At 72.3% G+C, this 57,228-nt stretch carries 51 protein-coding genes (1 of these 51 only partly in view); 27 read left to right on the plus strand and 24 right to left on the minus strand.

From position 1 onward, the window contains the following. From kdpB to CK485_RS20515, 6 genes are all read left to right on the plus strand, one after another. Positions 1-1,419, plus strand: a 1,419-nt coding sequence (kdpB, locus tag CK485_RS20490; protein WP_109453321.1) for a potassium-transporting ATPase subunit KdpB, incomplete at its 5' end; no start/stop codon positions are given. 6 nt (positions 1,420-1,425) lie between these two features. After that, entirely contained in the window at positions 1,426-2,052 is a 627-nt protein-coding gene (kdpC, locus tag CK485_RS20495) for a potassium-transporting ATPase subunit KdpC (protein WP_109453323.1), read from the plus strand. A 117-nt stretch (positions 2,053-2,169) separates the two neighbouring features. Further along, a complete protein-coding gene (locus CK485_RS20500) occupies positions 2,170-4,719 on the plus strand; it encodes a sensor histidine kinase KdpD (RefSeq protein ID WP_109453325.1) in 2,550 nt (849 codons plus the stop codon). A 35-nt stretch (positions 4,720-4,754) separates the two neighbouring features. Then, on the plus strand, positions 4,755-5,471 hold the full coding sequence (locus CK485_RS20505; protein WP_109453327.1) for a response regulator: 717 nt from the start codon (positions 4,755-4,757) through the stop codon (positions 5,469-5,471). 118 nt (positions 5,472-5,589) lie between these two features. Then, the gene (locus CK485_RS20510) at positions 5,590-5,988 is read left to right on the plus strand and encodes an OB-fold nucleic acid binding domain-containing protein (protein WP_199239454.1); all 399 of its coding nucleotides are present in this window, start codon (positions 5,590-5,592) and stop codon (positions 5,986-5,988) included. Positions 5,989-6,021: 33 nt separating this feature from the next. Further along, positions 6,022-6,738, plus strand: coding sequence for a DUF3159 domain-containing protein (locus CK485_RS20515; protein ID WP_109454288.1), 717 nt, complete (start codon positions 6,022-6,024; stop codon positions 6,736-6,738). Between the two features lie 90 nt (positions 6,739-6,828). On the opposite strand, the gene CK485_RS20520 is transcribed toward CK485_RS20515, so the two are convergent. Both CK485_RS20520 and CK485_RS20525 read right to left on the minus strand, forming a co-directional pair. Next, positions 6,829-7,509: a TrkA family potassium uptake protein gene (locus CK485_RS20520; protein WP_109453331.1), complete on the minus strand. Its 681-nt coding sequence runs from the start codon at positions 7,507-7,509 to the stop codon at positions 6,829-6,831. Then, positions 7,506-8,174 carry a TrkA family potassium uptake protein gene (locus tag CK485_RS20525; protein WP_109453333.1) on the minus strand — a complete coding sequence of 223 codons (669 nt, stop codon included), beginning with the start codon at positions 8,172-8,174 and terminating at the stop codon, positions 7,506-7,508. Before CK485_RS20525 ends, CK485_RS20520 begins: the two co-directional genes overlap by 4 nt. Positions 8,175-8,319: 145 nt before the next feature. On the opposite strand from CK485_RS20525, the gene CK485_RS20530 reads away from it, so the two are divergent. Together CK485_RS20530 and CK485_RS20535 are read left to right on the plus strand one after the other, a co-directional pair. Continuing rightward, positions 8,320-10,464 carry an APC family permease gene (locus CK485_RS20530; protein WP_109453335.1) on the plus strand — a complete coding sequence of 715 codons (2,145 nt, stop codon included), beginning with the start codon at positions 8,320-8,322 and terminating at the stop codon, positions 10,462-10,464. A gap of 212 nt (positions 10,465-10,676) precedes the next feature. Then, entirely contained in the window at positions 10,677-12,050 is a 1,374-nt protein-coding gene (locus CK485_RS20535) for a class I SAM-dependent RNA methyltransferase (protein ID WP_109453337.1), read from the plus strand. A gap of 495 nt (positions 12,051-12,545) precedes the next feature. On the opposite strand, the gene CK485_RS20540 is transcribed toward CK485_RS20535, so the two are convergent. The 3 genes from CK485_RS20540 to CK485_RS20550 all read right to left on the minus strand — a co-directional run bounded on the left by CK485_RS20540 (position 12,546) and on the right by CK485_RS20550 (position 15,195). Next, positions 12,546-13,328, minus strand: coding sequence for an alpha/beta hydrolase (locus CK485_RS20540; protein ID WP_109453339.1), 783 nt, complete (start codon positions 13,326-13,328; stop codon positions 12,546-12,548). Between the two features lie 104 nt (positions 13,329-13,432). Next, on the minus strand, positions 13,433-14,332 hold the full coding sequence (locus CK485_RS20545) for an aldo/keto reductase (RefSeq protein WP_109453341.1): 900 nt from the start codon (positions 14,330-14,332) through the stop codon (positions 13,433-13,435). Further along, positions 14,329-15,195, minus strand: coding sequence for a helix-turn-helix transcriptional regulator (locus CK485_RS20550; RefSeq protein ID WP_109453343.1), 867 nt, complete (start codon positions 15,193-15,195; stop codon positions 14,329-14,331). Before CK485_RS20550 ends, CK485_RS20545 begins: the two co-directional genes overlap by 4 nt. An 847-nt stretch (positions 15,196-16,042) precedes the next feature. On the opposite strand from CK485_RS20550, the gene CK485_RS20555 reads away from it, so the two are divergent. Then, entirely contained in the window at positions 16,043-17,026 is a 984-nt protein-coding gene (locus CK485_RS20555; protein ID WP_241968501.1) for a L,D-transpeptidase, read from the plus strand. A 177-nt stretch (positions 17,027-17,203) separates the two neighbouring features. Here CK485_RS20555 and CK485_RS20560 read toward each other — a convergent pair whose 3' ends face one another. After that, positions 17,204-17,626 (minus strand): hypothetical protein, encoded by a 423-nt coding sequence (locus CK485_RS20560; protein ID WP_109453345.1) that lies wholly within the window; start codon positions 17,624-17,626, stop codon positions 17,204-17,206. A 315-nt stretch (positions 17,627-17,941) separates the two neighbouring features. Between CK485_RS20560 and CK485_RS20565 the strand changes: the two genes are divergently transcribed. After that, entirely contained in the window at positions 17,942-18,652 is a 711-nt protein-coding gene (locus CK485_RS20565; RefSeq protein WP_109453347.1) for a GPR1/FUN34/YaaH family transporter, read from the plus strand. A 58-nt stretch (positions 18,653-18,710) separates the two neighbouring features. Here CK485_RS20565 and CK485_RS20570 read toward each other — a convergent pair whose 3' ends face one another. Next, a complete protein-coding gene (locus CK485_RS20570; protein WP_241968502.1) occupies positions 18,711-20,015 on the minus strand; it encodes an MFS transporter in 1,305 nt (434 codons plus the stop codon). 183 nt (positions 20,016-20,198) lie between these two features. Between CK485_RS20570 and CK485_RS20575 the strand changes: the two genes are divergently transcribed. Next, positions 20,199-21,236, plus strand: a complete 1,038-nt coding sequence (locus CK485_RS20575; RefSeq protein WP_109453349.1) for a transcriptional regulator — start codon at positions 20,199-20,201, stop codon at positions 21,234-21,236. Between the two features lie 172 nt (positions 21,237-21,408). Here CK485_RS20575 and CK485_RS20580 read toward each other — a convergent pair whose 3' ends face one another. Further along, on the minus strand, positions 21,409-22,302 hold the full coding sequence (locus tag CK485_RS20580; protein WP_109453350.1) for an isocitrate lyase/PEP mutase family protein: 894 nt from the start codon (positions 22,300-22,302) through the stop codon (positions 21,409-21,411). A gap of 580 nt (positions 22,303-22,882) precedes the next feature. Continuing rightward, a complete protein-coding gene (locus CK485_RS20585; RefSeq protein ID WP_109453352.1) occupies positions 22,883-24,409 on the minus strand; it encodes an arabinofuranosidase catalytic domain-containing protein in 1,527 nt (508 codons plus the stop codon). Between the two features lie 1,588 nt (positions 24,410-25,997). Here CK485_RS20585 and CK485_RS20595 point away from each other — a divergent pair. Next, entirely contained in the window at positions 25,998-27,188 is a 1,191-nt protein-coding gene (locus tag CK485_RS20595; protein WP_109453356.1) for a serine hydrolase domain-containing protein, read from the plus strand. 30 nt (positions 27,189-27,218) lie between these two features. On the opposite strand, the gene CK485_RS20600 is transcribed toward CK485_RS20595, so the two are convergent. The 3 genes from CK485_RS20600 to CK485_RS20610 form a co-directional block, all read right to left on the minus strand. Beyond that, complete coding sequence (locus tag CK485_RS20600; protein WP_109453358.1) at positions 27,219-28,616, minus strand: MFS transporter; 1,398 nt, start codon at positions 28,614-28,616, stop codon at positions 27,219-27,221. Then, positions 28,613-30,031: a DUF2252 domain-containing protein gene (locus tag CK485_RS20605; RefSeq protein WP_109453360.1), complete on the minus strand. Its 1,419-nt coding sequence runs from the start codon at positions 30,029-30,031 to the stop codon at positions 28,613-28,615. The genes CK485_RS20600 and CK485_RS20605 overlap by 4 nt, the downstream gene beginning before the upstream one ends. Before the next feature lie 99 nt (positions 30,032-30,130). Further along, positions 30,131-30,928, minus strand: coding sequence for a hypothetical protein (locus CK485_RS20610; RefSeq protein WP_146214564.1), 798 nt, complete (start codon positions 30,926-30,928; stop codon positions 30,131-30,133). 158 nt (positions 30,929-31,086) lie between these two features. On the opposite strand from CK485_RS20610, the gene CK485_RS20615 reads away from it, so the two are divergent. Next, a complete protein-coding gene (locus CK485_RS20615; RefSeq protein WP_109454291.1) occupies positions 31,087-31,950 on the plus strand; it encodes a GNAT family N-acetyltransferase in 864 nt (287 codons plus the stop codon). Positions 31,951-31,986: 36 nt separating this feature from the next. Here the strand turns inward: CK485_RS20615 and map are convergent, their stop codons facing one another. Continuing rightward, entirely contained in the window at positions 31,987-32,754 is a 768-nt protein-coding gene (gene map / locus CK485_RS20620) for a type I methionyl aminopeptidase (RefSeq protein WP_109453364.1), read from the minus strand. A gap of 64 nt (positions 32,755-32,818) precedes the next feature. Between map and CK485_RS20625 the strand changes: the two genes are divergently transcribed. Both CK485_RS20625 and CK485_RS20630 read left to right on the plus strand, forming a co-directional pair. Then, positions 32,819-33,133 (plus strand): helix-turn-helix transcriptional regulator, encoded by a 315-nt coding sequence (locus CK485_RS20625; protein ID WP_109453366.1) that lies wholly within the window; start codon positions 32,819-32,821, stop codon positions 33,131-33,133. A 249-nt stretch (positions 33,134-33,382) separates the two neighbouring features. Next, entirely contained in the window at positions 33,383-33,889 is a 507-nt protein-coding gene (locus CK485_RS20630; RefSeq protein WP_109453368.1) for a DUF6624 domain-containing protein, read from the plus strand. Between the two features lie 38 nt (positions 33,890-33,927). On the opposite strand, the gene CK485_RS20635 is transcribed toward CK485_RS20630, so the two are convergent. Continuing rightward, positions 33,928-34,533 (minus strand): TetR/AcrR family transcriptional regulator, encoded by a 606-nt coding sequence (locus CK485_RS20635; RefSeq protein WP_109453370.1) that lies wholly within the window; start codon positions 34,531-34,533, stop codon positions 33,928-33,930. A 181-nt stretch (positions 34,534-34,714) separates the two neighbouring features. On the opposite strand from CK485_RS20635, the gene CK485_RS20640 reads away from it, so the two are divergent. Further along, complete coding sequence (locus tag CK485_RS20640) at positions 34,715-35,455, plus strand: SDR family NAD(P)-dependent oxidoreductase (protein WP_109454292.1); 741 nt, start codon at positions 34,715-34,717, stop codon at positions 35,453-35,455. A gap of 90 nt (positions 35,456-35,545) precedes the next feature. Here the strand turns inward: CK485_RS20640 and CK485_RS20645 are convergent, their stop codons facing one another. After that, entirely contained in the window at positions 35,546-36,379 is an 834-nt protein-coding gene (locus CK485_RS20645) for an alpha/beta hydrolase (protein ID WP_109453371.1), read from the minus strand. 164 nt (positions 36,380-36,543) lie between these two features. Between CK485_RS20645 and CK485_RS20650 the strand changes: the two genes are divergently transcribed. Beyond that, the gene (locus CK485_RS20650; RefSeq protein WP_342673493.1) at positions 36,544-37,407 is read left to right on the plus strand and encodes an AraC family transcriptional regulator; all 864 of its coding nucleotides are present in this window, start codon (positions 36,544-36,546) and stop codon (positions 37,405-37,407) included. Between the two features lie 72 nt (positions 37,408-37,479). Here the strand turns inward: CK485_RS20650 and CK485_RS20655 are convergent, their stop codons facing one another. Both CK485_RS20655 and CK485_RS20660 read right to left on the minus strand, forming a co-directional pair. After that, the gene (locus CK485_RS20655) at positions 37,480-37,932 is read right to left on the minus strand and encodes a cupin domain-containing protein (RefSeq protein WP_241968503.1); all 453 of its coding nucleotides are present in this window, start codon (positions 37,930-37,932) and stop codon (positions 37,480-37,482) included. 115 nt (positions 37,933-38,047) lie between these two features. After that, entirely contained in the window at positions 38,048-38,944 is an 897-nt protein-coding gene (locus CK485_RS20660; protein ID WP_109453373.1) for an alpha/beta hydrolase, read from the minus strand. 202 nt (positions 38,945-39,146) lie between these two features. Between CK485_RS20660 and CK485_RS20665 the strand changes: the two genes are divergently transcribed. Continuing rightward, complete coding sequence (locus CK485_RS20665; RefSeq protein ID WP_109454294.1) at positions 39,147-40,181, plus strand: helix-turn-helix domain-containing protein; 1,035 nt, start codon at positions 39,147-39,149, stop codon at positions 40,179-40,181. Between the two features lie 162 nt (positions 40,182-40,343). On the opposite strand, the gene CK485_RS20670 is transcribed toward CK485_RS20665, so the two are convergent. From CK485_RS20670 to CK485_RS20690, 4 genes are all read right to left on the minus strand, one after another. Then, positions 40,344-41,618 carry a S53 family peptidase gene (locus CK485_RS20670; RefSeq protein WP_109453374.1) on the minus strand — a complete coding sequence of 425 codons (1,275 nt, stop codon included), beginning with the start codon at positions 41,616-41,618 and terminating at the stop codon, positions 40,344-40,346. Positions 41,619-41,818: 200 nt separating this feature from the next. Next, entirely contained in the window at positions 41,819-42,700 is an 882-nt protein-coding gene (locus CK485_RS20675; RefSeq protein ID WP_109453375.1) for an HAD family acid phosphatase, read from the minus strand. An 85-nt stretch (positions 42,701-42,785) separates the two neighbouring features. Beyond that, entirely contained in the window at positions 42,786-44,168 is a 1,383-nt protein-coding gene (locus CK485_RS20680) for a haloacid dehalogenase-like hydrolase (RefSeq protein ID WP_199239455.1), read from the minus strand. Between the two features lie 221 nt (positions 44,169-44,389). Continuing rightward, positions 44,390-45,127: a trypsin-like serine protease gene (locus CK485_RS20690; protein ID WP_109453376.1), complete on the minus strand. Its 738-nt coding sequence runs from the start codon at positions 45,125-45,127 to the stop codon at positions 44,390-44,392. Between the two features lie 692 nt (positions 45,128-45,819). Here CK485_RS20690 and CK485_RS20695 point away from each other — a divergent pair. Continuing rightward, a complete protein-coding gene (locus tag CK485_RS20695) occupies positions 45,820-46,758 on the plus strand; it encodes a hypothetical protein (protein ID WP_109453377.1) in 939 nt (312 codons plus the stop codon). 212 nt (positions 46,759-46,970) lie between these two features. Here CK485_RS20695 and CK485_RS20700 read toward each other — a convergent pair whose 3' ends face one another. From CK485_RS20700 to CK485_RS20710, 3 genes are all read right to left on the minus strand, one after another. After that, complete coding sequence (locus CK485_RS20700) at positions 46,971-47,690, minus strand: chaplin (protein WP_109453378.1); 720 nt, start codon at positions 47,688-47,690, stop codon at positions 46,971-46,973. Between the two features lie 139 nt (positions 47,691-47,829). Further along, on the minus strand, positions 47,830-48,702 hold the full coding sequence (locus CK485_RS30175) for a glycoside hydrolase family 25 protein (RefSeq protein WP_146214565.1): 873 nt from the start codon (positions 48,700-48,702) through the stop codon (positions 47,830-47,832). Positions 48,703-48,814: 112 nt separating this feature from the next. Beyond that, positions 48,815-49,354 carry a DUF1697 domain-containing protein gene (locus CK485_RS20710; RefSeq protein WP_109453379.1) on the minus strand — a complete coding sequence of 180 codons (540 nt, stop codon included), beginning with the start codon at positions 49,352-49,354 and terminating at the stop codon, positions 48,815-48,817. 275 nt (positions 49,355-49,629) lie between these two features. On the opposite strand from CK485_RS20710, the gene CK485_RS20715 reads away from it, so the two are divergent. The 8 genes from CK485_RS20715 to CK485_RS20750 form a co-directional block, all read left to right on the plus strand. Further along, a complete protein-coding gene (locus tag CK485_RS20715) occupies positions 49,630-50,865 on the plus strand; it encodes a biotin transporter BioY (RefSeq protein WP_109453380.1) in 1,236 nt (411 codons plus the stop codon). A 227-nt stretch (positions 50,866-51,092) separates the two neighbouring features. Continuing rightward, positions 51,093-51,428, plus strand: a complete 336-nt coding sequence (locus CK485_RS20720; protein ID WP_109453381.1) for a nucleotide pyrophosphohydrolase — start codon at positions 51,093-51,095, stop codon at positions 51,426-51,428. A 197-nt stretch (positions 51,429-51,625) separates the two neighbouring features. Continuing rightward, entirely contained in the window at positions 51,626-52,204 is a 579-nt protein-coding gene (locus CK485_RS29105) for a DUF6099 family protein (protein ID WP_199239456.1), read from the plus strand. Between the two features lie 427 nt (positions 52,205-52,631). Next, entirely contained in the window at positions 52,632-53,951 is a 1,320-nt protein-coding gene (egtA, locus tag CK485_RS20730) for an ergothioneine biosynthesis glutamate--cysteine ligase EgtA (protein ID WP_109453382.1), read from the plus strand. Then, entirely contained in the window at positions 53,948-55,312 is a 1,365-nt protein-coding gene (egtB, locus tag CK485_RS20735) for an ergothioneine biosynthesis protein EgtB (protein ID WP_109453383.1), read from the plus strand. The genes egtA and egtB overlap by 4 nt, the downstream gene beginning before the upstream one ends. Next, positions 55,312-56,064, plus strand: a complete 753-nt coding sequence (egtC, locus tag CK485_RS20740; protein ID WP_109453384.1) for an ergothioneine biosynthesis protein EgtC — start codon at positions 55,312-55,314, stop codon at positions 56,062-56,064. The genes egtB and egtC overlap by 1 nt, the downstream gene beginning before the upstream one ends. Beyond that, on the plus strand, positions 56,061-57,035 hold the full coding sequence (gene egtD / locus CK485_RS20745) for an L-histidine N(alpha)-methyltransferase (protein WP_109453385.1): 975 nt from the start codon (positions 56,061-56,063) through the stop codon (positions 57,033-57,035). The genes egtC and egtD overlap by 4 nt, the downstream gene beginning before the upstream one ends. Before the next feature lie 28 nt (positions 57,036-57,063). Further along, positions 57,064-57,228, plus strand: partial view of an LLM class F420-dependent oxidoreductase gene (locus CK485_RS20750; protein ID WP_109453386.1) — the beginning only. The gene runs 759 nt beyond the window's last position; the window shows 165 of its 924 coding nt (coding positions 1-165); it begins with the start codon at positions 57,064-57,066; its stop codon lies beyond the right edge, outside the window.

Raw genomic sequence — 57,228 nt, forward strand, 5'->3', positions numbered from 1 at the left:
AACGAGATCGCGCTGAACATCCTGCTGGCCTCGCTGACCGTGGTCTTCCTGCTGGCCGTGGTCACCCTCCAGCCGTTCGCGATCTACGCGCACGCCGAGCAGACGATGATCGTGCTGGTCGCGCTGCTGGTCTGCCTGATCCCGACCACCATCGGCGCGCTGCTGTCGGCGATCGGCATCGCGGGCATGGACCGGCTGGTGCAGCGCAACGTGCTGGCGATGTCGGGCCGCGCGGTCGAGGCCGCCGGCGACGTCTCCACGCTGCTGCTGGACAAGACCGGCACCATCACCCTCGGCAACCGCCAGGCCGCCGAGTTCGTGCCGGTGCCGGGCACCACGGCCGCGGAACTGGCCGACGCCGCGCAGATCTCGTCGCTCGCCGACCAGACGCCCGAGGGCCGCTCGGTGGTCGTGCTGGCGAAGGAGAAGTTCGGCCTGCGCGAGCGCCACCAGGGCGAGCTGACGGGCGCCGAGTGGGTGCCGTTCACCGCGCAGACCCGTATGTCCGGTGTCGACGTGGACGGCCGCAAGGTCCGCAAGGGCGCCACCGGTTCGGTGGTGGCCTGGGTGAACGAGCGCGGCGGCAGCGTCCCGGCCGACGCGCATCGGCTCACCGACGAGATCTCGCAGGCCGGCGGCACCCCGCTGCTGGTCGCCGTCGAGGACTCCGCGGGGGCCCGGGTGCTGGGCGTGATCCACCTCAAGGACGTGGTCAAGGCGGGCATGCGTGAGCGCTTCGACGAGCTGCGCAGGATGGGCATCCGCACGGTCATGATCACCGGCGACAACCCGCTCACCGCCAAGGCCATCGCCGACGAGGCCGGCGTGGACGACTTCCTCGCCGAGGCCACGCCCGAGGACAAGATGGCGCTGATCCGGCGTGAGCAGGCGGGCGGCAAGCTGGTCGCGATGACCGGCGACGGCACCAACGACGCCCCCGCGCTGGCCCAGGCCGACGTGGGCGTCGCGATGAACACCGGCACCTCCGCCGCCAAGGAGGCCGGGAACATGGTCGACCTGGACTCCAACCCGACGAAGCTCATCGAGATCGTCGAGATCGGCAAGCAGTTGCTGATCACCCGGGGCGCGCTGACCACGTTCTCGATCGCCAACGACGTGGCCAAGTACTTCGCGATCATCCCCGCGATGTTCGCGGTGGCCTACCCGGGGCTGGACAAGCTCAACGTCATGCACCTGCACAGCCCGCAGTCCGCGATCCTCTCGGCGATCATCTTCAACGCTCTGATCATCGTCGCCCTGGTGCCGCTGGCGCTGCGCGGCGTGCGCTACCGCCCGATGAGCGCCGACCGGATGCTCCGCCGCAACCTCGCGGTCTACGGCGTCGGCGGCCTGATCGCGCCGTTCCTCGGCATCAAGCTGATCGACCTGCTGATCACCCTCATCCCCGGAATCCGGTGACCGACGATGTCCCTCTCCTCGCAGTCCCTGCGCGGCACGCTGCGCGTCACCTGGGCGGCCTTCCGGGCGCTGCTGGTGCTGACCGTCGTCACCGGCGTGATCTACCCGCTGGCCGTCTTCGGCGTGGCGCAGACCGCGTTCCACGCGAAGGCCAACGGCTCGCCCGTGCACGCGGACGGCCGGGTCGTCGGCTCCGCGCTGCTCGGCCAGAGCTTCGACCTGCCGGGCAAGCCGGGCACCCCGGACCCGAAGTGGTTCCAGCCCCGGCCGTCCGCCGCGGGCACCGGCTACGACACCCGCGCGTCCGGCGCGTCCAACCTCGGCCCCACCAACCCGGCGCTGACCAAGCTGATCGACTCCCGCCGCGCCCAGGTGGCCGCGTTCAACCACGTGGCGCCCTCGCAGGTCCCGCCGGACGCGGTCACCGCCTCCGGCTCCGGGCTCGACCCGGACATCTCGCCCGCGTACGCGAGGATCCAGGTCGACCGGGTCGCCGCGGCCCGCCACCTGAGCCCGGCCGAGGTCGCCCACCTCGTCGCCGCCCACACCGACGGCCGTCAGCTGGGCTTCATGGGCGAGCCGACAGTCAATGTCCTCCAGCTCAACGTCGCGCTGAACGCGCTGAAGGGCTGATCAGGAGCCTTTCCAGCGGCCTACGACACGGCGGACGGCATCAGGATCGCGTCAATACGCGCTCCGGGTGACGTCCGCCGTCCGCAATGTCCGATCAGTTCATACGAAGATGGACTCATGGCACGCGGCACCCTGCGCATCTACCTCGGGTCGGCACCCGGCGTCGGCAAGACCTATGCCATGCTCGCCGAGGCGCACCGCAGGCTGGAGCGCGGCACGGACGTCGTCGTGGGCCTCGTCGAGCACCACTCCCGGCAGCGCACCGAGGTCATGCTGCACGGCCTTGAGGTCGTGCCCCGCAAGGAGCTGGAGTACCGGGGCACGACGTTCACCGAGATGGACGTGGACACCGTGCTGGCCCGTGCCCCCGAGGTCGCCCTGGTGGACGAGCTCGCCCACACCAACGTCCCCGGCAGCCGCAACGCCAAGCGCTGGCAGGACGTCGAGGAACTGCTCGCCGCGGGCGTCGACGTCGTCTCCACCGTCAACATCCAGCACCTGGAGTCACTCGGCGACGTCGTCGAGTCGATCACCGGCATCCGCCAGCGCGAGACCGTCCCCGACGAGGTGGTCCGCAGGGCCGACCAGATCGAGCTGGTCGACATGTCGCCGCAGGCACTGCGCCGCCGCATGGCGCACGGCAACATCTACACCCCCGACAAGGTCGACGCCGCGCTGTCCAACTACTTCCGCCCCGGCAACCTCACCGCGCTGCGCGAGCTGGCGCTGCTGTGGGTGGCCGACCGGGTGGACGAGTACCTCCAGCAGTACCGCGCCGAGCACCGCATCTCCTCCACCTGGCAGGCCCGCGAGCGCATCGTCGTCGGCCTCACCGGCGGCCCCGAGGGCTCCACCCTGATCCGCCGCGCCGCCCGCATGGCCGCCAAGGGCTCCGGCAGCGAGATCCTCGCCGTCTACGTGGCCCGCAGCGACGGCCTGACCGCGGGCTCCCCCAAGGAGCTGGCCGTCCAGCGCACCCTCGTCGAGGACCTCGGCGGATCGTTCCACCACGTCATGGGCGACGACATCCCGACCGCGCTGCTGGAGTTCGCCCGCGGCGTCAACGCCACCCAGATCGTGCTGGGCAGCTCCCGGCGCAAGGCCTGGCAGTACGTCTTCGGCCCCGGCGTCGGCGCCACGGTCGCCCGCGAGTCGGGCGACATCGACGTGCACATCGTCACCCACGAGGAGGCCGCCAAGGGACGCGGCCTGCCGGTCGCCCGCGGCGCCCGCCTGGGCCGGGCGCGCATCCTGCTGGGCTGGCTGGTCGGCTGCGGCGGCCCGGCCCTGCTGACGCTGCTGCTCACCCAGCTGCTGCCGGGCCTCGGACTCGCCAACGACATGCTGCTGGTGCTGACCATGACGGTCGCGGCGGCGCTGCTGGGCGGCATGATCCCGGCGCTGGCCTCGGCGGCCGTCGGATCGCTGCTGCTCAACTACTTCTTCGCGCCCCCGCTGCACCGCTGGACCATCTCCGACCCGCACAACATCGTCGCCATCGCCGTCTTCCTCGCCGTCGCGGTGTCCGTCGCCTCCGTGGTCGACCTCGCCGCCCGCCGCACCCACCAGGCCGCCCGGCTGCGCGCCGAGGCCGAGATCCTCTCGCTGCTCGCCGGAAGCGTGCTGCGCGGCGAGTCGTCGCTGGACGCCCTGCTGGAACGGGTCCGCGAGACCTTCGCCATGGAGTCGGTGACGCTGCTGGAACGCGACGAGGAGTTCGCCCCCTGGACGTGCGCGGCGAGCGTCGGCAACCGGCCGTGCGCCCGGCCCGACGACGCCGACGTCGAGGTCCCGGCCGGCGACCGCATGGCGCTGGCGCTCACCGGCCGCGTCCTGCCCGCCGAGGACCGCCGCCTGCTGTCCGCCTTCGCCGCCCAGGCCGCCGTCATCCTCGACCGGCAACGGCTGCTGGGCGAGGCGGAACGCGCCCGCGAGCTGGCCGAGGGCAACCGCATCCGCACCGCACTGCTGGCCGCCGTCTCCCACGACCTGCGCACCCCGCTCGCCGCCATCAAGGCCGCCGTCTCCTCGCTGCGCGCCGACGACGTCTCCTGGTCGCCGCAGGACGAGGCCGACCTGCTGGAGGGCATCGAGGACGGCGCCGACAAGCTCGACCACCTCGTCGGCAACCTGCTGGACATGTCCCGCCTCCAGACCGGCACCGTCGCCCCGCTCATGCAGGACGTCGACCTGGACGAGGTCGTGCCGATGGCGCTGGGCGGCGTGCCGCCGGACGCCGTCACCCTCGACATCCCCGAGACGCTGCCGATGATCCACGCCGACCCCGGCCTACTGGAGCGGGTCGTCGCCAACGTGGTGGAGAACGCCGTGAAGTACAGCCCCGCCGGCCGGCGCGTGCTGATCGCGGCCAGCGCGCTGCACGGCCGGGTCGAGGTGCGCATCGCCGACCGGGGGCCCGGCGTGCCCGAGGCGGGCAAGGACCGCATCTTCGAGCCGTTCCAGCGCTACGGCGACGCTCCGCGCGGCGCCGGGGTCGGCCTCGGACTCGCCGTGGCCCGCGGCTTCACCGAGGCGATGGGCGGCACGCTGGTCGCCGACGACACCCCGGGCGGCGGCCTGACCATGGTCCTCACGCTGCGCGCCGCCGCGCCCCGCACGGACGTGCCCGCCGGTGCGGCCGGCCCCGCCACGGAGGTCGCCTCATGACGCAGGCCACGCCCACGACCCGAAAGGCAGCATCCATGCCGCAGCCGTCATCAGGACCCGCGCGGACCCCCGTCAGGGTCCTGGTGGTGGACGACGAACCGCAGATCGTCCGCGCCCTCGTGATCAACCTGCGGGCCCGCAAGTACGAGGTGGACGCCGCCCCCGACGGCGCGACCGCGCTGCGACTGGCCGCCGCCCGCCACCCCGACGTCGTCGTGCTCGACCTCGGCCTGCCCGACATGGACGGCGCCGAGGTGATCAAGGGGCTGCGCGGCTGGACCCGGGTGCCGATCATCGTGCTGTCCGCCCGGCAGGCCTCCGACGAGAAGGTCGAGGCGCTGGACGCGGGCGCGGACGACTACGTCACCAAGCCGTTCGGCATGGACGAACTGCTGGCCAGGCTGCGCGCCGCGGTCCGCAGGGCGGCCCCGACCGGGGAGGACGGCGAGGCGGTGCTCGTCGAGACCGGGACGTTCACCGTGGACCTGGCAGCCAAGAAGGTGCACCGGGAGGGGACGGACGTACGGCTGACGCCCACCGAGTGGCACCTGCTGGAGGTCCTGGTCCGCGCGACCGGGCGGCTGGTCAGCCAGAAGCAGCTGCTCCAGGAGGTGTGGGGCCCGGCCTACGGCACCGAGACCAACTACCTGCGCGTCTACATGGCCCAGCTGCGCCGCAAGCTGGAGCCGGACCCGGCGCGGCCACGGCACTTCATCACGGAGCCGGGGATGGGGTACCGGTTCGAGAAGTGAGGCGGCCGGTCCGCTTCCGTTGAACGGTCGTACGCCGCGGGCGCGCGCGTTCGGTTTCCGGGGAGGGGTCGTGGACGAGCGGGGTGGGCGCACGGGCCGTGACCGGTACCCTGCCTGTATGAGTGGTGCAACCCGTTCGGACCGCCCCGCCGGCCGACTGAGGCGGATCTTCGACCGCCTCGCCCCCTCCCAGGAGGACCTGCACTCGCAGGAGCTGCGCAAGGACGCGGACTCCGTGGGCTGCACCCGCATACAGGACTGCCAGGACCGCGCGGTCGTCACCGTGACCGGCACCCTGCGCACCGTCACCCTGCGCCCGCGGGCCGGCGTCCCGGCGCTGGAGGCGGAACTGTTCGACGGCACGGCCCCCCTCGGCGTGGTCTGGCTCGGCCGGCGCAGCATCGCCGGGATAGAGCCGGGTCGCCGGATCATCGCGTCCGGCCGGGTCGCCATCCAGCGCGGCCGCCCGGTGCTGTTCAACCCCAAGTACGAGCTGCGTCCCGTCGGACAGGAGTAGCCGGTGGCGTCCACCAACCAGCGGACCGAAGACGTGACGGCGGAGCCGGACGGCCCCGCCGCCGACGCCGCGGCATCCAGGGCGGCCGCCGACGCGGCGCTGCTGGAGGCCTTCGGCGGGGTGTGGGGCATGGTGGACACCACCGTCCCCGGCCTCGTCTTCGTCGCCGTCTTCACCCTCAAGCACGACATCACGACCTCCGCCGTCGCCGCCCTGGCCCTGAGCCTGGTGCTGGCGATCGCGCGGGTGGTGCGCAAGCAGACCCTCAAGCACGCCTTCAGCGGCGTCTTCGGCATCGCCTTCGGCGCGTTCTTCGCGATGCTGTCGGGCAACGCCAAGAACTTCTACCTGCCCGGCATGCTCTACACCCTGGGCCTGGCGATCGCCTACGTCGTCTCGGCCCTCGTGCGCTACCCGCTGATCGGCGTGCTGCTCGGGCCGATCCTGCGCGAGAACCTCTCCTGGCGCACCCGCAACCCGGGCCGCCTGCGCGCCTACACCCGGTCCACCTGGGCGTGGGGGCTGATCCTGCTGGCCAAGTCGGCGATCCTCTTCCCGCTGTACTGGTGGGGTGACGCGACGCAGCTGGGCTGGGTGAAGGTGGCGCTGGGCATCCCGCCGTTCCTGCTGTCGGTCTACCTGACCTGGATCTTCCTGGCGAAGGCGCCGCCGCCGATCGACGTGATCGCGGAGATGGAGGCCAAGGAGAAGGCGCAGGCCGCCGAGGCCGAGGCGGCCGAACGCGTCTGACCGCCCCGCGCGCCGGTGACCAGCGCGGACGAGACGAAGGGCCCCGGGGCGATCGCTCGCCCCGGGGCCCTCGCGCGTGCCGGACCGCTACTACTCGCCCGCCGCGTCCTCGCGGGTGGTCGACAGCAGTTCCTCCAGCTGCTCCTCGCGGGCCTGCGCCGCGACGAACAGCAGCTCGTCGCCCGCCTCCAGCGCGTCGTCCTTGGCGGGGGTGAGCACCCGGTGCCCGCGGATGATGGTCACCAGCGAGGTGTCCACCGGCCACTCCACGTCCCCGACCCGGGTGCCGACCAGCGCGGCGTCCGGCGGCAGGGTCAGCTCGACCAGGTTGGCGTCGCCCTGGCTGAAGCGCAGCAGCCGCACCAGGTCACCGACGCTGACCGCCTCCTCGACCAGTGCCGACATCAGGCGCGGCGTGGAGACCGCGACGTCGACGCCCCAGGCCTCGTTGAACAGCCACTCGTTCTTGGGGTTGTTGACCCGGGCGACGACCCGCGGCACGCCGTACTCCGTCTTGGCGAGCAGCGAGACCACCAGGTTGACCTTGTCGTCACCCGTGGCGGCGATGACCACGTTGCAGCGCTGGAGCGCGGCCTCGTCCAGCGAGGTGATCTCGCAGGCGTCCGCCAGCAGCCACTCGGCCTGCGGCACCCGCTCCACCGAGATGGACGACGGGTTCTTGTCGACGAGCAGCACCTCGTGCCCGTTCTCCAGCAGCTCACCCGCGATGGAACGGCCCACCGCGCCCGCTCCGGCGATCGCGACCCTCATGACCTGCTCCCCTCGGGGCCCGCGGCGAACGCGGCCTCCACCTTCTCGACCTCGTCGGTGCGCATGATCACGTGCACCAGGTCGCCTTCCTGGAGGACGGTCGCCGAGGTCGGCACCATCGCCTCACCGAGCCGGGTGAGAAACGCCACACGCACGCCCGTCTCCTCCTGGAGCGTGCTGACCCGCTGGCCCACCCACGCGGTCGAGGTGGGCACCTCCGCGAGCTGCACCCCGCCGCTCGGATCGCGCCACAGCGGTTCCGAGCCCGACGGCAGCAGCCTGCGCAGCATCTGGTCGGCGGTCCAGCGCACGGTGGCGACCGTCGGGATGCCGAGGCGCTGGTAGACCTCGGCACGCCGCGGGTCGTAGATCCGCGCCGCCACGTTCTCCACGCCGAACATCTCGCGCGCCACCCGGGCGGCGATGATGTTGGAGTTGTCGCCGCTGCTCACCGCGGCGAAGGCGCCCGCCTCCTCGATGCCGGCCTCGCGCAAGGTGTCCTGGTCGAAGCCGACCCCGGTCACCCGGCGCCCGGCGAACCCGGACCCGAGACGGCGGAACGCCGTCGGGTCCTGGTCGACCACGGCGACCGTATGACCCTGCTGTTCGAGGGTCTGCGCGAGGGCGGAACCCACTCGCCCGCAGCCCATGATTACGACGTGCACGCCTGTCCTTCCGGCTCATTCCCGGCTCGTTCCATCCCGTCCGAGGCACTCACAGCGTCTCAGACCGCGGCCAAAGCTACACACGCTCGTACGGAGTGGGGGTGGTGGGTAGTCGGCAATCTTGACGACCCCTTAACATCGCGGGGTGTCCAAACTGACCGACCTGCCGAAACGGATCCTCATCGGCCGGGCGCTGCGCAGCGACAAGCTTGGTGAGACCCTCCTCCCCAAGCGGCTCGCGCTTCCCGTCTTCTCGTCCGACCCGCTCTCCTCCGTGGCCTACGCGCCGGGCGAGGTGCTGATCGTCCTGTCCGCGGCGGGCATCACCGCGTACCACTTCAGCCCGTGGATCGCGGTGGCGGTCGTGGTCCTGATGCTCACCGTGGTCGCCTCCTACCGCCAGAACGTGCACGCCTACCCCTCGGGCGGCGGCGACTACGAGGTGGCGACCACCAACCTCGGGCGGCGGGCGGGCCTGACCGTCGCCAGCGCGCTGATGGTCGACTACGTCATGACCGTGGCGGTCTCCATCGCCTCGGGCGTGGAGAACCTCGGGTCGGCCATCCCGTTCGTCCAGCAGAACAAGGTGCTCGTCGCCCTGCTGATGATCATCCTGCTGATGGTGATGAACCTGCGCGGGGTCCGGGAGTCGGGCACGATCTTCGCCATTCCGACGTACGCCTTCGTCATCGGTGTGTACTGCATGATCATATGGGGAGCCATCCGGCTCGCCGGCGGTCATCACATGAGCGCGCCGTCCGCCCACTACACGGTGCACGCCACCAGCACCGGGCTCGCCGGCTTCGCGATGGTCTTCCTGCTGCTGCGCGCCTTCTCCTCCGGCTGCGCCGCGCTGACCGGTGTCGAGGCGATCAGCAACGGCGTGCCCGCCTTCCGCAAGCCCAAGTCGAAGAACGCCGCCGCCACGCTGCTGATCATGGGCGTGCTCGCGGTCACCATGTTCTGCGGCATCATCGCGCTGGCGCTCAACACGCACGTGAAGATGGCCGACAACCCCGGCGTCAACCTGCTGTCCAACGGCAAGCCGGTCGGCTCCGGCTACGTGCAGGACCCGGTGATCGCCCAGGTCGCCGCCGCCGTCTTCGGCAAGGGCTCGGCGCCTTTCGTCTTCCTCGCCGCCGTCACCGCCCTGGTGCTGTTCCTCGCGGCGAACACCGCGTACAACGGCTTCCCGGTGCTCGGCTCGATCCTGGCGCAGGACCGCTACCTGCCCCGGCAGCTGCACACCCGAGGCGACCGGCTGGCGTTCTCCAACGGCATCGTGCTGCTGGCGATCTTCGCCTGCGTACTGGTCTACATCTACGGGGCCGACTCCTCGCGGCTGATCCAGCTCTACATCGTCGGCGTCTTCGTCTCCTTCACTCTCAGCCAGACCGGCATGGTGCGGCACTGGAACCGCCACCTGCGCACCGAGACCGACAAGGCCAAGCGCCGCCACATGATGCGCTCGCGCGCCATCAACACCTTCGGCGCGTTCCTGACCGGTCTGGTGCTGATCGTCGTGCTGCTGACGAAGTTCACCCACGGCGCCTGGGTCGCGGTGCTGGGCATGTGCCTGTTCTTCGCGATGATGACCGCCATCCGGCGCCACTACGACCGGGTCTCCGACGAACTGGCCGCGCCGGAGGAGCCGACCGAGGAGACGGTCATGCCGTCCCGGGTGCACACCATCGTGCTCGTCTCCAAGATCCACAAGCCGACGATGCGCGCGCTGTCGTACGCGAAGCTGTTCCGCTCGGACTCCCTCGAGGCGGTCACCACCAACGTCGACCCGGCCGACACCAAGGCGCTCCAGGCGGAGTGGGAACGCCGGGGCATAGACGTGCCGCTGAAGGTCCTGGACTCGCCCTACCGCGAGATCACCCGCCCGGTCATCGAGTACGTGCGCGGTCTGCGCCGCACCAGCCCGCGCGACGTGGTCAGCATCGTCATCCCCGAGTACGTGGTCGGCCACTGGTACGAGCACCTGCTGCACAACCAGAGCGCGCTGCGCCTCAAGGGCAGGCTGCTGTTCACCCCCGGTGTGATGGTCACCTCGGTGCCGTGGCAGCTGGACTCCAGCGAGGTCGCCCGCAACCGCTACAAGCGCGGCCAGGGCTGGACCGCGCCCGGTTCGGTCCGCCGCGGCGAGATCCGCCCGGCGGTACGCGGCGCGGCGGCGGGCAAGCCGTCCGGCGGCGCGCCCTCCGGCGGCACCGGCACGCCGGGCTCCGGCGACAAGCCCGCCAACGGCGGGACGCCGGTGGCGGGCACGCGCTCCGACTCGTAACGGCGGTCGGTTCCCCTCGGCGGACGAGCCCGCCCGGTGCCCTCGGGGCGCTGGGCGGGCTCGTCGGCGTGAGCGCCCTCGCGCACCACGTACGCACCACGTACGCACCACGTACGCACCACGTACGCGCCACGTACGCGCCACGTACGCATCGCCGCCGTCCGCGTAGACTGGACGGCTGTTGTCCCTGCTGACCTGGAGCCCCGGTCGACGTGAACCACCGCACCCGCACGACGCCTCGTACCAACCGTACGAAGGACCAGGACGCCCCGGGGGCGGCCGCCTCGCTCGTCGGTGAGCGCTACGAGGTCGAGGTCGGCCCGGTCGCGCACGGCGGGCACTGCATCGCCCGGCACGACGGGCGGGTGCTGTTCGTACGGCACGCGCTGCCGGGTGAGCGGGTGATCGCGCTGATCACCGAGGGCGACGAGGAGTCGCGGTTCCTGCGGGCCGACGCGGTCGAGGTGCTCCAGGCGTCGAACGACCGCGTGGAGGCGCCCTGCCCGTACGCGGGCCCCGGCGCGTGCGGCGGTTGCGACTGGCAGCACGCGGCGCCCGGTGCGCAGCGCAGGCTCAAGGTCGCCGTCATCACCGAGCAGCTGGAGCGGCTGGCAGGGCTGACGCCGCAGGAGGCGGGCTGGGACGGCACGGTGATGCCGGCCCCCGGCGACAAGGTCGAACGCGGCAAGGTCCCCGCGTGGCGCACGCGGGTGCAGTACGCGATCGACGGCGAGGGTTTCGCGGGGCTGCGCAAGCACCGCTCGCACGAGGTGCAGGTCATCGACCGCTGCCTGATCGCCGCACCGGAGGTGGCGGAGCTGGGCGTGGAGCGGCGGCACTGGCCGGACACGGAGTCGGTGGAGGCGATCGCGGCGGCGGGTTCGTCCGACCGCCAGGTGGTCATCACCCCCAAGCCTGACGGGCGGCTGCCGCTGGTCGAGCTGGACCGGCCGGTGTCGGTGCTGCGGGTGGACGACCAGGGCGGCGTGCACCGGGTGCACGGGCGCGGCTTCGTACGGGAGCGCGCGGCGGGCCGCACCTGGCGGGTCGGCGCGGGCGGCTTCTGGCAGGTGCATCCGCAGGCGGCGGACCTGCTGGTACGCGCGGTGCTCGACGGTCTCGCGCCGCGGCGCGGGGAGACGGCGCTCGACCTGTACTGCGGCGTGGGCCTGTTCGCGGGCGCGCTGGCGGAACGGGTGGGGGAACGCGGCGCGGTCCTGGGCATCGAGTCGGGCAAGCGCGCGGTCGAGGACGCGCGGCACAACCTGGCCGACTTCGACCGCGTGCGGATCGAGCACGGCAAGGTGGAGCAGGTGCTGCCCCGCACCGGCATCACGGAGGCCGACCTCGTCGTCCTCGACCCGCCCCGAGCGGGAGCGGGCCGTGCCACGGTCCGTCAGCTGGCGTCCATGACCCCGAGGCGCATCGCCTACGTAGCCTGCGACCCGGCCGCCCTGGCCCGGGACCTGAAGTACTTCGAGGCGGAGGCCTACGCCCCGGTGTCACTGCGGGCGTTCGACTTGTTCCCGATGACGCATCATGTGGAGTGCGTGGCGATCCTCGAACCGGCGGCTAAAGGCTCCTGACCTGCGGTTTTGTATGTGCGCATTATGTGCGGTGTGGGCGTTACGGGCGAAATCTTGACGCTGAAATGACGCTCGTGACGCTCATTTGACGCTCCTCCTGATGGAGTGTCAGGCGCGTTCGGGCGCTGGTCAGGTCGCCTGCAGCGGTGGGGAATGGTTGGCTTTTCGGTAAATAGCCCCCAGCGTTGGCGGGCGGGTTGCATGTGCTGGAACTCCGCGGGCCCTCTGAAAGTCGCCGCCGGCTTCCACTCGGCGAGCTGCGGGCGGACGGCCACGATAGGCGGGTGAGCAGCGTAGGACCACGACCCGTCCCACGTATGGTGATGGCGCTTATTGAAAGCGGCCACTCCCTGCTCGGGGGTGACCCCACACCCGCTCAGTGGATCCCTCACGCATCCGGCACAGACCGTGGCGAGCCTCCTGGCCGAAGGGGTCCTGGCCTGGTGGGGCCACCTGGTCCTCCAGCACAGGGGGCTCCGTTTCGGAGTCCGCGGTTCAGCGCTGCTGCTCCGGGAGATGACGGACGAAGTCCAGTAGCAGGGTGCAGAACGCGGAGGGTTGTTCCAGTGGCGCGAGGTGCCCTGCGGCGGGGATGAGCACGGTTTCACCTGCGTCGAGGTCCCGGGCCAGCCCTTCGCCTCCCTCGAAGAAGTCGGGCATGTCGTGTTCACCGACACCGACCAAGGCGGGGACGGTCAGCGTGCGCAGCACCGCCGTTCCCTCCCCGAGCGGGTCCGCCGCCTGAGACGGCTCGCCGTGGGCGAGTTGTTCGGTGAGTTGGCGGCGGAGCATGCGGGCCGCGTGCGCGCGTACGTCGTCGGTCGCGCCGGCCGAGGTCCACGCTTCGACGCCGGCTTTCACGGCTGCGTCGAGGTCGCCGGCGGCGAGCGCCGTTCTTTCGGCGTCCCAGGCGGCTTGCAGACGGGGAGAGGCTGGCTGGTCGTGGGGCCGATACCCGACGAGCACCAAGCCTTCGACCCGCTCGGGCGCTGTGACGGTTGCCTGGAGTGCCACCAGGGCACCGAGGGAGTTCCCGGCCAGGACGAAGCGGTCGGCCCCGAGGTGGTCGAGGGTGTCGAGTACGTCCGTCCAGGGGGATACCTCGCGGTCGGCGGGCACGAACGCGTCACCGTGGCCGGGCAGGTCCAGGGCGATGGCCCGCAGGCCCGCATCGGCGAGCAGGGGAAGGTGGGGGCCCCACATGGTGCGGTCGGTGGGTCGGGCGTGCAGCAGGACGACGGGGCGGCCTCGGCCCGCTTCGTCGGAGGGCAGCAGCATGGCAAGCGTCTTTTCTTCGGTGGGGACAGGGAGGGGAGAAGGAAGCGGGGAAACAGCCGGCTCACGGTGTGAAGGAGCAGGAGATCTGCCTTCCCGGGCGGCTGTCACGCTGCGGCAGTCAGTTCGTCGGCCTCCGCGTCGCTCAGCATCAGGGACGCCGCCGCCAGGTTCTCCTCCAGGTGCGCGACCTTGGAGGTCCCGGGGATGGGCAGGACGACGCCGGAGCGGGCCAGTAGCCAGGCCAGCGCCACCTGCGACGGGCCGGCGTGGTGGGCGGTCGCGATCCGGTCGACCGGGCCGCCGGCGCGGGCCAGCTCGCCCGCGGCCACCGGTGCCCAGGGAATGAAGCCGATGCCGTGGCGGGTGCAGTACTCCAGGACGTCAGCGGAGCTGCGGTCGGTGAGGTTGTAGCGGTTCTGCACGGTGGCTATTTCCACGATCGTGCGGGCCTGCTGGATCTGGTCGACAGTGACCTGGGACAGTCCGATCGCGACGATCTTGCCCTCGTCCTGGAGCCTCTTCAGCTCGCCGACCTGGTCCTCCAACGTGACCTTCGGATCGATGCGGTGCAACTGGAACAGGTCGATGTGATCCACGCCGAGCCGGCGCAGACTCATCAGGGCCTGCTGACGCAGATACTCGGGGCGGCCCACCGGCGGCCATGCGGCTGGGCCGAGGCGCATCAGTCCCTCGTCGGTTCTGATCACGTCGGGCCCGTTGCGGGTCAGCCCGGCCTTGGTCGCGATCAGCACGTCGTCGCGGTAGGGATGGACCGCCTCCCGGATGATCTCCTCGCTCACATACGGGCCGTAGGAGTCCGCGGTGTCGATCAGCTGTACGCCGAGTTCGACGGCGCGGCGCACCACACGCACGCACTCCTGACGGTCCTCGGGCTCACCCCACACCCCGAGTCCGGTCAGGCGCATGGCGCCGAAACCGAGACGGGCGACCTGCTTGCCGGCGATCTCGAAGGTGCCGGCGGCGTCGGAGAGCGACGCAGTCATGATCGGGGTTCTCCTTCTTCTGCGGGAGTGGCCTGGTCCGTCAGGACCACTTCTTGCTCGGACAGCCGGCCGAGCAGGACCAGGGCGTCGGCGCTGGCGCTGCCGGGTTCCGCGCTGTACACGGACAGATGCTGTCCGGGGGCGCTGGTGACGGCGAGTGCCTCGAAGTGCAGACGTATCTCACCCACCTGTGGGTGCCGCAAGTGCTTGTCTTCATGCGTACGGGGACGGACCTCGTAGTGCGCCCACAGGCCCGTGAACGCGGGGCTGCGCACGCTCAGTTCGCCGACGACCCGCTCGATCCGCTCGTCCTGCGGGAACTGCGAGGAGGACGCCCGCAGGTTGCCCACCGCGATGCGCGCCGCGTGGTCCCAGTCGGCGTAGAACTCGCGCGCGAAGGGATCGAGGAAGATCATTCGCAACAGGTTGTCGTACCGGGCGAAACCTCCGTACAGCTCCCGCGCCATCGCGTTGGCCGCCAGCACGTCCTGCGCCGCCCCGACCACGAAGGCCGGCACTTCACGCATGCCGTCCATCAGCCGCAGCAACTCCGGAGCGACGCTGGTCGTGGCAGCCGCCGCGCCGAAGGCGGACAGGCCCAACCGGAACAGATGGGTGGCCGCCGCGTCGTTCAGCCGCAGTGCCCCGGCGATCGCCCGCAGCACCTGCTCGGACGGGTGCCGCTCACGGCCCTGCTCCAGCCGGATGTAGTAGTCCGTGCTCATCCCGGCCAACAGCGCCACTTCATCCCGCCGCAACCCCGGCACCCGCCGCGACCCGTCGTCGGGCAGGCCGACATCCGCCGGCACGACCGCCGCCCGGCGGGCTCGCAGGTAGTCGCCGAGTTCGTTCACGCTTTCCATGACAGCCACGCTAATCGCGGAGGGACGCCGGGGCGTGGGTGCGCTGCACCCATCCGAACACGACAGCCGAGCACGCATCCACGGATAGCCGCAGCACACCCTCCCACGCCCGCGGCCGCGGTCGTAGCGTCGGTGCTGCCTCCAGTCACCGCGCTGCCGACCGGACCCCGATGCCGCCTCTGCCGTCCTCATCAGACCCCTCCTTCCGGACGCGCTGAGGTCGGTCGTTGATGTACGCGACCCGCTCATGCAACCCGCTGAAGTGGGTCAGCACGCTTCCGCCGTGACGCTCGTTTGACGCTCTGGACCCTTGGCAGCCCGTCTCCCGAGCCAATAAACCTCCTCTGACCTGCGCTTTCCCCTGCTACCGCGCCCTGTGACATCTTCGGCAATGACACAGCACGTGGAGTGCGTGGCGATCCTGGAGCCGGTGGGGGAGCGCGGCTGACGCGCGGCTTCGCGGCGTGTGCCTGGTCTGCGCAGGAGGCGGCGAGGGTGCGTGCCCGGAGGGGGAGTGGGCTCGGCGAGCGGGCGCTGCCCCGGCTTCCCAGACTTCCCCCTGGCGCCCGTTTGTCGTTCCGATGATGGGAAAAGCTCCCCGCAGAGACCGGGAAGCGGGCTCGGACAGACGCACCACGCGGGTGCCGGTCCTCGGGCGGGCTGCCGTTGTGGTCCTCGTCGGAGCGCACGTCGGTGACCACGGCTGAGCCGCCTTCGGGGCCCGGCCGGGCGGACTCGTTCCAACCGGGCGGCTGGCAGGGGAACTGCTACGGCCCGCGCGGTGTCTAGGTCGGTGCAGGGGCAGGGGCAGGGAAACGATCACAGGGCGGGCATCACCGTGAGAAGGATGAGCAGGTGCATCGGCGTGGCTGCGCTGGTGGGGGCGATGGCGATGGGCATGAGCGGCTGCGGTGGCGGCAACTCGTCCGATTCCAAGCCCGGTTCGGCGGCCTCGTCGTCCGGTGCGAAGGCGAGCGGCGGTGCCGGCCCGTCCTCGACGCCGCAGCGGCCGCAGATGCTGCTCGACACCATCGAGCCGGAGGACGGTACGACGGTGGGGGTGGCGATGCCGATCTCCGTCACGTTCAGCAAGCCGGTGGCCGCCTCGGCGCGCGCGGACATCGAGAAGCATTTGAAGCTCACCACGTCGACCCCGGTCACCGGCGCGTGGCACTGGTTCGACTCCACGCGGGTGGACTTCCGGCCCAAGGCGTACTGGCCGTCCGGAACGAAGGTCACCCTCGACGCCCAGCTCACCGGCGTGGGCGACGGGAACGGGCGCTACGGGGTCCACTCCTACAAGCACTCCTTCACCGTCGGGCCGGACGACGAGGTGCACGTGTACGCGGACCAGCACCTGATGAAGGTGTCCCGCAACGGTGCCGTGGTGAAGACCTTCCCGATCGACGCCGGCAGTGCGAAGTACCCCTCGTGGAACGGGACGATGGCGGTCATCAGCAAGTCCCGCGAGGTGCTGATGGATTCGTGCAGCGTCCACATCGCGTGCAGCAAGAGCGACCCGAACTACTACCACCAGAACTACCCGTTCGCCGTGGAGCTGACGACTTCCGGGACGTACGTGCACTACTCCGACGGTGACCCCCAGCCGGGCCACGGCAGCGGCTCGCACGGCTGCGTCCACCTGTCGATGCCCAACGCGCAGTGGTTCTTCGGTTTCGCCCGCGAGGGCGACCCGGTCACCATCTCGGGTTCCACCAGTCCCGCCGCCCAGCCGGACAACGGCTACGCCGACTACGACGTCACGAACTGGAGCGACTGGATCGCCCCCAGCTCCAGCGGCCTCGGCCAGTTCACCACCGCGGCCTCCTGAGGGCGGCCCTGAAACCCCGCGTCCCGGCGGGCACCCACGTTCGGTGCCCGCCGGGACGGCAGGTGGCCCCGGTGCGGCGTCAACGCGCCCGCACGCACGTCATGTCAGTGCGTTCACGTTCTGCCCGACGGGTGTCCACGGCCGGGCCGCCGCTACGTCAGCGACTGCGCCGCAGGCTCAGCCGACGCGGACGGTCGCCACGCTGGAGGTGTGCAGGCGCACAGGGTGCGGGTCGTGAGCGTTCTTCAGGCCGTACAACACCGCGCGGAACTCCAGGTTGCCGCGGCGCGCGGACGTGCCGTGCGCGGTGACGCGCGCCTCGCCCTTGACGGCGGCGCCGCAGTTCTCCTGGTGCCATCCCTCGCCGAAGCCGTTCTCCTCCACGCACAGTTGGTGCAGGTAACCGGCGCTGTCGTCGTTGCCCTGGGCCGTGACCGTGATGGTCTTGCCGACGTGCGCCGTGTGCGGTGCCGTGATGTCCACCGCGCCCTTGGCGAAGGCCGGCGCGGCGGCCAGAGTCAGCGATGCAAGACCCAGCGCGCCGATCACGGCCGCACGTCCGCCGCGCGCCCTCAGCCCGTTCGTCTTCGTCCTGGTCATGGACTTTTCCTCCCCGCGGACTTCCCACTCTGTGGGGTCCGCCCTTTCACGCAGGCGCCCCGTGCGCCTCACTGATCATCCACACGATCCGACCGCCCCACCGGGTTGCGCCTCGCCCGGCGCTGTTACGGAACCCCGACATTTTGTGCCTGCTCCGCGCAGCAGCCTCGTGAAACCAGCCGAGTACCCCACTCCCCGTGACTGAATCCGCCCATCTCGTACCTGGCCGGATCGCGTCACGTCGCTCCTCCGGGGTACCCGGCATGCCGGCGCCCGCGGCGCGCGGGTGCCGGCGTACGAGGGCAGGTGAGCGGAATGCCGCAGTCATCGCGCGGGCCGTCCCCCGACGGCGTCGGGCCGCCGCGGACCGAGGACCTGACGCGGATCGTACTGAGGCCGCTGGCCAGCAGCCTGCCGCTGGGGTTCTTCGCCTTCGGTACCGGCAGCGTGCTGCTCACCGCCGCGCAGCTGCGGTGGGTGCCGCTGACGCAGACCAGATCGCTGATGCTGCTCGTGCTGGTCTTCGTGGTGCCGCTGGAACTGCTCGCCGGCGTGCTGGCGTTCCTGGCGCGGGACGGGGGCGCCGCCACCGCGCTGTCCGTGCTGGGGTGCACCTGGGCGGGCGCGTCGCTCGTCATGCTCTCCGGCCCGCCCGGCCGCCCCAGCCCCGTCCTCGCCGTCTTCCTGTTGTGCGTCGCGCCGCTGATGCTGACGTTCAGCGTCGTCGCGCTGCGCGGCAAGCCGTTGTTCGGGCTCCTGCTGCTGATCGGGGCGGGCCGGTTCGTGCTCACCGGCGCCTACCAGGCGGGCGCCGGGCCGAGCGTGCAGACCGCTGCCGGGTGGGTCGGGGTGGCGCTGGCCGCGTTCGCGCTGTACGGCGGGCTGGCGCTGCTGCTGGAGGACACCCTCCAGCGCACGGTGCTGCCGCTGGGCCGGCTCGGCAGGGCTCGCACGTCGATCCAGGGGGACCTCGGCCACCAGCTGGACCGCGCGGAACGGGAGGCGGGCGTGCGCCGCCAGCTGTGACCTATTGGCGGGCACATCCGCTCCCTTCGAGAACCCCTCAAGGCTCCCTCTGGCTCCCTCAAGCCGATGCCGCCGCCGGCTCCACCCGCACCCCGTGCGGCAGCCTCCGTACCGCCGGGACCAGCAGGGGCAGCGTCACCAGCAGCGAGTAGAGCAGTCCCGCCGCCGTCGCGACCGCGTACGGGCCGAAGGCCTCCGTCAGCGGGCCCATCGACAACTGGCCGACGGGGATCGCCACGTACGACAGCAGCTCGTCGTACGCCGCGACTCGCGACAGCACGCCCGGCTCGATGTGTTCCTGGAGACTGGTGTCCCAGGCGGTCGCCATCACCGACGAACCCATGCCCGCCACGAACGCGGCCCCCACCAGCCACGGCACCGCGACCCGGGTTCCGAGGGCGAGCAGCGGCAACCCGCCCAGCACGCAGGCGAGTTGACCGAGGAGCAGGAAGCGCCGTACGGCCAGCCGGTACAGCAGGCCGCTGGTCAACAGCATGCCCGCGCCGCGCACGCTGAGCACCAGACCCCATGTCGCGGGCGATCCCATGCGGGTGGTCAGCTCGGGGCCGAGGATCTGCCAGGTGCCGGTGCCGACCAGGTTCACCCCGCAGAACGCGAGCGTCACCGGCCACACCCACGGCGTGCGGCGGAACGTGTTCCAGCCCTCCCGCAGCTCGCGTGCGAGGCGGTGGCGCTCCGGCGCCGCGATCCGGCCGCCGGGGGAGGCGGGCCTTCGACAGGAGGGCAGCCGCGTCAGGCACACCGCCGCCAGCAGGAAGCTCACCGCGTCCAGCGCGATCGCCGTACCGCCGCCCGCCGCGGCCACCAGCACGCCGCAGACGCTGGGGCCGAGCACCTTCGTGCCGTTCTTCACGGAGCCGAGCAGGGCGTTGGCGCGCCGCAGCCGGCCCCTGGCGACCAGTTCGGGCAGCAGACCCCGCAGCGCGGGTGAAGTGAACGCGCCCAGCAGCCCGTTGAGGAAGCTGAGCGCGGCCACGGGCGCCGGCGCGTACCGCCCGGTCAGCAGCAGCGCCGCCACCGTGCCCTGGGTCAGCGCGGAGCCGAGGTTGGCGGCCACCAGGACGAGGCGCCGGGGCAGGCGGTCCGCGACCGCGCCGCCGACCAGCATGAAGCCCAGCAACGGCAACGTGCGCGCGGCCAGGACCAGGCCCAGGTCACCGGCCCGCCCGGACGCGCCGAGCACGGCGAAGGCCAGCGCCACCGGGGCCATCGAACTGCCCAGCAGGGAGACGGTCTGCGCGGTGAGCAACCAGCGGAACCCGGCCGGGGAGGGCGCGGGGTCCGACAGGCCGGTACGAGGAGCGGACGCGGGCACGGGCGGGGGAGGGGTCGGCGGAAGCACCGCCGCAGTCTCGCCACAGATCGCCGCCGCGCACCAACGTTTCGCCTCCCGCCGAAAGCTGCCGTTCCGGCCTGCCGTGGGGGCGGCCCGAAGGGTACGAACAGCCAGAACTGCCTGAAGGCGGCGGCACCGGAGGCGGCCAACCCGCCGCCATAGCCGCGCCGGTGCGGTAGAACCGCCAGGGTGGTCCTCCTGCGCCTCGACTCGCTGGCCCTGTCCCGCTCCCGTTTCGCGCTCTCGCCGCTCGCGGAGACGATGGGCGCCGTCATCACGCTCACGCGGCCGTGTGCCGACCCCTGGCTCACCCCGTGGCGCGACCGGCACCGCCGCGCCTTCCGCGCCGTGCTGGACGCGGACCCGTTCGCCGCCGGGCTGGTCGGGCTCATCGGTGCGACGAAGTACCTGCCGGGGCACATCACGTTGCCGCCCACCGGTGGCATGCGCACCCGGATCGACGACGAGCTGGCGCGGATGGCCGGGGTGCCCGACGAGGTGATCGGACAGGACATGCGCCGTGCGCTGGAGGCGAGTTGGGAGCCGCGTGAACGGCACGACCTGGCCCGCTGGTTCACCGGCCGGAACTGGGGTGCGCGGACGGCGGAGTTGTTCCGGCACGTGTGGGACGCGTACGTGGCCGAGGACTGGCCGCGCCGCCGTGCCGCCCTCGAACGCGACGTGACGTACCGCGCGGGCCTGCTCGCCGCCTACGGGTGGCCGAAGGCGCTGGACCGGATGAGCCGGCACAGCGCGTGGGTCGGCGCGGACGCGATCCGCTTCAGCAGCAGGCCGGGGCACGACCGCGTGGTCGGGCCGGACGGCATGCTCTTCGTGCCGTACACCAGCTCACGCGGCGGCACGTGGCTGTGCGCGGCGCCCGGGCAGCCGTACGCGTTGGTGTACCCGGCGCGGGGTACGGGGGAGGCGGGCACGGCGCCGGAACCCGGCGCCCGGGACCGGGCGTTGGCACGGCTGGTGGGAGCCGGGCGGGCGGCGATCCTGCGCAGTCTCGAACGCCCGGCCACGAGCAGCGAACTCGCCGCGGAACTGGGCGTCTCCCTCGGCACGGTCGGCGGCCACCTGGCGGTGCTGAGGGACGCGGACCTGGTCACCGGCGCCCGAGTGGGCCGCCGCGTCGTCTACCGCCGCACGGAGACGGGCGAGGCGCTGACGCGCGGAACGACCCCGCCGCGGCCCGGGGAGCAACCACGAGCCGAGCCTTAGCAGGCCGCCCGGTGGTCGCGCGCCCGCTCAGGACGCCGGCGCCGGGGCGCGAAGGCGCCTGGTCGTGAGGACGCCGCCGTCGGCGGCTGAGCGCCGAGCGGCGCCCGGACGTCGCGGAGGGGAGGGGGCGCCGCGCGGCGGCGCCTCCCTCCCTCGGGTCACCCGAGTCGAGTCACCCCACACCCACCGGCTCGGTCGGGGCGGGGAGTCGGGGTGGGAGCGGACGTGCGGTGTGGTGGCGGCTGATGTTCTGCTCCAGCAGCGCCTGCGACTCCGCCACGCCCACGCTGCGCGCGGTGTGCTCCGGCAATCTGCCGTCCGCGCACTTGAGTTGGGTGAGCGCGTCGTCGATCGCCGAGTGGGCGGCGAACAGGCACGGGGTGCTGTAGATCGCCACGTCCACGCCGAGATCGGCCAGTTCGGTCAGGGACAGCCGGGGGGACTTGCCGCCCGCGATCTGGTTGAACAGCAGCGGTTTGTCGCCGATCACATCGCGGACCTTGCGGATCCACTCCACGCTGCGCACGCCGTCGACCAGGACGACGTCCGCGTCGGTGGCGGCCAGGGCCTGGGCGCGGCGCAGGATCTCCGCCTCCTCGGTGGCGTCGGTGCGGGCGACGACGACCAGGTCGCGCCGGGCGTCGAGCACCATGCCCAGCTTCTCCAGGTACTGGTCGAGCGGCAGCACCCGTTTGCCGTCCACGTGGCCGCAGCGCCGGGGGCGTGCCTGGTCCTCCAGGATCACACCGGAGGCGCCGGCGGCCTCCAGGTGCTGGACGACGTGGCACGCGGTCTCCGGGTCGACGTAGCCGTCGTCGATGTCGACCAGCAGATGCTGGCGCGGGAACGCGAGCCGCAGCCGCTGCACGAAGTGCACGATGTCGGGCCAGGCGATGAAGCCGATGTCGGGGAGTCCGTAGTGGGAGGCGGCGAAGCCGAACCCGGAGATGAACATCCCGTCGTAGTGCTGGGCCGCGAGGGACGCGGAGAACATGTCGAAGACGCCGATCAGGGGCGTCGTGCCACGTTCGCCTATCGCGTGCCGTAGCCGGTCGGGGTGGTTCACGCCTATCCTCCAGATGCTGGTCGTGGGTCCGTCGTCCGCTTGCCTGCCAGCGCCGGACGACGGTGAGGTGATGACACGTCACGACTGGACCCCGAGGGCGGCGCCGCATGGCGCGCGCCCTCGGAACTTTTACACCCAAGTACGCCCAAGTCGCTACCGACTGCTAATGTCGGTGACAGCCAGTGACAGAATACCCAAGGGGAAGTCAAAGAACAATCAGTCATTGGTCAAGTCACCAGCGTGCGGCGGGTTCACGCCGCTCCGTCAACTCCCGTCGTCGGCTAGCCGTTACGGGTGAGAAGCGGCGTCCTGTCCTCGCCGATACGGCATCAATCGGGGCATACGTCCCTCGCGAGATCGTCCTGTTCCCGCCCCGGCCCTGCCCCGGTGGCCGATCCGCACGCCCCGGCTCCGCACCCCGCCTCCATCCGCCGGGGGACGTCCTCGCACGCCCGAACGGGCGGTTTCCGTCAATCACTTGCTGACGCCCGACGAGCCCGCCGATGCCGGACGCGCCGCCGCCCACGCGGAGGGAGGCGCCGCTCGCGACGCCTCCCTTCCCCCGTTCACGACGGCTGGTTCACCCCAGATGGAACTGCTCTCCCGAGGACCCGTCGCAGTCCGCGATCTGGAGCCTCGTGCCGTTGGCCGTGGCGTTGCCCGTGGCGTCCAGGCAGCGGCCCGACTGGGGGTTGTACAAGGTGCCGTCGGAGTGCTGGACCCACTTCTGGCCCCCGACACCGTTGCAGTCCCACAACTCGACCTGCGTGCCGGCCGCCGTGCCGTCGCCGTCGATGTCCAGGCAGCGGCCGATCGTGCTCAGTGAGTCGTTTGCGTTGTGCGTCCAGTACTGGTCCTCCGCGTACGACTGGCAGTTCCACAGGTCGACGGCCGCGCCGTCGGTGCCCGTGTCGTCGCCGATGACGTCCACGCACTGGCCGCCGGGACCGGTGATGGGCTTCTGCGCGCCGTTGGGCACGTTGGTCTCGCCGCTGTAACCGGCCGAGACGATGTTCGCCTGCACCGCGTTCTCCGTGGCGTCGGACGGATAGCCGGAGACCATCACGCCCTCGAAGAACGTGCCCATGTTCCAGTTGCTGTTGTCGCCGCCGGTGCCCAGGATGATGCCGCCCTCCTGGTGCATCGGCATGTAGCCTCCGCGCGTCGGCAACGAGCCGCTCCACCAGGTCGACAACCCGCCCGACGTCGCGTCACCCCCCTTGATCGCGTATGTCGTCTGCCCGTTGTCCTTCAACATGGCCGTGACGTAAGGGGTGTTGTTGCCCTTGTTGGCGGTGTTGGAGCCGTTGTCGCCCTGGAACATGCCGTTCTCCATGTCCGCCTCGACCCACGGGCCCGAACCGCTGCACGGCGAGAAGTAGCACGTGGTCGCGATCGACACGGCGTCCATGTGGCCGTTGCCGGTGTCCGCGGGCGTGGACTCCGCGTTGCCGTAGTCGAAGCAGCACGCGGAACCCACGTGGGTGCCGCTCGCCACCATGTACGCGCCCTCCGGCTGCCCGTTGACCGCCACACCGGCCGCCACGCCCGTGTAGCGGTAGCCGACGCCCGGCGAGATCCACACGCCGTACGCCTTGTGCCCGCCCACCGTCACCGCGATCTCGCTCGCGTCCGCGCCCCGGTCCGCGCCCATGCCGGAGGTGCCGGACGGGCCCGGGGTGAGGTCGTTGTGGTGGGAGGTCTGGTCGTAGATCCTCGTGATGCGGCACGTGGTGTTCGCGCAGAACGCGTCCTGCGCCGCCGCGTCCGCGTAACCGCCCGGCGACAGCAGCCCGATGTTCGCGCTGCTGCCGTCGGAGGCCCGCGTGACCTGGTACAACGGTCCGTCGTACGAGGCGAACAACGCGCGCACCGTACTGTGCGCCGCCGCGCACGGCGTGCCGCCGGAGGCGTAGATGTCGCACGGCAACGATGTCGTGGCGCGGGAGACTCCCGGCAGGGCGATCAGGGCGGCGATCACGAGGGCGAGGGTCGCCAGGCCGGAGAGCAACGCCTTCCGGTACGGCGGCGACGTGCGGATGCGGTACGCCGCCCCGCCCGCGCCCGTCGGTACGGCTCTCGCGGTGAAGAAGCTCTTGACGCTCATGCTGTTGCTCCTGTGGGGGCAGGAGGGGCAGGGGCCCCAAGTCGGCGATACGACAGGGGAATTGACGCGTGGGGGGATCGCAATTCGCTGCGGGTGTCCAGGACGCTACGCGCCCTGGTGGAACGCGTCAATATTTGTGCAGTTCGTCGCTCGCGGCGCTTCATTCATGGCGTGAAATTGTTGGTTTATGTTAGGTGGTGACGAGCCGTCACTTGCTTCGGGCGGCAGGCACGGACCGTGATCACTGCGGCCGTGCCGCCGCCCCCGAGTGTTCGCCTCCGCCACCCGCGCGCTCAGCACCTCTCCTTGCGTCGCCTCCCGAACCGACTCCGGCCGCGCGTCCCACTCCGATCCGCCACCCAGGGGCCGGAGTTGGACGTACGAACCGTCACACGCCAACACCACCCCCACCCGCTCCGTGAAGAGCGGTCAACTCCCTTACGACGCAGCCTGAAGCCTGCGGTTGCCCTCCAGGTGGACCGGAGCCTGCTGGGGGTTACGGGTTCGGGTGGGCGGTGGCGGAGTGTCACGTCTGCGCCGCTGCGCGGCTTGAGGGGCAGGGGGAGGGCTCCCGCGCTGCGCGCCCCGCTTGGTGGTCGTGTGCTGGGTGCTCTGGTGGTTTGCGGAGCTCTGCGGACCGGTGTTGGGGGTGTCACGTCTGCTCCGCTGTGCGGCTTGAGGGGCAGGAGGGGAGGGGCCAGGCGCTGTGCGCCGTGCTGAAGGCCGTGCGCTGCGCCCCGGCACGTCCTCCGCGGAATCGCTTGTCACCCCGTTGTCGATGACAAGGTTTTTCGGCACGCCTGGTTGACGGAAACCCTTGTCACCGGCAAGGGGGTGACAACTAATCCGCAGACCCATCACCCGCGACCCCGCCCGGCCCGGAGTCGGGCGCGCAGCGCACGACCGTCAAGCGGAGCGCGCAGCGCGCAAGCCCTCCCCTCCTGCCCTTCAAGCCGCGCAGCGGCGCAGACGCGACACTCCGCAACACCACCGTGACCGCCTAACACACGACCACCAAGCGGGGCGCGCAGCGCAGGCACCTTCCCCTCCTGCCCCTCCTCAAGCCGCGCAGCGGCGCGGACGCGACACTCCGCCATCGCCCACCCGAGCACACAGCGCACGGCCGTCAAGCGGAGCGCGCAGCGCCGGAACGCCCCGGCGCGGCACACCTGATGAGCATCCCGCCCGCACGCTTCCGGGACCCGACCCGACCTGTGCCGCCCGGCGCCGATGCCGCGTGCCTGACGTGGCCGATCCGGTAGCAGCGCCCCGTAACTCCGCCTGAGCGCAGCGGCGTTGAAGTCACCCCCGCCTCGCCGTCGTCCGCGAGAACCCGCGCCGACGCCGTACCGGGCCCGCCGCCTCCCCGCGCCCCCATCCGCCCGGCGGCCCGGACCTGTCCGGGGAGACAACCCCCCTGCGAATGCGGAGGCCAGCGCCATGGGCCGGGGCCGGGTGGGTCGGAAGACTGTGAGGCGTCGGCGGACGGAGAACACACCGCGTGCCTGCGCGCGCAACCGCCTCCGCCACGCATCCCACGCGCCCGATCGAGGTGCCGGGCTGCCAAAGAACCGAGGGGGAGATTCCCATGCGAAATCGCAGGATCGCCGTGTGCGCCGCAGTGGTGGCCCTGGCCGTGGGCACGGGCGGCGTCGCGCCCGCCGCGTTCGCCGTCGGGAAAGGCCCGGCGAGCGCCGCCGCGAAGGCGACCGTGCCCTACGGAGACGTGAACGGAATCCTGCGGCGGCTGACCACCGTTGACGGGGCGCCGGGAGCGCTGGCCGAGGTCAGCGGCGGGCACGGCCGGACGACGGTGCTGACCAGTGGCGTGGCGGACCTCGCCACCGGCGCGCCGATGGCCGCCGACAGCAGGTTCCGGATCGGGAGCATGACGAAGATGTTCGTCGCCACGGTGCTGCTCCAACTCGTCGCCGAGCGCAAGGTCGGACTCGACGCCCCGATCGAGCGGTATCTGCCCGGTGTGGTGCGGGCCCACGGCAACGACGGCCGTGACATCACGGTGCGGCAACTGCTCCAGCACACCAGCGGGCTGCCCGACTATCTGGACTATCTCAGCCCGCAGACCGTCCTGTCCGATCCGCTGGCGCACTACAGCCCGAAGGATCTTCTGAAGCTCGCGCTGGCGCACCCTCCCGTGTTCGCACCAGGGACCGGGTGGAGCTACTCGAACACCGACTACGTGGTCGCCGGACTGCTCATCGAGGCCGTGACCGGTCATCCGTACGGCGAGGAGATCGACCGGCGCGTCATCGAACCGCTCGGCCTGCACGACACCTCCGTCCCTGTGGACGCGTCAGCCATCCCCGGCACACACCCGCACGGGTACGCCGCGCCGACGGCTTCCGAACGGCTCGACGTGAGCGCGTTCGACCCGTCGGTCGCGTACGCCTCCGGGGCCATGATCTCCAGCGGTGCGGACATGAACCGGTTCCTCGGCGCGCTTCTGGGAGGAAGGCTGCTGCCGCCCGCCGAGTTGCGGGCGATGCGGACCACGGTCCCGACCGGGGACGCGTCCGGGAGCGCGTACGGGCTGGGCCTGGAGAGCGTTCCGCTGCCGTGCGGCGGCCGGTTGTGGGGGCACGACGGCGGCATCCCGGGCTTCGAGACCATGAGTGGCGCAACGGCCGATGGGCGAGCGGCCACCGTGATGGTCGACCTCGATCCCGGCGGAACCGCCGCGCAGGACGCCGACATACAGAACGCCGTGGCCACGGCCCTGTGCGAACACACCGTTTCCCCGGCCCCTGAGCGGCACTGACGCGCCAACGGCCGCGGCCCTCATCGCGAGTCAACGGTGCCGTGCCCCGGTCGGTACGCACGTGGCCGCGAGGGCCGCCGCGGTGAGGTAGGCGACGGCACCGACGGCCATGCTGATCCGCAGGCCCGTGGCGTACGTCGTCGCCGTGGCCAGCAGTGTGCCGCCGAGCGCGACCCCGGCGGCGCTGCCGATCTGGCGGGTGGTGTTGAAGACGGCGGAGGCCGTTCCGGCGTAACCGGCGGGGGCGGCCGTCATCACGGTGTTGGTGGAACCGGTCAGGGCGAACGAGGTGCCGAAGCCCGCGGCCATCATCGGGGCCACCAGCAGCGCGTAGGCGGGAGCCGTTCCGGCGGCGGCCCACCCGGCCAGGCCCAGCGCCGCGAGGAGCATGCCGGTCACCACCAGCGGGCGGTGGCCGGTGCGGCGGGCCAGCCGCCCGGAGACGGCGGAGGCGAACATGGTCATGGCAACCGCGGGGAACAGGGCGAGGCCCGTGGTCAGGGCGCTGTAGCCGCGCTGCCGCTGGAAGTCCAGGCTCGCGGTGAACACCATGCCGTAGAAGCCGAAGTTGAACAGCAGGCCGATGACGGCGCCACCGCTCAACGCCCGTGACCGCAGCAGCCCCAGGGGGAGCACGGGCGCGCGGGCCAGCCGCTCGCGTGCCGCGAAGGAGGCCGCGGCCAGGACCGCCAGCGCCGCCGTGAGCAGGACGAACGGATCGGACCAGCCGCGTCGGCCAGCCTCGTTGAGGGCCGCGGTGAGCAGGGCCACCATCGCCACGACCGCGCACTGCGCCGGCCAGTCCAGGGCCCGGGCGGCGTGCCGGGGCGAGGGGGCGACGCGGCGCAGGGTGAGCGCCAGGCACGCCGCGCCGACGGGCAGGTTGACGAGGAACACCCATCGCCAGCCGACCGTGCTGACCAGCAGCCCGCCGAGCAGGGGCCCGGCGGACGCGGCCACGCCGGCCATCGAGCCCCACAGGCCGAAGGCGCGCGAGCGGATGTCCGGCTCCGGGTAGGCCTGTTGGAGCAGGGCGAGCGAGCCGGGCACGATCAGCGCCGCGCCCGCTCCCTCCGTCAGTCTCGCGCCGACGAGGAAGGGGGTGGTGGGAGCCAGCGCGCACGCGGCCGAGGCGAGGGTGAAGACCGCGACGCCCCAGCAGAAGACCCGCCGGTTGCCGAGCCGGTCACCGAGCGCGCCGCCGGTCAGCAGCAGTCCGGCGAAGACCAGGGTGTACCCGTCGGTGATCCACTGGATTCCGGTGAGGGTCGCGCCCAGCTCCCGGCCCACCACCGGCACGGCCACGTTGATGATCGTCACGTCGAGGATCACCATGAAGTACCCGGTGCACACGGCCAGCAGCGGTGCCCAGGACCGCCGTCGCGCCGCCGGGGGGCGCGGCGACCGCCGCCCCGGCTCGGTGGTCATGCGGCTTCTGCGGGAAGCCGTCCGGCCCTGATGGAGTCGAGCAGCGCCTGGTGGTCCTTCTCGTTCTGGTCCGCGTACAGTTCGGCGAACGTCGTCAGCGCGCGGTCGAAGACGTCGCCGCCGCCCAGGTAGGCCGCGATGGCGACGCGGTCGCCGGACCTGGCATGGGCGCGGGCCAGGGTGGCGCCGCACGCGCGGCCGAAGAGGGCCATGCGTGCCGGTGGCATGGTCTCGGTCTCCGCGATGCCCTTCCAGTCGCGCAACTGCCGTATATAGAAGTCCCGTTGGTGGCCGTCGATGCCCTGGACGCGTTCCCATCCGAGGAAGATGTCGCTGGTCGCCTGCATGAGCCGCTGGCCCGCGACCACCCGTTCGCCCTGCGTCTCATAACGCGGGGCCCCGGCGTAGGGCGCGAGCACGGACTCGTCGGCCTCCTTGGCCTGGAGGAACAGCGGATCCTCGGCGTCCTTGCCGAGCATCAGGATGATCCAGCACCGGGTCCCCACGCTGCCCACGCCGACGACCTTGCGGGCCGCGTCGGCGTACCGGTAACCCTCCAGCAGGTAGCGGCGGTCCGATTGCAGGGTGTGGCCGTAGCGCTCGACCAGGTCGCCGAGCGCGGCCTCCAGCGCGTCGCGCGGCGCCTCGGGGAGAAGGTCCGCGAGGCGGGTGAGCAGCGGTGGGTCGGGGGCGATCTGGCGTCGTCCGTCGACGACGCGGGTGAGCTTGTCGAAGGCCTGAAGGGTGTCGCGGGCGCGGGCCTTCTTCCTGGCGCGCCGCCATCGGTCGTGGTCCGCGGCGCTGAGCTCGGGGGCGAACTGGTCCAGCAACTCGTCCGCGTCCAGGTGCGTGTACCAGACGTCGAGGTCGCCCAACTCGGCCAGGGCGCGCATGCGCCGGCGGTACGCCCACACGGCGGCACGTACCACGGACGCCCGTTCCTTGGTGGAGAAGCCGTTGGCACGGCCCGCGATGACCAAGCTGGCCGACAGTCGCTTGACGTCCCATTCCCACGGCCCGGGCAGTGTCTCGTCGAAGTCGTTGATGTCGAACATCAGGTGGCGCTCCGGCGAGGCCAGCAGCCGGAAGTTCAGGCAGTGGGCGTCGCCGCACAACTGCGCGGTGATGCCGGTGCGCGGCGTACCGGCGAGGTCGGCCGCCATGATCGCGGCGGCACCCCGGTAGAAGCGGAACGGCGACTCGCTCATGCGGCCGTAGCGGATCGGCACGAGCTCCGGCAGCCGCTTCGCCGACTGGGCGCGGATGATCTCCATGGGATCCCGGCGCTGCGGCGTGGGCCGGAACTCGGCGTGGCTGGAGCGGGGCGCGACGGACCGCGCGGCCTTGCCCCGCGCCACGCGCTCCTGTGGAGTGAGGTGGCGGTGCCGGTCACCGGACGGATGCTGGTCGCTCATGGCTGACACTCCACGGTGCCGCCGCCGTGCGGGGGCGTCGGCGACGACGCGAGACGGCCGGACCTTCGTTCACAACGTAACGCGGTGTCCGGAGCTCTGCTACCCGGCGGACGGGGTCACGCCGTGGCCGTCCACACACCGGCCCACGAGGTCCAGCAGGACGGCTCCGTACGGGGTCATGGAGCCGTCGATCCGCAGGCGCCTCCAGCGGCCGGTCCCGGTGCGGATCTCCAGGGGGCGGGGCGGGACGAGGAAGCGGGAGTGGGGGCGCCGCAGGTGTGACCACGGGTGGAAGGCGCCGTCCACGGTCAGTCCCGCCGTGGACAGAACGTATGCGCCGAAGGCGACCGAACCCGTGCTCTCCAACTGCTCGCGCGCACGGGGCGCTTCGGCCGCGTCGGCCAACCGCGAGACGACGTCCGCCTCACGGGGGTTGGTCAGGTGGTGGATCTCCCGCCCGTCGCGCGTCGTCAGCCTCAGATGGCGGGTGGTGAACTGCTGGTTGGAGCTGGAGGTGGTCGTCCAGTCGTGGACGAGGACGTCGTGCCAGGCGAACGCCTCGACGTCGTCCTGGGTCTCGAGGATCAGCCCCTGGGGGAAACAGTGCAGTCCCGGTGCGAACGGTCGCTCCGCCCGGCGGTCGTACCACCACGTGACCAGCACGACCGGCGGAACGGCCGAGAGCAGGCCGTAGCCCACCAGGTGCGCGGTCGCGGGCCAGGGTAACGGCAGGCCCAGCACCAGGCCGGGAACGGCCAGCAGTACGGCGAGGCAACCGCCGACGACTTCCGGGACCTTGAAGGGCCGGACCGTCACGCTGGTGACGGGTGCCCCGAACCCGCGATCGCCGGCGACCCGCAACACCCGTGCCGTCGGCTCCACTTGGGACCTGCTCATCGTTGCCCCCTGTCCGGCGAACCACCCGAGGCCCGAGCGATGCGCCCAGTGTGGCCCGCCCCGCCGCCCGCGTGCCAGCCCCGGACGGCGCCCTGGCGCACGGCGGGGCCACCGAAAACCGGGTGCGCGAAGGCGGGGTGGTGGTGTGGCATCGGGGCATGACGATGGTGTTGGAGACGCCCGGAGTCGGTGGGCTGGACGAGGCTGTCGACGCGCTGCGCGGGTGGCAGGACGACGGGGCGCCGACGCAGCTGCATCCTGGCGACCTGGGCTGGTTCCGGCGGTTCGGCGCCGAGGCGACCGGGGCCGCGGTGCGGACCTGGCGCCGGGACGGGCGGATCGTCGCGGTGGGACTGCTGGACGGGGCCACGCTGTTGCGGATGACGGTCGCGCCGGACGTCCGGCGGGACGAGGAACTGGCCCGGCGGATCGTTGAGGACGTGGCCGATCCGCGGCGCGGTGTGCTGGGGGAGGGGCAGGCGTTCGTCGAGGCGCCGACAGGCTCCCTGGTCCAGGACCTGCTGACCGAAGCGGGCTGGGAGCCCGACGAGCCGTGGACGCCGTTGCGCCGTGACCTGACCGAGCCGGTGGGTGACCCGGGCGTACGCGTCGAGGTGGTCGGGCCGGAGCGGGTGGACGCGCGAGTCGCCGTGCAGCGTGCCGCGTTCGACCGGTCGACGTTCACGCGGGAGCGCTGGGAGGCGATGGCCGCCTGGTCGCCGTACGCGCGGGCCCGGGACCTGCTCGCCTACGACGACCGGGGTGAGGCGGTGGCGGCGGTGTGGTCGGCCGGTCCCGGCAGGCCGGGGCTGATCGAGCCGATGGGGGTGCACCGGGACCACCGCGGTCTGGGGTTCGGCGTGGCGATCACGGTCGCGGGGGCGGCGGCGCTGCGGGAGTTGGGCTCCTCCAGCGTCATCGTGTGCACCCCGAGCGCGAACGCCGCCGCGATCGCCACGTACACCTCGGCCGGTCTGCGGCCCGGTCCGGAGGTCCGGGACCGGCGCCGGGACGACGCGTAGGCGGGTCAGGGCAGGGTGAGGACGGGCGGGCGCGGGTCAGGGCAGGGTGAGGACGCGGGGGCCTTCCTCGGTGACGGCGATGGTGTGCTCGATGTGGGCGGCCCGGCTGCCGTCGGTCGTGCGCAAGGTCCAACCGTCCACGTCCGTGCGGTACTTGTCGCGTCCTCCGGCCATCAGCATGGGCTCGATGGCGAGCGCGAGACCGTGGCGCAGGGGGAAGCCCCGGCCGGGGCGGCCGCGGTTGGGGACGTGGGGGTCCTCGTGCATGTGGCGGCCGATCCCGTGGCCGCCGAAGTCGGACGGCATGCCGCAGGCCGCCTCGCGGGCGACCGCGTCGATGGCGTGCGAGATGTCGCCGACGCGGTGGCCGACGGTGGCCGCGGCGATGCCCGCGTCCAGGGCCCGCTGGGTGGCGGCGATGAGTTCGAGGTCGGCGGGGCGCGGGGTGCCGACGGTGAAGCTGATCGCCGCGTCGCCGGTCCAGCCGTCGAGTTCGGCTCCGCAGTCGACGCTGACCAGGTCGCCGTCGCGCAGACGGTAGTCGTCCGGGATGCCGTGCGCGACGGCGTCGTTGACCGAGGCGCAGATCACGCCGGGGAAGGGGGTCGGCGCGAAGGAGGGCCGGTAGCCCAGGAACGGCGAGCGTGCGCCGGCGTCGTCCAGGACGGCGCGGGCGGCCGCGTCCAGCTCGCGCAGGCGGGTGCCCACGGCAGCCGCCGCGCGGGCCGCCGCGAGCGCGTTGGCCACGACCCGCCCGGCCTCGCGCATCGCCTCCAGTGCCATGTCGGTCTTGATCTCCACCATGTGCGTGACTCCTCGCGGCGCGGGCGCTGTGCCCAATACTTATACCGGTATTAGTATCACGGTCATGGTGAGAGTTCCTTTGAGCCCGTGGGAGCGGCTACGCGGCGAGCGCTTCGGCGCCCTGATCCGCCAGGCCCGGGGCGAGCGCAGCATGGTCGAGGTGGCGGCGGCGGCCGGGGTGTCCGCCGAGACCCTCCGCAAGATCGAGACGGGTCGGGCCCCGACCCCGGCCTTCTTCACCGTGGCGGCCCTCGCGCACGCGCTGGACGTGTCCCTGGACGACCTCGCGGTGGCGTGTGCGGAGGCCTGCGCGGAGGGCGTCGACGCGGCGGAGGGGACGGAAGGGGCCGGCGGCGGAGGGCGGGCCATGTCGGCGTGACGGCCGCGGGTTCGGGCGGTCGCGGTGAGCGCGGGCGGCGCCTCGGGCTCTGGGGTGGCTCCCGTGCAGAAGGCTCTCGTACGGACGGCTCGTACGGGTGGCGTGGGCTCCCGTACAGATCAAGTATCCCAACGCCACGACGTGCGTGTCACCGTCTTCCGGGATGATCTTTTGTGGTGATTCGCGCCTTTAGGGTTGCGCTGGGCCGCGGATGACGAACGCGGCCGTCGATCCGACCTTGGAGTGGGGATGACGCCGGAAGTGGCCGCCGTGGCGGCGGAACTCGTGGACATGGCCGAGGCGGACCACCGGGCCGCCGGCTGGGCCAACAGCGAGGACCCGTCGGAGCAGTTGGCCTGGCGCCGCCTGACCACGCGGCACGCGGACCGTCTCGCGGAGATCATGGACGCGCAGGGGTGGCCCACGGCGGAACGGTTCGGTGCGGACGCGGCGCGGGCGGCCTGGCTGGTCGCCCAGCACGCCGACCGGCAGTTGGACGTGCAGCGGCGCGCCCTGCGGCTGATGGAACGAGCGGCGGCTCAAGGGGCGTGCGGCGCGAGGGAGTTGGCCTTCCTGCGCGACCGCGTGCTGGTGAACGAGGGACGGGAGCAGATCTGCGGCACCCAGATCGCGGGGGTCAGGGACGGCGCCCCCGTCCCGTGGCCGTGCGAGGACCCGGAGCGCATGGACGACCGCCGCGCGCAGGCCGGCATCCCACCGTTCGCCGAGTACGTCGCCCACTTCCCGGTGGCCTGACGTCGCGGGCGCCGGGCGGCCCCGGTCGGTTCGGCGCGTCAGTTCGCGCGCGGTCTGAGCAGGGCGTCGATCAGGGTGTCCAGCAGGCCGCGCGGGATGCTCGCTCCGGTCAGCGCGCGGTAGACGACCGGGCCTAGCAGGGCGTCCATCGTGGTGTCGGGGCCGAGGGCGGGTGCGATCTCGCCCGCGTCCGTCGCACCGGCGAGCATCGCACGCTCCCGCGCCCGGCGCGGCGCGAGATAGCGCTCGTGGAGACTCCTGGCCGTGTCGGGGTCGTGCTGCGCCTCGGCGATGAGCGCGAGCAGGACCTTCCCCGCCGGGTCCCGGGTGAGGAACCGGACGAAGCCGCGCAGGTAGGCGCGGATGCCCGCCGCCGTCGGCTCGTCCGCCGCAACGGGGAGTGCCTTGGCGGTGTCCTCGATGAGCGTGTCGAGCAGGATCTCGACCTTCGACGGCCACCAGCGGTAGATCGTCTGCTTCGCGACGCCCGCGCGGCGCGCGATCGCCTCGACCGTCAGCGCGCCGAAACCGTGCTCGGCCAGCAGGTCGTCCGCGGCGTGCAGCACGGCCAGGCGTGCGGCCTCGTCGCGCCGGTTGCCGGAGTGCGGCCTGCGGGGCTGGGAACGCGTGGCGGCGTCAGACATGCGCAACACGATACCGGGCGGGCCTGCCGTGATCTCACCTTGTCGAGACGTAGCGTCTAGACGTAGCGTCTAGGCAATGAGGAACCCGCACCGCGTGGACGGTGATCCGGGACCTCGCGCCATGAAGGAGAGACCCGTGAACACCGATCCCGCCACGTCCGCCATGCCTGCCACGTCCGCCATGCCTGCCACGTCCCCCATGCCTGCCACGTCCCCCATCCGCGCCGCGCCCGCCGCCTCCGACCGCCTCGCGCTCGTCATCGGGGCCTCCAGAGGACTCGGCCTCGTCCTGGTCCTCGAACTCCTGCGCCGCGGCTGGCGCGTCGTCGCCACGACCCGCCGGGAAGGCGGCGAGCTGGAGGCGTTCGCCGACGCCTGGGACGGACGGCTGGTCATCGAGTCGCTGGAGATGACGAGCCCCGCGCGACTGGCCGCCCTGCGCGACCGCCTGGAGGGCCGCCGGCTCGACCTGCTCTTCGTCAACGCGGCGATAGACCGCGGCGACCTGCCCATCGGCGAGGTGTCGACCGAGATGTTCACCGAGGTCATGGTCACCAACGCGCTGAGCCCGCTGCGCGCCGTCGAGACGCTGGACGGACTCGTCGCACCCGGCGGCACCGTCGCGGTCATGTCGTCGGAGCAGGGCAGCATCACGCGCAACACCGAGGACGGCTACGAGCTGTACAAGGCCAGCAAGGCTGCCCTCAACCAGCTGATGCGCAGCTACGCCACCCGTCGCGCCGACGACGGCCGCACCAAGCTGCTCATTGACCCCGGCCACAACCGCACCGCGCTCGGCGGGCCCGACGCGCCCCTCGCCCCCGAGGACAGCGTCCCGGCCGTCGTCGACGTCCTCGAAGCCCAGGCGGGCGCCCCCGGCCTGCGCTTCCTGGACCGCCACGGCGAGACCGTGCCCTGGTAGGCCGCGACGGCCCGCCTCAGCCGACGGTCTGACGGCCCGCTTCAGCCGACGGCTGACGGACCGCCTCAGCCATCGGTCTGACAGGCCGCCTCAGCCGCAAGCCGCCGCGGTCGGGTCCAGCAGCGCCGCGGCCACCGCGTCCGGGGCCTCCAGCGGCAGCAGGTGGCCCGCGCCGGGTACGACGTCGAGGCGCGCGTGCGGAATGTGCGGCAGCAACTGTTCGCGCAGTACGTGCGGCGGCTCGACCTGGTCGTGCTCTCCCGCCAGCACGGTCACCGGCACCTGGATCCGCCGTGCCGCGTCCGCGATGTCCCACGCGATGCCCCGCAGCGGCCACTCCTGCCGCGCCCGCGCGTCCGCGGCCAGGCTGTCCCGTACGACGGTGGCCCGGACGGGTTCGGGCAGCGGGGCCGCGGTGAGGACGTGGTCCAGGGCGTTGCCGACGTCCTCCGGTGTGTCGTAGGCGTGCGCGAGAGTCTGCCGGTACGCCTCGGTCACGTGCGCGGGCGGCTCGGGCGGCGCCGGGGCCACCAGCACCAGCCCGGCCAGCCCCAACGGCCGCCGTGCCGCGAAGAGTTGCGCGACCTTGCCGCCCATGGAGTGCCCGACGACCACGTACCGCTGCGATCCCACGGCCGCGACCACGGTGGCGAGGTCGTCGGCGAGCTCGTCGAGGTCGTAGGGGCCGGGGAGTTCTCGTGAGGCGCCCCAGCCGCGCTGGTCGAAACGGACCGTGCTCCGGGTGCCGGGCAGCCGTTCGACCACCGCGTCCCACGTGGCCGCGGAGCCGCCCCAGTAGTGGACGAGGACGAGGGCGGGCGCGCCGGAGTCCGCGGGCCCCGCGGCATCCGGTCCGCCCGTCCTCGTCCGTACGTCGAGAAATCCGCCCTTCACCGGGACCGCTCTGGTGATTTCGGTCGACATCGTTCCTCCGGGAGTCGGCGACGGGTGGTCTCGATCACCGGTTGCCCGCCGCGCATCAGCGTCAATGACGTGCCGCTTTCTCGGCGAGCACGCCTTCGACGCTACATTCGTACTGATGACGAGCCCCGGTGGAAAGGCGCGCAGAGATTGTGGAAAACGGTCACGTGGCCGACGTGCGGCAGGTGCGCTACGTTCCCGCCTTCGGGGCGCCCTTCGGCGTCGAGGTCCTGAGTTTCGCGCGGCTGCGCGGGATGGACACCACCGGCCGCCGGGCGCAGTCGCAGCGGCCGGACTTCCACGTCCTCGGCCTGGTCGCGTCCGGGGCGGGCGGACACGTGGCGGACTTCGTGCCGTATCCGCTGCGGGAGGGGAGCGTGGTGTGGATCCGGCCGGGCGTGGTGCACCGCTGGAACGACATCGAACGCCTCGACGGCCCCCTGATCCTCTTCCGCCACGACTTCCTGCCGCCGGAGGGCTCCGCGGCGCGTTCGGCGGCGGACGTGTTCGGCCCGGCCTGCTGGCAACTCGCCGACGGCGTATGGCCGTTGGCCCTCGCCGGGGCGGACCTGCTGCGACGCGAGCACGCGACGGCGGCCGCCTCGCCCGGCACGGCCTCGCCGCCCCTGCTCGCACACCTGCTGGCCGCGCTGGTGCTGCGGGTGACGCCGGGCGCGGCGGGCGCTGCCGTGAGCGGCCCCGACGAGGGGGACCGGCAGGTGTTCCTCCGGTACCGGGCCGCTGTCGAGGAGCGGTTCGCCGAACGGCACGACGTGGCGTCCTACGCCGCCGCCCTCGGCTACGACCGGCGCACCCTGACCCGCGCCACGCGTGCCGCCACCGGACTCGGCGCGAAGGAACTCCTCGACCAGCGCGTCCTGTTGGAGGCCAAGCGGCTGCTCGCCCACACCGGCCTGCCGGTCGCCGGATGCGCCCGACGCCTCGGCTTCCGCGACGCCGCGAACTTCACCACGTTCTTCCGCCGCCAGACGGGGACCACGCCGAGCGCATGGCGGACGACGTCCGGCTGATGACGCTCGCCTGGCGGACGACGTCCGGCTGATGACCGTCGTCTGGCGGCCTCACGTTCGGTTGATGGCGCGTCAGACGCCGGGTCGCGGCTCCAGGCGCGTGCCGTGGGCGACGACGAGGGACATGATGTCGCTGGGGGCGTCCAGTTCGACGCGGTGCCAGCGCCCGCGCGGGACGATGACCGCGCTGCCCGCCGGAACCGCCGCCTCCTGCTCGGTCTCCCCGTCCGACGCCCGCTCCGGGCGGACGTGCAGCCGGATGCCACCGGTCAGGCAGGAGACCACCTCGTCCGCGTCGGCGTGCACCTCCCAGCGGTCCGCGTGCACGTCGGCGTCGGTCTCCGCGTGGAACGTCATCAACTGCCAGCCCTCGCGCGAGGGATCGAACGCCCGCGGTTCGGCGTGCGCCCGGCCGTCGCCGTCCAGACGCACGAAGGAGGCGAAGAGATCGACGGGCGTGATGGGGGTGATGGGCGTGATGGGATTGATGCGATTGATGCGATTGATGGGATTGATGGCCGTCATGGCTGAGGTCCTTTCTCGGGTGGGGTGGAAGCGGCCGCCTCGCCGGGTGCGGCGAGAGGGGAGCGCGCGTCGGGGACGGAACGCGCGTCGGGGACGTCGCGCCGGCGGCACGGGATCAGTCGCCCACCGCGCGACGCAACGCCGCCGCCAGTTCGTTGATCTGACGCTGCGACATTTCGACCGACACGATGGCCTGGGAGCCGTGGAACGTGCCCGCCCACTGGTGCAGTTCGACGGACACGCCCGCCTGGAGCAACCGCAGCGCGTACCCGATGCCCTCGTCGCGCAGCGGGTCGAACTCCGCGGTCGCGACGTACGCGGGCGGCAGCCCGGACAGATCCGCGGCCCGCGCGGGAGCCGCGTACGGCGTGCCGGGTTCGCCGCCGAGGTAGTGGCCCCAGGTCGCCGCCAGTTTGTCCCGCGTCATCCAGGGCGTATCGGTGAACTCCCTGGCCGACCACGTCTCCTGGCGGTCGTCCAGTTCCGGCTGGTTGAGCAGCTGGAAGCGGATGCGGGGGCCGTCCTGGTCGCGTGCCCGCAACGCCACCGCCGCCGCGAGACCCGCGCCCGCGCTGTGCCCGCCGACCGCGACGCGCTCCGGATCGGCGCCCAGCTCGTCGGCGTGCCCGGCGACCCACACCAGCGCGGCGTAGGCGTCGTCGAGCGCGGCCGGGAAGCGGTACTCGGGGGCGAGCCGGTAGCCGACCGAGACGACCACCACGCCCGCGCTGTCGGCGATCCTCGTCGCCCACGGCTGCTCGGTGTCGAGGTCGCCCATGACGAACCCGCCGCCGTGCAGCCACACGATGGCTCCCCGCGCACGAAGCGGCCGGTAGACCCGTACCGGCACCGGCGGATCGCCGGGGACCGTGCGGTCCTCGATCGTCATCGCGCCGGTGTCCGGCACGGGCGCGGACGCGGCCAGCTCGGCGAGCCCGCCGCGCGCGGTGACCGGATCGGACAGATCGGCGGGAGGGAAGAGGGGGACGAATGCTTCGAGTTCGGGATCCATGACCCCCATCCTCACCGCCGCCGCGCCCGGGATCAGCCGCCATCCGGCGCGCGTCACGGCCGCCTCGCGCACCGGTCGGCGCGTCCGCTCCGGCGCGCGGTCCCGGCGGTCCGGTCCTGGCGGTTCGGGACGCGGTCCCGGAGGTCCGGTCCTGTCGGTCTGGCGCGCGGTCCCGGCGGTCCGGCGCGCGTATCCTCCTGCCATGGAGGCACTGGTCGAGCGCCTGTCGTGGCTGGACGCGCGAGCTGAGGGCGCGCTGCGCGTCGTCACGTTCTACGACACGCTGATCAGCCGCCGTGTCGACCTTCCCGCGCTCGCCCGGGCCTCGGCGGGCCTCGCCGAATGCGCGGTCGGCATCCGTCTGCACGGCACAGGCCCGGCGATCCGCATGGCCCTCGACGGCGGCCCCGCGCCCGACCCGGCCCGGCCCGCGTCCACCAGCCGGCCGGTCACCCTGGACGAGGAGGAGATCGGCTCGGTGTGGCTGGAACGTTCCGCCGCACCCGGTCCGCTCGACGAACTCCTGCTGGACCGGCTCGCCATCGCCGCCGCCTCGGTCGTCGAACGGTACGGTCCGGCCCGGACCACCATGGCCGACCCGGCCCTGGTCGAACTCGCGATCAGCCCCGAAACCGACGAGGCCGCCAGGTCCCGGGCGCTGCGACTGCTGGGCTTCGCCGCCGGCGCGCCCGTGTGGGTCGTCGCCGTACGGTCGGACCGCCCGCTGGACCAGGTCGCGAACGCGGTCCGCCCGACCCGGCCGATGAAGGCGGCGCCCCTCGCCGAGGTGGGCGTCATCCTGGCCGCGGGACTCGACCCGGCCCGCTTCCCGGCGGACGTGCGGGCGGGCATCGGCCTCGCGGACGCCCCCGACCGCTGCTGGTGGCAGGCCCGCACCGCCCTGCGCTTCACGACCCCGCGCGATCCGGTCGTCCACTACCGCGATCTGGGCGCGGTGGCGCTGCTCGCCCAGCTCCCGCCCGACGCCGTACGGGACAACGCCGACGTGGCCGCGATCGCGCGGGTGGCCGGGGACCGGCACGACCTGGAGACCCTGGACGCCTACTGCGCCACCGGCTCCCAGCGCCGCGCCGCGGACCTGCTCCACCTCCACCACAGCAGCGTCGCCCGGCGCCTCGACCAGATCGGCGGGACGCTGGGCGTCGAACTGTCCGCGCCGGACGGCCTGATGCGGGCCCGGCTCGCACTGCTGGCCTGGCGACTGCTGGAACCGTGAGCCCGGTTCCCTCAACTGGCCTTACACGTAGCGCTGTTCGGTGAGAAGTAATGGGGCCGTGCCCCGGCGCCGGTGTGAGGAGCGGCGCCGGGGCACGGCGGATGCGGGGAGGCGCGGCGTCGGACGCCGGACCCAACTGCTGTGCCGCGAGGGCGGGTTCGTTCAGTCGTGGAAGGCGGCCGTCCCGTTCGGGGAGCCGAGGCCGGTCGGGCCGTCGTAGCCCTTCTCCGCCGTGCAGAAGTACGCGGGGGAGCAACTGCCGTTGTCGCCGCTGGTCACGTCGTTGAGCGCGCCCGGGTCCGCGTACGGGAAGGACGCCGGGTTCGAGCCGGACGCCGGGGCGCCCGCGTCGGCGTAGACACCGGCGATGACCGGGGTGGCCGCGCTGGTGCCGCCGTACACGCCCCAGCCCTTCTCCTGGTAGCTGTCGTACACCGCCACACCGTGCCCGGGATCGGCCACCGCCGCGACGTCCGCGGTCATGCGCTTCGAGCAGCCGGTGTCCTTCTGCCACGACGGCTTCGCCTCGTACGCCGAGCAGCCGGAGCCGGTGCCCTCACCGGACTTGGTGTTCCACACCGTCTCGTTCCAGCCGCGCGCGTTCGACGACTTGACGAGCGAGGTGCCGCCCACCGAGGTCACGTACGGGGAGGCGGACGGGTAGCCGACACCCCAGGAGTAGTCCCAGTCGCCGCTGCCCGCGACCACCGCGACGCCCGGGTGGTCGTAGTAGTCCTTGTCGTAGGTGGAGTCGGACGAGGTCTCCTTCCATATGTAGCTGTTGGACACGAACTTCGCGCCCAGCTTGACGGCCTCGTTCACGGCCGCGCCCATGTCCGAGACGCCGCCCTTGTCCGCCTCGACGAACAGGATCTTCGCGTCCGGGGCGATCGCGGAGACCATGTCGAGGTCGAGGGAGTCCTCCGCGCCCTGGTTCGCGCTTGCCTTCGAGGGCAACGGGCTCGACTTGCCGGAGGAGTTGACCTCCTGGAAGCAGCCGTTGGACGTGGTGCAGGCGGGCAGGCCGTACTGCTTGCGGTAGGTGGCCAGGTCGCTCGCGGCGTCCGGGTCGTCGTAGGCGTCGATGACGGCGATGGTCTGGCCGGAACCACCGTTCGCGGACAGCCCGTACGCGCTCTGGAGATCGCCCGGCCCGTAGCCGGAGGGCGTGGAGTGCGGGCTCACGCCGAACGCGCTGACCGGCTCGGCGGGATCGTTCACCTGGAGGACGTCGCAGGAGGCGACGGTCGTGCTGGGCGCGCCGCAGAGCTGACGCCAGGTCAGGTGGGCGGCGGTGTGGGCGGCAGTGCGGGCGGCGGCGTGTGTCGCCGGTGCGGCGCCGGCCGTTCCGGCCACCGCGAGCGCGGCGACCGCGAGGACGCCGGAACCGACGGAGGCCACGAGGACCTTCGGATACGTGCGGGAGTGCTGGGGCATGGGTGTTCCTCGGAGGGTGAGGGTTGGAGGTACGACGAGGGGCATCGCGGCGCACGCGGGTGCGGGCGGGTGCGATGAGGGGATCGCGGCAACACACGGGTGCGGACGGGTGCGACGAGGGGCGTCGCGGCGCACACACGGGTGCGGACGCGAGGGAACGCGGGATCCGGGACGCGGAAGAGAGGCTGCCTGACAGTTCGTCAGGGGATGTTGTACATGGGGTTCGGGAGCTTGAAGCCGCGGTCGTCGTAGCCGCCCGCGTAGTCGCTCACCTGGTCGCCGATGGCCTCGATGAAGTCGTAACCCTGGCTCTGCTCAAGGTACTTGCGGGTGTTCGACTTGAACGGGGTCGCCGAGCAGGACGTCCCGCACGGCAGGTAGGGCGGCGGGTCGCTCTTCGGGCGCAGGTACAGCCCGTCGATGGGAAAACCGAGACCGGTCAGCTGGTTGCGGGTGACCGTGGTGAGGTTGTCGTGCCTGCCGGTGATGAACACGACCTTCACGCCGTGCGCGTGCGCCCAGGTGGCGAGGTCCAGCGTGGGCTGGACGACCGGGTAGGTGTTGTCCGCGTCCGCCTGCGCGTCCGCCGCGCTCGCGTCCGCGCCGCCGCCGAAGTCGTAGTCGGCGTTGACGGGGTAGGTGGAGATGGACGTGTCGTCGATGTCCAGCATGACCGCCGGGATCTTCGGCGCGTGGTGGGCGAGGCGCTCTTCGAGATACGCCTTGGCCTTGCCGATCTGGGTGGCCACGTCGGCGGCCCACTGGCTGTCCGGGCCGATGTGGTGGTGGCCGGAGGCGTCGGTGTAACCGTTGTAGTAGGCGTTGATCTGCGCCTTGAGCTGGTCGAGGTTGCGGGGTTCCGAGCCGACGCGCTTGTAGTCGGGCGGCGGGGTGGGGGTGGCGGTGGCCGCCGCGCGGGCGGTCGTGCTGCCGGTGGCGCTGCCGCGGGCGGTCGTGCTGCCGGTGGCGGTGCCTCCCGTGGCCGCGGCGGCGGCTCCGGCGCCGGCCAGCACCACGCTCAGCGCGGCGGCGACGGCCGTCTTGGCGGTGGTGGACGTGGCCGGTATCAGCCGTGTTCTCACAGTGCTCCTGGCTCCTTCGGGGGAAAGCGGGCGGGAGTTGAGGGGTTGGGGGCTTGGGCGCTTGGGGGTCGAGGTGACCGGGGGGTCAGAAGACGGTGTCCGTCTGGTCGGGGATGACGCTGCCGTCGTCGCGGCGTACCGGGCCGGGACTGCCGTCCGGGTTGGTGTAGCCGGTCGTAGAGCAGGGGTAGGGCGTGGCGCGCTGCGGAAGCGGCTGGATGAACATGGGGTTGATCAGCCACTTGCCGTCCGCGTCGTCGTAGGCGTGGCACATCAGCTCGGTCACGTTCCGGTTGATGACGAGATGGACGCCGATCGCGTCGCCCACGAACACCACGTCGGTCGAGGAGTCCCCGGCCGCCAGCACCGCGTGGTCACCGGGCGGCGCGGACCGGAAGGCCGCGGCACCGTGGATGCCGAACACGTCCTGGTTGACGAAGCAGCGCTTGCCGCTCACGTACGTCAGCACCGAGTCGGCGCCGTCCGGGACGTCGCCGCAGCCCTTCAGGTGCGGGGTCTGGCGGTCGTGCGCGTACAGATTCCGGATGCCGATCACGTGACCGGGCGGGATGCCGAGCCCGGCCGCCCAGACCTGGACGTCGATCTGCGGGGACGCGCTGGCCACCCAGACCGCGTAGCCGTCACGCCGCAACGTGCCGATCAGGTCGCGTTGTTGGGTGTAGTAACGCACCCAGCCGGTCACCTGGTGACTGCCGACCTGCTGCGTCGTGCCGACGGGGGCGGCGAGGTTCTGCGCGCGGGCGCGTTCGGCGTACGAGGTGATCTGGGCGGTGGTGTGGCCGCTGAGCAGTTCGGCGACCCAGGCGGAGCCGGGCGACATCAGGCGGTGGTCGTAGCCGGCGAACGCGGTCGCGCCCGCGGTCGTCGTGCCGTGGTAGACCGCGTAGATCTCGTCGGCGCACGCGGTGTCCGTGGCGGTCGGCAGAGGTGATCCCACGGCGGCGGAGGCGTCGCACGCGGTGCCGAGCGCGTCGGCCGCGGCGGGGGTGAGGTAGCGGTTGAGATCCGTCCAGGCGGCCGGGCGCAGGACCGCGTCGTGGCGCAGCGTCCAGTAGAACAACGCATCGCCCACGTCGTTCTTGACCACGGTGTTGTCCCAGTCGAAGACGGCGACGGGCTGCTTGCCGTCAAGCGCCGCGGCGGCGCTCGGAGTCGAGGCGGAGGACGCCGCGCCGCACGGGGCGTAGGCGTCGATGACCTGCTGGAGGCGGGCCCGGTTGTCGCCGTACCAGGCGGGGGAGGCGGGGAGTTCGGCGCAGGGGGTGGGGTGTCGTGCGGAGGCGGACGTGGCGGTGGACGTGCTGGTGGCCGGGGTACGGGGTGCGGCGGACGCGGGGGTGAGGGCGGTCGCCGCGGTCGCGGCCAGGAGGGTCAGGGCGAGGGCGGCCAGGGGGGCGACGGGCGCCCCGCGCGGGTGGTTCGGCCTCACGGGTATGGGAACGGGCACGGTGGTCGCGCTCCTCCTTCGTCTGGGCGGGTGGTCGGGGGCGCGGGGCCGGTGCGGCGGGGCCTGCGCGGTGGGGGTCGGTGCGGCGGGGTCGATGCGGGGAAGCCGGTGCGGAGGGGGCCGGGGCCGCGGGGCCGGGCACAGCGGTCACGCACAGCCGTCGTACGCAGCCGCCGTACTCAGCGGCCGTACGCAGCCGCCGTACACGGCCCCGCGCCGGATCAGACTCCGGCCGTCTTCTCGATCCACGAACGGTGCGGGGCGATCTCCGCGTACGACTTGGTCGTGTCGTCGCCCTTGCTGTCGAGCCCGACCTCCACGCCGTTGTAGAGCGCGGGCCCGCCGGAATCCCCCTTGGCCGACATGTCCGGCCCCTTGACCAGGCACAGCGCCGGGCCGCCCTGCAGATCCGAACAGTTGGTGCCGTTGACCTTCATGTGGCCGGACTTGAGGCGGTCGGAGTGCGTGCCGCCCTGCTTGGTGTCGCCCCAGCCCCAGATCTGCACCGTGGAACCGCTGGGCGGGTTGGCGCTGCCGAGCGACAGGTACGTGGTCGTGATGGGCTTGGACAGGTGGAGCAGCAGCAGGTCGCCCTTGGTGTCGGGGTCGGTGTACTTCTTGTCGACCTGGCCCTCGGTGCCGCTCTTCAACTCGGGGTTGCCGACGTAGACGACCTCGTTGTCGCCGGAGCAGTGACCTGCTGTCAGCACCCACTGCGCCGCGATGATCGCGCCGGAGCAGATGCTGCCAGAACCGTTCTTGGTGTAGTGGACGTCCGCCGACCAGGGCGCGCTGTCGTACTGGCCGCCGATGATCAGTGGTTGCGCGGCGACGTGGGAGGAACCGGCGGGGGCTGTCCGGCCGGGCGTCGTCTGGTGGGCGGAGGCGGTCTGCGCACCGACGGCCAGCGTCAGCGCGAGAGCGGCCGCACCACCGAGGGCGACAGCGGTTCTGTGCATGGGGGATCGATCCCTTCATCGAGGGGGTGAGAGGGTGCTTCGTGGGTGAGGTGAGAGGGCGCTTCGTGGGTGGGATGGGCTGTCCGGAAGCGGTCGAGCGTCGCCGCGCGCGGGCGTCATACGGGCGTCGCACGGGCGTCGTACGGGAAATCGTTGCGACCACCGCCGGAAGGACGGGGAATTCTTCCGGGAATCGCGCGGAAAACAGGTCTTCGTGTTCAGGCGGGCAGGTGTTACGGCGAAGTGGCCGTCGTCGCCTTGCGGCTCGTCGGCATCGTTCCTCCGAAATTCGACAAAGCGTTGAAGGGGAGGCCGACCGGGGCGTACCCGAGTCCCCGGAACCCCTGCTCCCGACGTTGCCCCGGTCGGCTGCGAGAGAATGTAGCGCCGCCCCTGACAACCCGGTCAAGGCTTCTCATCAGGGCAGTCGACTCCCTTGAAGGAGGCGGCGGTTCACCTGCGCAGCCGGGTTCCGCACGCCCCATATCCTTTCCGTTCAGTTATGAGACTTGACAGGTATGTGGCGATAGCACGACCATCTAGCCCCACCTCGCCCCGCCCCGGCGACCGTGTTCCGGTCCAGCCCCTCCCGCACGGACGGATCGCGTTCCCACTTCCGCCCTCCGCTCGCCGGCACACCCCCCTCATCGCCGCGTCAGGTGACCGAACGAACGTCAGGAAGTGCGTCCCCCATGCCTGAGAGACGTCGGCCTCCATCCGATATCGAACGCATCCTGCACACCGGCCCGTTCAGCGAGGCGCTGCGCGCGGCGATCGACAAGAGCGGACTCAGCCTGAGCCGTATCAGCAGCAAACTGGAGGAACGCGGCGTACGCGTCAGCGCCGCCGCCCTGAGCTACTGGCAACGCGGCAGCAACCGCCCGGAGCGCGCCGACTCGCTCCGGGCGGTCGGCTTACTGGAGGAGATCCTCGACCTCGCCCCCAACACCCTCATGACCCTGCTCGGTCCGCGCCGCTCCCGGGGCCGCTGGTCCGCGTCGTCCACCCCGCTGCCGACCGGCGCCCTGTGGACCCGATCCAGCCATCTCAACCGCACGTTGACCGGTCTGGAGAAGGACGCGCTGCGCTCGCTGTGGGCGGTCTCCACGGTCTACGCGCATCTGCGGGAACGCATCACCGCGGACCGCACGTTCGGCGAGACCCGGGTGCGCAAGGTCGTACGGGCCGAGACCGACGGGGTCGACCGCATCATCGCGGTCATGCACACGGACGGCTCCCCGACGCGGTTCGAGACCGCGCACGCGGCCCGCCTCGGCCGCGTCCGCACCGATCCGGTGGCCGGGTACTCCGTCGCCGAGTTCATCCTCGACCGCATGCTCAACACCGGCGACACCGCGACGGTGGAATACGTCTCGTACAGCGCGATCCCGGAGAGGACACCGCAGAACTACACCCGGCACTCGCTCTACCGTCCGGCCGCCGTGCTGGTGCTGGAGGTCGAATTCGACCCCAAGACCATTCCGGCACGGTGCGCGGGCTTCTACTCACCGCGCCGGGAGACCCCGGAACAGAGCCTGGGCCCACTGTGGATCGGCAACAGCAACAGCGCCCACCTCGCCCTGTCCGACCTCGACGCGGGGATGTACGGGATCCGGTGGGAGTGGGACTGAGGCGGAGGCGCAATGGCTCCGGGGCCGGGGCCAGAGCAGGGACGGGCCGGAGGGGCGGCGCGAGCCGCGGGTGAACGCACTGCGCCCCCGCCAGGAGGATGGGCGGGGGCGCAGTGGGTGGGCGTGCTGCCGCCGCCGGACGCGGGTCCGGTCCGGGGCGGGGCACCGTGAGCCGGTCCGGCGCAGCGGGCGCGAGCCGGTCCGACGTGGTGTCAGGCCCTGCCCGGGCGGAACCTGCGGTACAGCAGGAAGCCGCCCACCAGCGCGGTCGCGCTGGCCGGGACCAGGACGCTCACGCCCTGGGCGCCGGTGTGCGCCAGCATGGCCTCGCTGACCGGGGTGCCGGCCCGCGGGGTGGAGTGGTGGACCGGAGCGGCCGGCTTGTGCGGAGCCGGCTTGTGGGGAGCGGGCGGGCACGGGTGCGTCGTGGGCGGGTGACCCTCGTGGTTGACGGAGGTGTTGCCGAAGGTCGGGTTGCCGACACCGACGACGTTTACCGAGTTGCCGCTGACGTTGACGGGCAGGTCGACCGGCAGCTGGATCCCGTTGCCGGACAGGACGCCCGGCGAGCCCTCGGCCGCGCCCCTGGCCCCGGCGCCACCGCCGTTGACCGAGCCGCCGTGCGTACCGCCCGCGTGCTGCGTCGCCGTACCGCCCGAGTGCTGCGGCCGCGCGTGACCGCCGCCGTGAGAGGTGTTGGCGCACGCGTTGCCCGTGGTCGGGTTGAGCAGCCCCACCACGTTGACGGTGTTGCCGCACACGTTGACGGGCACGTCCACCGGGAGCTGCACCAGGTTGCCGGACAGCACCCCGGGGGAGCCGGTGGCGGCGCTGGCCGCTCCCGAGTCCGCATAGGCGTAGCCTCCGGCGGCGGCCAGCACGCCACCCGCGGCCAACGCGGTGACCAGACCCTTTCTGGCGACCTGTTTCATGGGATTCCTGCCTTCCGGAAATGCTCGCGGGACACATGCCCGCACCGGAGAAAACGCCTTGAGGCCATGGAAGTTATGGGTCATTCGTGTCTCATACGCAATTCACTCAATCGAGTCGGTGCCTCCTCGAACTCCGGCTTTACGAACCGGGATTCGGTGACTCGTCCGGCGTGGTGCCGGACGCCGGAGGGCACTTTGGCCCGGCACCGCCCGTGGCCTGGGAAGGGGCTCCGGAGACCGCCCCGGCCGCGGCGTCGTGGGCGCCGGCGGACTGCTGCCCCGGAACCGCCTCCGAGGACGTCCGCGGCGCGGTGCCGGGTGCGGGGGCGGCTGGGCCGGTCGGCGGAACCGTGTTGACCTCGGTGGGCGGGTTGGAACCGGCGGGTGCGGTGGCTCCGGTCGGCGCGTCGGCCCCGTCGGAGGGGGCGCCCGGCGCACTCGCCGTGTGCGGGGCGTGCGCCCAGGCGCGCAGCGCGTCGACGGAGGCGAAGTTCGCCACGTTCTTGTCCTGGGGCGAGTCCGCGTACTGGTGGAACGTCCAGTGATGCTTGATGCGCGGCTTGCCCGGCGTCGTGTAGTCGGCGATCCACAGCCCGTCGCCGCAGTTGGAGTCGGTGTCCACGGTCACCCAGTTGGAACGGTCGCAGTAGACGACCACCCGGTGGCCGGGTGCCTCGGACCGCACGTGCGCGATCCAGGCGTCCTTGTAGGAGCGCGCCTTCGCGTCGCTCACCTTCTGCCCGTACCACTCCCAGTCGAGGCAGACGACCTCGCCGGCCGCGAGGTCGAGCTGGGCGAGGAAGTGGTCCGCCTCCGCGGTGGGTGAGTTGGCGATGTGGGGGTAGTGGTAGAAGCCGGTCACCAGGTGCGCGTCACGGGCGGTCGTGCGTTGCGCCTTCCATTTCGGATTGACATATGACATGCCCTCGGTGACCTTGATGAAGACGAAGGACAGACCAGAGGTGGGATAACCGCTCGACTGGTAGGAACTGATGTCGATGCCGTGCAGCAAGGGGGACCTCCCTGGCGCTCATGACGCTCTCGGTGCTCGCGAACGGCGGCGGTGATGGGGGGACACCGCCGGAGAGACCGTCGCTCCGCTTCGATTGTCCGTCGCACAGGGGCTAATTGTCCGTCATTAGGGCAAGTTTGGTGACGGTGTTCCAGTTGCGGGCGGTCGCGATGACTCCGAGTCGTTTGTCCGACAAGGCGATCGGCAGTTTGGAGCGGGCGAGTCCGGTCGGGCAGTGGACGTAGATCTCTCGTTCTCCGACACGGAATTCGTCAGGAGCGAAACGGTCCGGGTCGATGTCGTTCAAACGCGCCGTGTCGGGCGCGCCGGAGAGGAAGACGACGACGAGCTGGGCCGGATTGAAATCGGTGTCGGCGAACGGGTTGTCGCGCACCACTCGTTCCAGATCGGCCAGTTCGCGTACGACACAGGGAACGGTGAGCCCGGCCTCGTCGGCGAGCCGCGCGGTCAACACGGCGGCCAGCGCGTCCGGATCGGTGCCCGCGTGCTCGAAGACGGCGTTGCCGCTCTGGAGCAACGTGCGCACGCCGGAAGCGTCCATCGCGGTCAGCATCTCGCGCAGCCGCGCCATCGGCAGGCGGTTGTTGGCGCCGAGATTGATCCCGCGCAGGAGGGCCACGTAGGTCGTCACCCGGCCACGGTAGCCCTTTCGAAGGACGACACCGGGGACGGAACGGTTCGGCGATCACTCGGCTGGCTACGTTCGCGGTCATGGACGAGGTTCTTACGCAGGTCGGACGGCGCGATGGGGCGGTCGCGGAGGGCGGTCGGGCGGAGGCCGGACTGCTTGAGGGGGCGGTCGGAGAGGACGCCTTCGCGGCGGCCGAAGGGCGGGAGGGGGCGGTCGCGGAGGGGGCTCTTGCGCAGGAGGCTATTGCGGAGGGGGCACCCACGGAGGACGTGTCCATGGAGGACGTGCGGCCCGAGGGGGCGGGGGCGGAGGCGCGGCCCGCCGTCGTGGAACTGCGGCTGTCCGCGTTCAAGTCGCACCGCGGGGCGGTCTTCCCGCTCGGCCCCGTCACCCTGGTGACCGGCGGCGCGGGCAGCGGGAAGTCGAGCGTGCTGGAGGCGCTGGCCGTCCTGGCCGCCCTGGCCTGCGGCGAGGAACTGCCGGCCGCGGTCGCCCGCACCGTACGCGGCGGCGCCGCGGCCTGCGTCCCCTCGGGGAGCGCGCCGGACGCACAGGGGCGGCGCGGCTTCCGCGTGGGATGCGTGGTGGACGGTCCCGCGGGTCCTGTGCGGCTGGATCTGGCCGTTCAGACGGAACCCGAACTGCGCGTGGTGGGCGAACGGTTGACGGCTCGCGGCAAGGTGCTGCTCACGACCGCGCTGCGCGACCCGGCCCGGCGCACGGTGCAGGCCGCCTGGCACACCGCGGGCCAGGTCCCGGTGACCCGGGCACCGTTGCCGGACGACCGGCTGGCGACCGCGTTGCTGCCGCTGCGGGTGGCCGGGACCACGGACGGGCAGCGGCTGGTGCTGTCGGCGGCCGAACAGGTGCTGATCGCGCTGCGGGCGGTCTTCCCCGTCGAGCCCCGGCCGTGGCGGATGCGGGAGGCCGCTCGGGTCGGCGACACGCTGCTGCGCGGATGCTGCGAGAACCTCTCGGCGGTCCTGGACCGCACCAAGGGGGAGTGCAGGACGCGGCACGCGATGCTGGTCGAGGCGGCCAGGGCCGCGTGCGGGGGACCGGTTGAGGGGCTGGTGGTGACCCGGCAGGCGGTGCGAGACGCGGCGGGCGCCCGGGGTGACGGCGTACTGGCGGCGGTGGACCGGGGCGCGCTGGGGCTGACCCCGCTGGACCGGCTCGGCGACAGCGAACTGCGCTTCCTCGCGCTGGCGTTGGTGCTGCTGACCGGGCCGGGCGTGCTGGAGATGGACCAGGCGGCCGAGGTGCTGCCGGCGCTGCGCGCGATGACGGTCGTCGCGGACGGCCTCGACGCGGGCCTGGACCGCGCGCAGACCCGCGAGTTGCTCTCGCTGGCCCGGCGCGCCGCGGCGCACGGCCACGTACGGCTGCTGGGCACCGCGCACGAGGTCGACCCGCAGGACGTACGGGGGACGGGGGCGCGGGCGCGGGAGGCGGGGGTGACGGTGGTACGGCTGGGACGGGAGCGGGAACGGGGTGGGGCGGAGGGGTAGTCGTGGTGGGCGTCGGCGAGGGGCTGCGGCGAGCGCGAGTGTGCGCGGTGGGCGCTGGCAGCGTGGGTTGCGGGTTGCGGGTTGCGGGTTGTGGCGCAGGTTGTGGCTTGTGCTTGCGGGTTGTGGCCTGCTTGCGGCGGTGGTTTGCGGGCTCGCGGTTTGCGGCTCGTGGCTGGCGGATGTGCGGCTCGCGGTGGCTGTCGGCGGGATGCGGTAGACCTTGGCGGGTGACCGAAGACCTGGAGGCGCTGCGGCGCAGGCTGGCCGACTTCGCGGCGGCCCGGCGCTGGCAGCCTTACCACACCCCGAAGAACCTCGCGGCCGCGCTCAGCGTCGAGGCCTCCGAACTCCTGGAGATCTTCCAGTGGCTGACCCCGGAGGAGTCAGCGCGGGTGATGTCAGACCCGGACGCGGCACACCGGGTGGAGGACGAAGTGGCCGACGTGCTGGCTTATTTGCTCCAGTTCTGTGAGGTCCTGGGCGTCGACCCGCTCGCCGCGCTCTCCGCCAAGATCGACCGCAACGAGCGGAGGTTCCCGGCCCCGGGAGCCGAGGAGGCATGAGACGGCGAGCCGGAGGCCGGCGCGAGCAGGCGTGGGTGGGGCGGGATGGCGTGGCGTAGTGGTGTGAGCCGCGAGGGCCCGTCCGCGCGGTGAACTGAGCGGGCCCTGCGCCGCAACGTCGACTTCCCGCCATCATGCCCCCGTTCGGCTCGCCGTCGGGCATTCAGCTCCACTCTTCCCCCGCAAGGTTGACGGACTTGTCCACAACCGCCCGCCCGTCCACCGAAATCGACTCCGGCCTCCGCTCCGGGCTCTCGTCGTTCACGCTGAGTGACGAGGGCCCTGAGCGGACCCGTGGGAACGACCAGGCGGGAGGGATCGAGATGGACGCCCTGAGGCTCATCACGGTGACGAGGCACGCGCTCGCGCGGGCCCGGGACGCGGAGGAGGTCATCGCCGAGGCATGGCAGGCGCAGGCGCTCGTGGAAGCGATCGCTGTCCGGCTCGCGGTGCCCGGCGACGCCCCACCCCGCATGCGCGGAGGCCCGGCGAGGGCGGTGGCTCTCACCGGCGTACGGGAACCACCCACCGCGCTGCGCGCCCTGCTCGCCCTCACCGCCGACGTGGTCGTCGCCCTGGTCGCCGTCGCCTGCGCGACCGAGGAGGAGAACGTCTACTGGCAGTGCATCGAGGCGATGGACGCCGTGGACGAGGCGAGGGACCGCGTACGGAGTCTGCTGACGCGGTACGGCTCCGACCCGCCGTCGTCCCCGGATCCCGGAGACGAACCGCCGCAGCCCGACAGCGCACCGAAGCCGAAGGGGGCCCCTCCGTAGCTTCGCTCCGGTGGGCGCGCGAGACGGATGGCCTCCGAGCGGAGGCCGCCCGGCCGCCCCGGCCGCGCCCGCCAGCCTCCGCCGTCAAGGCCGCCGGCCAAGCCTCGGCCCCCAAGGCCACCGGCCCCAACCTCGGCCGTCAAGGCGGCCACCGGCCGAGCCTCCGCCGTCAAGGCGGTCGGCCGAGCCCTCCGCCCCACGGCGTCCCCGTGCCCCCGCACAAGCACCATTACCGCCATTCGGGTGCCGCGCCCCCGCTCTGGCCGGATGGCGTGCTGAGGCGGTTGGCCGGGCGCTGGGTGGGCAAAGAGGGCAGAGGAGTGAGCAGTAAGGGAACAGGTGTTCGTAAAAAGCGTGCGGTTCGCCTCGGATCGTGATGCAGTGGAGTGGTTGCCCGAGCGAGACCGTCGAAGGAGAGGGTCCGGCAATGAACGCTTTTCGCCCCATAGGAGAGGCGGAGGCCGAGGCGAGAGCCCACGGCATCTGCTTCAAGAACGGCCCGCCGCGCCGCGTCGGCGTCGAGCTGGAGTGGCTCGTCCACGACGCGCGTGACCCCGCCCGTGCCGTCGCGCCGGTCCGGCTCGCCGATGCACACCGCGACCTGGGGCGACTCCCGCTCGCCTCGCTGCTCACCCAGGAGCCCGGCGGTCAGCTGGAACTGAGTTCCCCGCCGGCCGAGTCGTTGACCTCCTGCGTGGAGTCGATGACCGCCGACCTCGCGATCGTCCGTGAGGCGTTGCGCGGCCACGAGCTGCGTCTCGCCGGTTTCGGTCACGAGCCGTGGCACCGGCCGCGCCGTGTGCTCCAACTGCCGCGCTACACCGCCATGGAGGAGTACTTCGACCGGGCCGGACCGATCGGCCGCTCCATGATGTGCAGCACGGCCTCGGTCCAGGTCTGCCTGGACGCCGGCACCGCGGGTGCCGGGCCCGACGGGTACGCGGCCCGCTGGCGGCTCGCCCATCTGCTCGGCCCGGTGCTGATCGCCGCGTTCGCCAACTCGCCGCTCAGACGGGGTCGTCCCACCGGCGTCCGCTCCACCCGCCAGGCCGTTTGGACCGCTCTCGACCCCGGTCGCACCACCGCCCCCGAACACGCCGACGATCCCAGGGACGCGTGGGCCCGTTTCGCGCTGGGCGCTCCCGTGCTGTGTGTGCGAGCGGAGGAGGGGCAGCCGTGGACGGTGCCGCCGGCCGGGCTGACGTTCCGCGGGTGGATACGCGGACAGGGTCGGTCGGCGGGGTTGCGGCCGCCGACCGAGGACGACCTCGCCTACCACCTGACCACCCTGTTTCCGCCGGTCAGGCCGCACGGTCACCTGGAGTTGCGCATGATCGACGCGCAGCCGGGCGACGACGGCTGGATCGTGCCGCTCGCCGTCACCACGGCGCTGCTGGACGACCCGGTGGCCGCCGAGGCCGCCCACCGCGCGGTGCGGCCGCTGGACCTGCGGCCGTACGAGCGGGCGCCGGGCAATCCGTTGTGGCGCCGGGCGGCGCGCGGCGGGATGACCGACCCCGCGTTGCGGCTCGCGGCCGACAAGTGCTTCGCCGCCGCGCGCGAGGCGCTGCCCAGGCTCGGTGCCTCGACGGCGATACGTGATGCCGTCGAGGCGTTCGCCGACCGCTACGTCGCAAGGGGCCGATGTCCCGCCGACGATCTGCTCGATCCGTACTCCATCACCACCGCGACCGGCCGGGTGCCCGCCCGGACGGCCCCGCTCATCGGGAAGGACGGCCGATCATGACCGACACCGACGCCGCCCCGCCGGCCTCGGAGGCCGCCGGCGGCACCGACCCCGAGGTGCTCAGGCGCCGGGCCCTCGACGTCCTGGACGGCGCACGCCACCGCACGCACCACCTGACGACCTGCGTCGACGACCAGGACCTGGTCGCTCAGCACTCGCCGCTGATGTCGCCGCTGGTGTGGGACCTGGCGCACATCGCCAACCAGGAGGAGCTGTGGCTGCTGCGCGGGGTCGGCGGAAGGGAGGCGATACGGCCGGACATCGACCCCATCTACGACGCGTTCGAGCACCCTCGTTCCGAGCGGCCGACGCTGCCGCTGCTGTCGCCCGAGGAGGCACGCGGATACGCGTCAGAGGTGCGCGGCAGGGTGTTCGACCTGCTGGAGACGACCGCGTTGCGCGGAGACCGGCTGGTCGAGGCGGGCTTCGCGTTCGGCATGATCGCGCAGCACGAGCAGCAGCACGACGAGACGATGCTGATCACCCACCAACTGCGGCGCGGACCGGCGGCGTTGACCGCGCCCGAACCGCCGCCGGCGCCCGCCGATGCCGCGTTGCTGCCGCGTGAGGTGCTGATCCCGGGCGGCCCGTTCACCATGGGCACCTCCACCGAGCCGTGGGCGCTGGACAACGAGCGCCCGGCCCACCAGGTGGACGTGGCGCCGTACTTCCTGGACACCACGCCGGTCACCTGCGGCGACTACCAGCGGTTCATCGCCGACGGCGGCTACCGCGACCGGCGCTGGTGGGCGCCGGAGGGCTGGGACATGGTGCGGCGCCACGACCTGGAGGCGCCGCTGTTCTGGAGCGGCGACGGGCAGCGGTGGCTGCGGCGCAGGTTCGGCGAGGTCGAGCCGGTGCCCGAGGGGGAGCCGGTGCTGCACGTCAGCTGGTACGAGGCCGACGCCTACGCCCGCTGGGCGGGAAGGCGGTTGCCGACCGAGGCGGAGTGGGAGAAGGCCGCCCGGCACGACCCGGTCACCGGCCGGTCCCGCCGCTACCCCTGGGGCGACGCCGACCCGACCCCCGAGCGCGCCAACCTCGGCCAGCGCCACCTGCGCCCCGCCCCGGCAGGCAGCTTTCCGCAGGGCGCCTCGCCGTACGGTGTGCGGCAGTTGATCGGCGACGTGTGGGAGTGGACGGCGAGCGACTTCCGCCCGTACCCGGGCTTCGAGCCGTTCCCGTACCGGGAGTACTCGGAGGTGTTCTTCGGACCCGAGTACAAGGTGCTGCGCGGCGGGGCGTTCTCGGTGGACCCGGTCGCCTGCCGGGGCACCTTCCGCAACTGGGACTATCCGGTACGCCGCCAGATATTCGCCGGCTTCCGCACCGCGCGCGACGCCCGCCCCGAGGAAGCCTGATGTGCCGTCACATCGCCTACCTCGGACCCCCGGTGCCGCTGCGCCGGGTAGTCGCCGAGTCGCCGTACTCGCTGCTGCGGCAGTCCTGGGCGCCACGCATGCAGCGGCACGGCACGGTGAACGCGGACGGGTTCGGCATCGGCTGGTACGCGGACGGCGACCCGCTGCCCGCCCGCTACCGCAGGACCGGTCCGGTCTGGGCCGACCCGTCCTTCGCCGACCTGACCCGGGTCGTGCGCAGCCGGGCGATGCTCGCCGCCGTGCGCGACGCAACCGAAGGGTCGACGCCTGACGAGTCGGCGGCGGCGCCGTTCGCCGCCGAGCGCTGGCTGTTCAGTCACAACGGCGCGGTCACCGGCTGGCCCGGATCGGTGGCCGACCTCGCCGCCGACCTGCCGCCCGAAGAGCTGCTGTCGCTGGAGGCCCGCTGCGACAGCGCGCTGCTGTGGGCGCTGGTGCTGCACCGGTTGCGTTCCGGGCGCAGCCTCGGCGAGGCGCTGGCCGACACCGTGCTCGACACCGCCGCCCGAGCCCCCGCCCGCCTCAACCTCCTGCTCACCGACGGCACCACCATCGCCGCCACCACCTGGGGTGACACCCTGTGGCACCGCCTCGTACCCGGTGACCACGTCGTCGTCGCCTCCGAACCGTACGACGACGAACCCGGCTGGACGCAGGTCCCGGACCGCACCCTGGTCCTGGCCACGCCCGACGGGATCGACGCCTCCCCCCTCAAGGAGCCCTCCGCATGAGCCCCTTCACCCTGACCCGGTACCTGCCCGCCGACGCGACCGCCGACGCCCTGCGCGCCGACGTGACGGAGGGGCTCACCGCCGACCCCAAGTGGCTGCCGCCCAAGTGGTTCTACGACGCGCGCGGCAGCGAGCTGTTCGAAGAGATCACCCGGCTGCCCGAGTACTACCCGACCCGCGCCGAACGCGCGATCCTGGACCGGGTCGCCGGGGACATCGCGGCGGCCACCGGCGCGCGCACCCTGGTGGAGCTGGGTTCCGGCTCGTCGGAGAAGACCCGTCTGCTCATCGAGGCGCTGCGCGAACGCGGCACGCTGGGCGCGTACATACCGGTGGACGTCAGCGATTCCGCCCTGGAGCAGGCCGGGCGGGCGCTGATCACCGACTACCCGGGGCTGACCGTGCACGGCCTGGTCGCCGACTTCACCGCGGGCCTGGCGCTGCCGGACACCGAGGGGCCGCGCCTGGTGGTCTTCCTCGGCGGCACCATCGGCAACCTGCTGCCCGCCGAGCGCGCGGCGTTCCTCGCCAGGGTCCGCGCCGCGCTGCGCCCGGGCGACACGCTGCTGCTCGGCACCGACCTGGTCAAGGACGAGGCGACGCTGGTCGCCGCCTACGACGACGGCGCCGGGGTGACGGCCGCGTTCAACAAGAACGTGCTGGCCGTGCTCAGGCGCGAGCTGGGCGCCGACCTCGACCCGGGCGACTTCGACCACGTCGCCCGCTGGGACGCCGGGCACGAGTGGATCGAGATGCGGCTGCGCGCCCGCACCGCGCTCACCGCCAAGATCCCGGCACTCGACCTCAAGGTCGACTTCGCGGCCGGCGAGGAGTTGCGCACCGAGATATCCGCGAAGTTCCGCGAGGAAGGGGTGCGCGGCGAACTGGCGCGCGCGGGGCTGGAGTTGACTCACTGGTGGACCGACGAGCAGGAGCGCTTCGCGCTCTCCCTCGCAAGCCTGTCGGGTTGACCGCCGCCCGGCGGTGCACGATGGGGGTATGGATCTGCGCATTTTCACCGAGCCCCAGCAGGGCGCCTCCTACGACACGTTGCTCACCGTGGCCAAGGCCACCGAGGAACTCGGCTTCGACGCGTTCTTCCGCTCCGATCACTTCTTGAAGATGGGCGGTGGGGACGGGCTGCCCGGACCCACCGACGCCTGG

It is taken from the genome of Streptomyces sp. ICBB 8177 (assembly GCF_003144095.1).
Classification (GTDB): domain Bacteria; phylum Actinomycetota; class Actinomycetes; order Streptomycetales; family Streptomycetaceae; genus Streptantibioticus_D.

Coding starts and splice junctions, on each gene's coding strand:
- CK485_RS20645 (WP_109453371.1), bottom strand. CDS start 36,379: ATGTCGACCGAAATCACCAGAGCGGTCCCGGTGAAGGGCGGATTTCTC.
- CK485_RS20595 (WP_109453356.1), top strand. CDS start 25,998: ATGCGAAATCGCAGGATCGCCGTGTGCGCCGCAGTGGTGGCCCTGGCC.
- egtA (WP_109453382.1), top strand. CDS start 52,632: ATGAACGCTTTTCGCCCCATAGGAGAGGCGGAGGCCGAGGCGAGAGCC.
- CK485_RS20540 (WP_109453339.1), bottom strand. CDS start 13,328: ATGCTGCTGCCCTCCGACGAAGCGGGCCGAGGCCGCCCCGTCGTCCTG.
- CK485_RS20670 (WP_109453374.1), bottom strand. CDS start 41,618: ATGCCCCAGCACTCCCGCACGTATCCGAAGGTCCTCGTGGCCTCCGTC.
- CK485_RS20500 (WP_109453325.1), top strand. CDS start 2,170: ATGGCACGCGGCACCCTGCGCATCTACCTCGGGTCGGCACCCGGCGTC.
- CK485_RS20510 (WP_199239454.1), top strand. CDS start 5,590: ATGAGTGGTGCAACCCGTTCGGACCGCCCCGCCGGCCGACTGAGGCGG.
- kdpC (WP_109453323.1), top strand. CDS start 1,426: ATGTCCCTCTCCTCGCAGTCCCTGCGCGGCACGCTGCGCGTCACCTGG.
- CK485_RS20550 (WP_109453343.1), bottom strand. CDS start 15,195: ATGGAAAGCGTGAACGAACTCGGCGACTACCTGCGAGCCCGCCGGGCG.
- CK485_RS20695 (WP_109453377.1), top strand. CDS start 45,820: ATGCCTGAGAGACGTCGGCCTCCATCCGATATCGAACGCATCCTGCAC.
- CK485_RS20690 (WP_109453376.1), bottom strand. CDS start 45,127: ATGCACAGAACCGCTGTCGCCCTCGGTGGTGCGGCCGCTCTCGCGCTG.
- CK485_RS20640 (WP_109454292.1), top strand. CDS start 34,715: ATGCCTGCCACGTCCCCCATGCCTGCCACGTCCCCCATCCGCGCCGCG.
- CK485_RS20660 (WP_109453373.1), bottom strand. CDS start 38,944: ATGGATCCCGAACTCGAAGCATTCGTCCCCCTCTTCCCTCCCGCCGAT.
- CK485_RS20630 (WP_109453368.1), top strand. CDS start 33,383: ATGACGCCGGAAGTGGCCGCCGTGGCGGCGGAACTCGTGGACATGGCC.
- CK485_RS20600 (WP_109453358.1), bottom strand. CDS start 28,616: ATGACCACCGAGCCGGGGCGGCGGTCGCCGCGCCCCCCGGCGGCGCGA.
- CK485_RS20520 (WP_109453331.1), bottom strand. CDS start 7,509: ATGAGGGTCGCGATCGCCGGAGCGGGCGCGGTGGGCCGTTCCATCGCG.
- CK485_RS20610 (WP_146214564.1), bottom strand. CDS start 30,928: ATGAGCAGGTCCCAAGTGGAGCCGACGGCACGGGTGTTGCGGGTCGCC.
- CK485_RS20585 (WP_109453352.1), bottom strand. CDS start 24,409: ATGAGCGTCAAGAGCTTCTTCACCGCGAGAGCCGTACCGACGGGCGCG.
- egtC (WP_109453384.1), top strand. CDS start 55,312: ATGTGCCGTCACATCGCCTACCTCGGACCCCCGGTGCCGCTGCGCCGG.
- CK485_RS20545 (WP_109453341.1), bottom strand. CDS start 14,332: ATGACTGCGTCGCTCTCCGACGCCGCCGGCACCTTCGAGATCGCCGGC.
- CK485_RS20565 (WP_109453347.1), top strand. CDS start 17,942: ATGCCGCAGTCATCGCGCGGGCCGTCCCCCGACGGCGTCGGGCCGCCG.
- CK485_RS20700 (WP_109453378.1), bottom strand. CDS start 47,690: ATGAAACAGGTCGCCAGAAAGGGTCTGGTCACCGCGTTGGCCGCGGGT.
- CK485_RS20625 (WP_109453366.1), top strand. CDS start 32,819: ATGGTGAGAGTTCCTTTGAGCCCGTGGGAGCGGCTACGCGGCGAGCGC.
- CK485_RS20605 (WP_109453360.1), bottom strand. CDS start 30,031: ATGAGCGACCAGCATCCGTCCGGTGACCGGCACCGCCACCTCACTCCA.
- CK485_RS20655 (WP_241968503.1), bottom strand. CDS start 37,932: ATGACGGCCATCAATCCCATCAATCGCATCAATCGCATCAATCCCATC.
- CK485_RS20505 (WP_109453327.1), top strand. CDS start 4,755: ATGCCGCAGCCGTCATCAGGACCCGCGCGGACCCCCGTCAGGGTCCTG.
- CK485_RS20715 (WP_109453380.1), top strand. CDS start 49,630: ATGGAGGACGTGCGGCCCGAGGGGGCGGGGGCGGAGGCGCGGCCCGCC.
- CK485_RS20555 (WP_241968501.1), top strand. CDS start 16,043: ATGAGCAGGTGCATCGGCGTGGCTGCGCTGGTGGGGGCGATGGCGATG.
- egtD (WP_109453385.1), top strand. CDS start 56,061: ATGAGCCCCTTCACCCTGACCCGGTACCTGCCCGCCGACGCGACCGCC.
- egtB (WP_109453383.1), top strand. CDS start 53,948: ATGACCGACACCGACGCCGCCCCGCCGGCCTCGGAGGCCGCCGGCGGC.
- CK485_RS20635 (WP_109453370.1), bottom strand. CDS start 34,533: ATGTCTGACGCCGCCACGCGTTCCCAGCCCCGCAGGCCGCACTCCGGC.
- CK485_RS20615 (WP_109454291.1), top strand. CDS start 31,087: ATGACGATGGTGTTGGAGACGCCCGGAGTCGGTGGGCTGGACGAGGCT.
- map (WP_109453364.1), bottom strand. CDS start 32,754: ATGGTGGAGATCAAGACCGACATGGCACTGGAGGCGATGCGCGAGGCC.
- CK485_RS20560 (WP_109453345.1), bottom strand. CDS start 17,626: ATGACCAGGACGAAGACGAACGGGCTGAGGGCGCGCGGCGGACGTGCG.
- CK485_RS20665 (WP_109454294.1), top strand. CDS start 39,147: ATGGAGGCACTGGTCGAGCGCCTGTCGTGGCTGGACGCGCGAGCTGAG.